Source organism: Streptomyces sp. MUSC 14, from assembly GCF_001866675.1.
Lineage (GTDB): Bacteria > Actinomycetota > Actinomycetes > Streptomycetales > Streptomycetaceae > Streptomyces.
On record NZ_MLYN01000021.1, the window covers coordinates 56,857 to 111,006 of the forward strand.

The 54,150-nt window shown below is 72.8% G+C and carries 51 protein-coding genes and 1 riboswitch (1 of these 52 only partly in view); of the genes, 30 read left to right on the forward strand and 21 right to left on the reverse strand.

The window, feature by feature from the left end; genetic code table 11:
• From BIV25_RS12820 to BIV25_RS12830, 3 genes are all read left to right on the forward strand, one after another.
• Positions 1–595, forward strand: the 3' portion of a protein-coding gene (locus BIV25_RS12820; protein ID WP_071372393.1) for a C40 family peptidase. It extends 440 nt beyond the left edge of the window; only the last 595 of its 1,035 coding nucleotides appear in the window; its start codon lies off the left edge, out of view; its stop codon occupies positions 593–595.
• 284 nt (positions 596–879) lie between these two features.
• Positions 880–1,890 (forward strand): NlpC/P60 family protein, encoded by a 1,011-nt coding sequence (locus BIV25_RS12825; RefSeq protein ID WP_071372394.1) that lies wholly within the window; start codon positions 880–882, stop codon positions 1,888–1,890.
• 28 nt (positions 1,891–1,918) lie between these two features.
• Complete coding sequence (locus BIV25_RS12830) at positions 1,919–3,109, forward strand: hypothetical protein (protein WP_071372395.1); 1,191 nt, start codon at positions 1,919–1,921, stop codon at positions 3,107–3,109.
• A gap of 10 nt (positions 3,110–3,119) precedes the next feature.
• On the opposite strand, the gene BIV25_RS12835 is transcribed toward BIV25_RS12830, so the two are convergent.
• Entirely contained in the window at positions 3,120–4,355 is a 1,236-nt protein-coding gene (locus tag BIV25_RS12835) for a glycosyltransferase 87 family protein (RefSeq protein ID WP_071372396.1), read from the reverse strand.
• Positions 4,356–4,513: 158 nt separating this feature from the next.
• Here BIV25_RS12835 and BIV25_RS12840 point away from each other — a divergent pair, with 158 nt between their 5' ends.
• Both BIV25_RS12840 and BIV25_RS12845 read left to right on the forward strand, forming a co-directional pair.
• Positions 4,514–5,656, forward strand: coding sequence for a glycosyltransferase family 4 protein (locus tag BIV25_RS12840; protein ID WP_071372397.1), 1,143 nt, complete (start codon positions 4,514–4,516; stop codon positions 5,654–5,656).
• A 102-nt stretch (positions 5,657–5,758) separates the two neighbouring features.
• Positions 5,759–7,345: a GMC oxidoreductase gene (locus BIV25_RS12845; RefSeq protein ID WP_071372438.1), complete on the forward strand. Its 1,587-nt coding sequence runs from the start codon at positions 5,759–5,761 to the stop codon at positions 7,343–7,345.
• 28 nt (positions 7,346–7,373) lie between these two features.
• On the opposite strand, the gene BIV25_RS12850 is transcribed toward BIV25_RS12845, so the two are convergent.
• Positions 7,374–9,209, reverse strand: coding sequence for a long-chain fatty acid--CoA ligase (locus BIV25_RS12850; protein ID WP_071372398.1), 1,836 nt, complete (start codon positions 9,207–9,209; stop codon positions 7,374–7,376).
• A 296-nt stretch (positions 9,210–9,505) separates the two neighbouring features.
• Here BIV25_RS12850 and BIV25_RS12855 point away from each other — a divergent pair, with 296 nt between their 5' ends.
• From BIV25_RS12855 to BIV25_RS12880, 6 genes are all read left to right on the forward strand, one after another.
• Positions 9,506–10,327, forward strand: a complete 822-nt coding sequence (locus BIV25_RS12855; RefSeq protein WP_256255780.1) for a metallophosphoesterase — start codon at positions 9,506–9,508, stop codon at positions 10,325–10,327.
• A gap of 134 nt (positions 10,328–10,461) precedes the next feature.
• A complete protein-coding gene (locus BIV25_RS12860; RefSeq protein ID WP_071372399.1) occupies positions 10,462–10,929 on the forward strand; it encodes an SRPBCC family protein in 468 nt (155 codons plus the stop codon).
• A 54-nt stretch (positions 10,930–10,983) separates the two neighbouring features.
• A complete protein-coding gene (locus BIV25_RS12865) occupies positions 10,984–12,159 on the forward strand; it encodes an ArsA family ATPase (RefSeq protein ID WP_071372400.1) in 1,176 nt (391 codons plus the stop codon).
• A 70-nt stretch (positions 12,160–12,229) separates the two neighbouring features.
• Positions 12,230–12,793, forward strand: coding sequence for a DUF5304 domain-containing protein (locus tag BIV25_RS12870; RefSeq protein WP_071372401.1), 564 nt, complete (start codon positions 12,230–12,232; stop codon positions 12,791–12,793).
• A 66-nt stretch (positions 12,794–12,859) separates the two neighbouring features.
• On the forward strand, positions 12,860–13,813 hold the full coding sequence (locus tag BIV25_RS12875) for an ROK family glucokinase (protein WP_071372402.1): 954 nt from the start codon (positions 12,860–12,862) through the stop codon (positions 13,811–13,813).
• A 71-nt stretch (positions 13,814–13,884) separates the two neighbouring features.
• Positions 13,885–14,640: an endonuclease/exonuclease/phosphatase family protein gene (locus BIV25_RS12880; protein WP_071372440.1), complete on the forward strand. Its 756-nt coding sequence runs from the start codon at positions 13,885–13,887 to the stop codon at positions 14,638–14,640.
• Between the two features lie 23 nt (positions 14,641–14,663).
• Here BIV25_RS12880 and BIV25_RS12885 read toward each other — a convergent pair whose 3' ends face one another.
• Both BIV25_RS12885 and BIV25_RS12890 read right to left on the reverse strand, forming a co-directional pair.
• Positions 14,664–15,284 (reverse strand): hypothetical protein, encoded by a 621-nt coding sequence (locus BIV25_RS12885; protein ID WP_071372403.1) that lies wholly within the window; start codon positions 15,282–15,284, stop codon positions 14,664–14,666.
• On the reverse strand, positions 15,277–16,095 hold the full coding sequence (locus BIV25_RS12890; protein WP_071372404.1) for a carboxylesterase: 819 nt from the start codon (positions 16,093–16,095) through the stop codon (positions 15,277–15,279). The genes BIV25_RS12885 and BIV25_RS12890 overlap by 8 nt, the downstream gene beginning before the upstream one ends.
• A 195-nt stretch (positions 16,096–16,290) precedes the next feature.
• On the opposite strand from BIV25_RS12890, the gene BIV25_RS12895 reads away from it, so the two are divergent.
• The 4 genes from BIV25_RS12895 to BIV25_RS12910 all read left to right on the forward strand — a co-directional run bounded on the left by BIV25_RS12895 (position 16,291) and on the right by BIV25_RS12910 (position 20,087).
• Entirely contained in the window at positions 16,291–17,028 is a 738-nt protein-coding gene (locus BIV25_RS12895; RefSeq protein WP_079173315.1) for a 1-acyl-sn-glycerol-3-phosphate acyltransferase, read from the forward strand.
• Between the two features lie 26 nt (positions 17,029–17,054).
• Positions 17,055–18,278, forward strand: coding sequence for a MacS family sensor histidine kinase (gene macS, locus BIV25_RS12900; RefSeq protein ID WP_071372405.1), 1,224 nt, complete (start codon positions 17,055–17,057; stop codon positions 18,276–18,278).
• The gene (locus tag BIV25_RS12905) at positions 18,275–18,952 is read left to right on the forward strand and encodes a response regulator transcription factor (RefSeq protein ID WP_071372406.1); all 678 of its coding nucleotides are present in this window, start codon (positions 18,275–18,277) and stop codon (positions 18,950–18,952) included. Before macS ends, BIV25_RS12905 begins: the two co-directional genes overlap by 4 nt.
• A gap of 106 nt (positions 18,953–19,058) precedes the next feature.
• The gene (locus BIV25_RS12910; protein ID WP_071372407.1) at positions 19,059–20,087 is read left to right on the forward strand and encodes a 6-phosphofructokinase; all 1,029 of its coding nucleotides are present in this window, start codon (positions 19,059–19,061) and stop codon (positions 20,085–20,087) included.
• A gap of 14 nt (positions 20,088–20,101) precedes the next feature.
• Here BIV25_RS12910 and BIV25_RS12915 read toward each other — a convergent pair whose 3' ends face one another.
• Entirely contained in the window at positions 20,102–21,985 is a 1,884-nt protein-coding gene (locus tag BIV25_RS12915; protein WP_071372408.1) for an anthranilate synthase family protein, read from the reverse strand.
• Positions 21,986–22,083: 98 nt separating this feature from the next.
• Positions 22,084–22,146: a trp operon leader peptide gene (locus tag BIV25_RS54335; protein WP_371273017.1), complete on the reverse strand. Its 63-nt coding sequence runs from the start codon at positions 22,144–22,146 to the stop codon at positions 22,084–22,086.
• Between the two features lie 402 nt (positions 22,147–22,548).
• On the opposite strand from BIV25_RS54335, the gene BIV25_RS52020 reads away from it, so the two are divergent.
• From BIV25_RS52020 to BIV25_RS12930, 3 genes are all read left to right on the forward strand, one after another.
• A complete protein-coding gene (locus BIV25_RS52020) occupies positions 22,549–24,513 on the forward strand; it encodes a choice-of-anchor P family protein (protein WP_071372409.1) in 1,965 nt (654 codons plus the stop codon).
• Between the two features lie 117 nt (positions 24,514–24,630).
• Positions 24,631–25,983, forward strand: a complete 1,353-nt coding sequence (locus BIV25_RS12925; RefSeq protein WP_071372410.1) for a class II 3-deoxy-7-phosphoheptulonate synthase — start codon at positions 24,631–24,633, stop codon at positions 25,981–25,983.
• Positions 25,984–26,143: 160 nt separating this feature from the next.
• On the forward strand, positions 26,144–26,386 hold the full coding sequence (locus BIV25_RS12930; RefSeq protein ID WP_071372411.1) for a bacterioferritin-associated ferredoxin: 243 nt from the start codon (positions 26,144–26,146) through the stop codon (positions 26,384–26,386).
• Here BIV25_RS12930 and bfr read toward each other — a convergent pair.
• Positions 26,383–26,862 (reverse strand): bacterioferritin, encoded by a 480-nt coding sequence (gene bfr, locus BIV25_RS12935; protein ID WP_071372412.1) that lies wholly within the window; start codon positions 26,860–26,862, stop codon positions 26,383–26,385. The two genes, BIV25_RS12930 and bfr, sit on opposite strands and share 4 nt — an antisense overlap.
• Before the next feature lie 182 nt (positions 26,863–27,044).
• Here bfr and BIV25_RS12940 point away from each other — a divergent pair, with 182 nt between their 5' ends.
• A complete protein-coding gene (locus BIV25_RS12940; protein WP_071372413.1) occupies positions 27,045–27,677 on the forward strand; it encodes a sulfite oxidase-like oxidoreductase in 633 nt (210 codons plus the stop codon).
• Between the two features lie 22 nt (positions 27,678–27,699).
• Here BIV25_RS12940 and BIV25_RS12945 read toward each other — a convergent pair whose 3' ends face one another.
• The 5 genes from BIV25_RS12945 to thiO all read right to left on the reverse strand — a co-directional run bounded on the left by BIV25_RS12945 (position 27,700) and on the right by thiO (position 32,905).
• On the reverse strand, positions 27,700–28,590 hold the full coding sequence (locus tag BIV25_RS12945) for a deoxyribonuclease IV (protein WP_071372414.1): 891 nt from the start codon (positions 28,588–28,590) through the stop codon (positions 27,700–27,702).
• Positions 28,591–28,660: 70 nt separating this feature from the next.
• Positions 28,661–30,577 carry a Stk1 family PASTA domain-containing Ser/Thr kinase gene (gene pknB / locus BIV25_RS12950; protein ID WP_071372415.1) on the reverse strand — a complete coding sequence of 639 codons (1,917 nt, stop codon included), beginning with the start codon at positions 30,575–30,577 and terminating at the stop codon, positions 28,661–28,663.
• 133 nt (positions 30,578–30,710) lie between these two features.
• Entirely contained in the window at positions 30,711–31,505 is a 795-nt protein-coding gene (locus BIV25_RS12955; protein WP_071372416.1) for a thiazole synthase, read from the reverse strand.
• Positions 31,506–31,508: 3 nt separating this feature from the next.
• Entirely contained in the window at positions 31,509–31,715 is a 207-nt protein-coding gene (gene thiS, locus BIV25_RS12960; RefSeq protein ID WP_079176600.1) for a sulfur carrier protein ThiS, read from the reverse strand.
• Positions 31,712–32,905 carry a glycine oxidase ThiO gene (thiO, locus tag BIV25_RS12965; RefSeq protein ID WP_071372443.1) on the reverse strand — a complete coding sequence of 398 codons (1,194 nt, stop codon included), beginning with the start codon at positions 32,903–32,905 and terminating at the stop codon, positions 31,712–31,714. Before thiO ends, thiS begins: the two co-directional genes overlap by 4 nt.
• Positions 32,903–33,014: riboswitch (TPP riboswitch) on the reverse strand. Its footprint overlaps the gene before it by 3 nt.
• A 53-nt stretch (positions 33,015–33,067) precedes the next feature.
• On the opposite strand from thiO, the gene BIV25_RS12970 reads away from it, so the two are divergent.
• From BIV25_RS12970 to BIV25_RS12995, 6 genes are all read left to right on the forward strand, one after another.
• On the forward strand, positions 33,068–33,418 hold the full coding sequence (locus tag BIV25_RS12970) for a hypothetical protein (RefSeq protein WP_071372417.1): 351 nt from the start codon (positions 33,068–33,070) through the stop codon (positions 33,416–33,418).
• A 32-nt stretch (positions 33,419–33,450) separates the two neighbouring features.
• On the forward strand, positions 33,451–34,683 hold the full coding sequence (locus BIV25_RS12975; protein ID WP_079176601.1) for an NAD(P)/FAD-dependent oxidoreductase: 1,233 nt from the start codon (positions 33,451–33,453) through the stop codon (positions 34,681–34,683).
• 74 nt (positions 34,684–34,757) lie between these two features.
• Complete coding sequence (locus BIV25_RS12980) at positions 34,758–35,123, forward strand: Rv2175c family DNA-binding protein (RefSeq protein ID WP_071372419.1); 366 nt, start codon at positions 34,758–34,760, stop codon at positions 35,121–35,123.
• Positions 35,124–35,225: 102 nt separating this feature from the next.
• The gene (thiE, locus tag BIV25_RS12985; protein ID WP_071372420.1) at positions 35,226–35,873 is read left to right on the forward strand and encodes a thiamine phosphate synthase; all 648 of its coding nucleotides are present in this window, start codon (positions 35,226–35,228) and stop codon (positions 35,871–35,873) included.
• Positions 35,874–35,992: 119 nt separating this feature from the next.
• Positions 35,993–36,916 (forward strand): methylenetetrahydrofolate reductase [NAD(P)H], encoded by a 924-nt coding sequence (metF, locus tag BIV25_RS12990; RefSeq protein WP_071372421.1) that lies wholly within the window; start codon positions 35,993–35,995, stop codon positions 36,914–36,916.
• 56 nt (positions 36,917–36,972) lie between these two features.
• Entirely contained in the window at positions 36,973–37,902 is a 930-nt protein-coding gene (locus tag BIV25_RS12995) for a hypothetical protein (protein ID WP_071372422.1), read from the forward strand.
• A gap of 10 nt (positions 37,903–37,912) precedes the next feature.
• On the opposite strand, the gene BIV25_RS13000 is transcribed toward BIV25_RS12995, so the two are convergent.
• From BIV25_RS13000 to BIV25_RS13020, 5 genes are all read right to left on the reverse strand, one after another.
• The gene (locus BIV25_RS13000) at positions 37,913–39,424 is read right to left on the reverse strand and encodes an NAD(P)/FAD-dependent oxidoreductase (protein ID WP_256255783.1); all 1,512 of its coding nucleotides are present in this window, start codon (positions 39,422–39,424) and stop codon (positions 37,913–37,915) included.
• Positions 39,425–39,482: 58 nt separating this feature from the next.
• Positions 39,483–40,085 carry a DUF4126 domain-containing protein gene (locus tag BIV25_RS13005; protein WP_071372423.1) on the reverse strand — a complete coding sequence of 201 codons (603 nt, stop codon included), beginning with the start codon at positions 40,083–40,085 and terminating at the stop codon, positions 39,483–39,485.
• Positions 40,086–40,473: 388 nt separating this feature from the next.
• Positions 40,474–41,103: a TetR/AcrR family transcriptional regulator gene (locus BIV25_RS13010; RefSeq protein ID WP_071372424.1), complete on the reverse strand. Its 630-nt coding sequence runs from the start codon at positions 41,101–41,103 to the stop codon at positions 40,474–40,476.
• Between the two features lie 47 nt (positions 41,104–41,150).
• Positions 41,151–43,235, reverse strand: a complete 2,085-nt coding sequence (locus tag BIV25_RS13015; RefSeq protein ID WP_071372425.1) for a YhgE/Pip family protein — start codon at positions 43,233–43,235, stop codon at positions 41,151–41,153.
• On the reverse strand, positions 43,222–43,998 hold the full coding sequence (locus BIV25_RS13020; RefSeq protein WP_071372426.1) for an ATP-binding cassette domain-containing protein: 777 nt from the start codon (positions 43,996–43,998) through the stop codon (positions 43,222–43,224). Before BIV25_RS13020 ends, BIV25_RS13015 begins: the two co-directional genes overlap by 14 nt.
• Before the next feature lie 179 nt (positions 43,999–44,177).
• Here BIV25_RS13020 and BIV25_RS13025 point away from each other — a divergent pair, with 179 nt between their 5' ends.
• The 3 genes from BIV25_RS13025 (at position 44,178) to BIV25_RS13035 (ending at position 46,303) form a co-directional block, all read left to right on the forward strand.
• Positions 44,178–44,747, forward strand: coding sequence for an SAV_6107 family HEPN domain-containing protein (locus BIV25_RS13025; RefSeq protein ID WP_071372427.1), 570 nt, complete (start codon positions 44,178–44,180; stop codon positions 44,745–44,747).
• Positions 44,748–44,871: 124 nt separating this feature from the next.
• The gene (locus BIV25_RS13030; protein ID WP_071372428.1) at positions 44,872–45,642 is read left to right on the forward strand and encodes a methyltransferase; all 771 of its coding nucleotides are present in this window, start codon (positions 44,872–44,874) and stop codon (positions 45,640–45,642) included.
• Between the two features lie 277 nt (positions 45,643–45,919).
• The gene (locus BIV25_RS13035; protein WP_071372429.1) at positions 45,920–46,303 is read left to right on the forward strand and encodes a DUF3040 domain-containing protein; all 384 of its coding nucleotides are present in this window, start codon (positions 45,920–45,922) and stop codon (positions 46,301–46,303) included.
• Positions 46,304–46,405: 102 nt separating this feature from the next.
• On the opposite strand, the gene BIV25_RS13040 is transcribed toward BIV25_RS13035, so the two are convergent.
• From BIV25_RS13040 to BIV25_RS13055, 4 genes are all read right to left on the reverse strand, one after another.
• Positions 46,406–48,790: a DUF3488 and transglutaminase-like domain-containing protein gene (locus BIV25_RS13040; protein ID WP_071372430.1), complete on the reverse strand. Its 2,385-nt coding sequence runs from the start codon at positions 48,788–48,790 to the stop codon at positions 46,406–46,408.
• Positions 48,791–48,926: 136 nt separating this feature from the next.
• Entirely contained in the window at positions 48,927–50,288 is a 1,362-nt protein-coding gene (locus tag BIV25_RS13045; protein ID WP_071372431.1) for a DUF58 domain-containing protein, read from the reverse strand.
• Positions 50,288–51,328: a MoxR family ATPase gene (locus tag BIV25_RS13050; RefSeq protein ID WP_071372432.1), complete on the reverse strand. Its 1,041-nt coding sequence runs from the start codon at positions 51,326–51,328 to the stop codon at positions 50,288–50,290. Before BIV25_RS13050 ends, BIV25_RS13045 begins: the two co-directional genes overlap by 1 nt.
• A 293-nt stretch (positions 51,329–51,621) precedes the next feature.
• Positions 51,622–52,170 (reverse strand): carbonic anhydrase, encoded by a 549-nt coding sequence (locus tag BIV25_RS13055; RefSeq protein WP_071372433.1) that lies wholly within the window; start codon positions 52,168–52,170, stop codon positions 51,622–51,624.
• Between the two features lie 416 nt (positions 52,171–52,586).
• On the opposite strand from BIV25_RS13055, the gene rsmH reads away from it, so the two are divergent.
• Together rsmH and BIV25_RS13065 are read left to right on the forward strand one after the other, a co-directional pair.
• Positions 52,587–53,543 (forward strand): 16S rRNA (cytosine(1402)-N(4))-methyltransferase RsmH, encoded by a 957-nt coding sequence (rsmH, locus tag BIV25_RS13060; RefSeq protein ID WP_079173304.1) that lies wholly within the window; start codon positions 52,587–52,589, stop codon positions 53,541–53,543.
• A 102-nt stretch (positions 53,544–53,645) separates the two neighbouring features.
• A partial coding sequence (locus BIV25_RS13065; protein WP_107486090.1) for a septum formation initiator family protein occupies positions 53,646–54,150 on the forward strand: 505 nt, incomplete at its 3' end.

Sequence of the window (54,150 nt, forward strand, 5' to 3'; positions counted from 1 at the left end):
GATCCAGGACAAACAGCGCGAACTGGCCCAGGAGCGGGCCGAGGCCAGCGAGAAGCTCAAGGACCTCTCCGCCACCCGCGCCCAGCTGGAGCAGAACAAGAACGACGTCCAGGCCAAGCTCGCCGACGCGCAGAAGCTGCTCAACACCCTGACGGCCAAGGAGAAGCAGCAGCTGGCCGATCAGCAGCAGCGCGCCGACCGCTCCGCCAGCTCCCGGATCGACCTCGGCAACAGCAAGCCCGCCTCCGGCTTGGCCGCGGCCGCCTTCGCCGCCGCTCAGACGCAGATCGGCAAGCCGTACGTCTACGGCGCCACCGGCACCGCCTCCTACGACTGCTCGGGCCTGACCTCCTGGGCCTACGCCCAGGCCGGCGTCTCCATCCCGCGCACCTCCCAGGAGCAGGCCACCATAGGCACCCGGATCAGCTCGGAGAGCGACCTGCAGGTCGGCGACCTGGTCTTCTTCTACGGCGACATCCACCACGTCGGCATCTACGCCGGAAACGGCACCGTGCTGCACGCCCCGCACACCGGTGCCGTGGTCCGCTACGAGGCCATGGCGGACATGCCGTTCCAGTTCGGCGTGCGGGTCTGATCATCCCTCCGGGTGACCGGGCCGGATAACCCGGCGCACCCCCGCGGACCCGCTGCGAAACGCGGACGCCGGGCGCCCGAACGGGCGAATCCCCGGGACCGGAACTGACTCCTCGCCCCGCCGGTGACCTGCGTCAGCGGCGGGGCGTCAGCGTATGTTGCCCTCCGGGGCTTTGGTCCGGCCCCTCGCGTACGGCTACTGTCTGGCGCGCTCCCCCGACGCCGGGGCCTCCCCGTCCCCAGGCGCCGGGGGAGCGGTATCTGTCCGCCTGCAGAAGGACCGCCGTGGGGTCTCACCGCCGCCTTGCCTCCTCCGGATTCCACCGGGGCGCCGCCGCCCTGTGTGTCCTGTCCGCCGCAGCCACCGGGCTCGGCGCCGTACCCGCGCACGCGGCACCGCACGCCGACACCCGTGCCGAGGTGGACCGCCTCTACCAGGAGGCCGAGCAGGCGACCCAGGCCTTCGACAAGGCCCAGGAGCAGACCGACGCGCTGCGCCGCGAGGTGCACGACGCCCAGGACCACATCGCCCGGGAGCAGGCGCGCATCAACTCCCTGCGCGAGCAGCTCGGTGCGCTGGCCGGGGCGCAGTACCGGTCCGGCGGCCTCGACCCGACCGTCGCGCTGCTCTTCTCCGACAACCCCGAGGACTACCTCGACAAGGCCACCACCCTCGACCGCATCGACGTCCAACAGGCGGGCCGACTGCGGGAGTTGAGCTCCGCGCTGCGGGACCTCGCACAGGAGCGCTCGGAGACGGCCGGCAAGCTCGCCGAGCTGGAGAAGAGCCGCAGGGCCGTCGTCGTGCACAAGCGGACCGTGGAGAAGAAGCTCGCCAGGGCCCGGCAGCTGCTCGACGCCCTGCCGAGCGAGGCCCGCGACGCCTACGGCCGCGCCTCCCGGGACAGCGGCATCGGCCTGCCCGACCTGACCGGCACCGTCGCCCCCGACGCCCGGGCCGCGGCGGCCGTCGCCGCCGCCCAGGCCGCCCTCGGCCACCCCTACGTCTGGGGCGCGAACGGTCCCTCCGGCTTCGACTGCTCGGGCCTGATGCAGTGGTCCTACGCACAGGCCGGGCTCCAGCTGCCGCGCACCTCGCAGGAGCAGCGCTTCGCCGGGCAGCAGATCCCGCTCTCCCAGGCCCGACCCGGCGACCTGGTGGTCTACCGCTCCGACGCCAGCCACGTGGGCATGTACGTCGGCGACGGCAAGGTCATCCACGCCCCCTACCCGGGCGCCGCGGTCCGCTACGACCCCGTCGGCATGATGCCGATCTCCTCGGTCACCCGGCCCTGAGCGGCCGGCGCCCCGTTACGATCGGGAAGTGACTGGTCGCAGAAGGGCGTGGCGGGCCGGGGCCGCGGGCCTCGCGCTGCTGCTGCCCCTGACCGGATGCACCGTCGGCGCCGCGACGACCGACTCCGCCCGCGCCGAGGTGCAGCAGCTGCTCGACCGGCGCTCGGCGGCCCTGCTGGGGCACGACGAGGGGGCGTACGCGGTCACGGGCGCCCGTGCCGAGTACGCCCGGCTGCGCGCCGTCCCGCTGGCGTCCTGGACCTACCGGGTCACCGACGTGCGCGAGAGCGGCTCCGGCGCCACCGCCGACGCCGAGCTGAGCTACCGCGTCGCCGGGTACGACACGGCCCCGCTCGACGCCGACCGCACCCTCCGCCTGGGCCGCACCGCCGACGGCGGGTGGTACGTCACCGCCGACGCGCCCGCCCGGCAGGCCGGGCAGCAGCTGTGGGACCAGGGCACGGTGACCGCCGTCCGGGGCGCGGACAGCCTGGTGCTGGGCATCGGCCGGACGGCCGCCGAGCTGCGCGCCTACGCCGGGCTCGCCGACCGTGCGGTCCCGGCCGTCTCCCGGGCGTGGGGCACGGACTGGAGCCGCCGGGTCGTCGTCCTCGTCCCGGGCTCCCTGGACGGCATGGCCGGCCTGCTCGGCTCGCCCGCCGCCGACTACCGGGGCATCGCCGCCGTCACCACCGGCGAGGCGGGGGGCTCCGCGCAGGCGCCCGCGGACCGGGTGGTGGTCAACCCGGACGCGTACGCCGTCCTCGGCGACCTCGGCAAGCAGGTCGTACTCACCCACGAGACCACCCATGTGGCCACCCGCGCCCACACCACCGCCGCGACCCCGCTGTGGCTCTCCGAGGGCTACGCGGACTGGATCGGCTACCTCGGCACCGGCCGCACCCCCACCGAGGTCGCGCCGGAACTGACCCGCGCCGTGCAGCACGGCAAGGTGCCCGCCGCCCTGCCCACCGACAAGGACTTCGGCTTCACCAGCGATCCGACCAAGCTGGCCCAGGCCTACGAGAGCGGCTGGCTGGCCTGCCGGATGATCGCCGCCCACTGGGACACGGCCCGGCTCGACGCCTTCTACCGCGCCGTCGGCGCCCACCCGCAGCGTGCGGGCGCGGTCGAGGACGCCCTGAAGAAGGTGCTCGGCACGACGCCGGAGGCGTTCACCGCGCAGTGGCGGGACTACGTCAGGTCTCAGCTCGGCTGAGCGGGCCCGGTCAGGGGGAGACCGGGGTCTGGTGGGGGCGGGCCGGTTCGGGCGGGAGGGGGGTGGCGGAGAGCGGGGTGACGGTCGCCCGCCACAGCCGGCGGCCCGCCGTGAGGGCGGCCAGGGCCAGCAGGCCGTTGCGGACCACCATCAGCAGCACCCCGTACCGGTCGCTCGCCACCACGTGTTCGAAGCCGAGCGGGAACTCCAGGACCGTCACGAAGGACGCGACCACCACCATCAGCGCGGGTGCCCCCATCCGGCTCGACCGGTACGTGAGACAGACCGCCGCCACGCCCACCAGCCACACCAGGTACTGCGGGCTGATCACGCGGCTGGTGACCGTGAAGAGCAGGACCGCCGTGAACGCCGCGTCCGCGAGGACGGTCGGCGTGCGGCGCGCCACCCGCAGCCGCCACAGCAGCAGCCAGCCGAACGCGGCCCCGGTCAGCGCCAGCGCCGCCGTGCTGACCTGGTCCACGTGCGGGCCGAGGAACTCGATCGAGCCGTAGTTCAGCAGCACCTGGCCGCTCCAGCCGAAGTGCCGGGCCACATGGAAGACCAGGGCGCCCAGCGACTCCACCTCGGTGCCCCGGTCCCGCTGGAAGGTCAGGAAGGCGAAGGCGCCCGGCATGGACACCGCGAACACGGCGGCGAGTCCGGCCCCCGTGACCGCCGCCGAGGCCCAGGCCCGGCGTCGGAAGCAGCCCACCAGCAGCAGCGCCGGCCACACCTTCAGCAGCGCCCCGAACGCGGTCAGCGCGCCCATCACCCGCGGACGCCGGACGCCCGCCAGCAGCGCCGCCACGGCCACCGCGGTCACCATCACGTCGTAGCGGGCGTACACGGTCGGGCCGAGCAGCGGCACGCCCGCCAGCCACACCCAGGCGCCGCGCAGCGACCGCCCGGAGCGCAGGCCCGGACGCACCAGCAGCCACAGCACGAGGGCGTCGGCGAGGAACGCGAGGATGAAGAAGGCGTGCTCGTACGAGAGGAAGGGCAGCGCGGCGGGGGCGAGCACCGGGAGGGCGGCGGCGGGCGGGTACTGCCAGGTCACGTCGTCCAGCGGAAACGTGCCCTGGCGCAGGACCTCGTACCAGCCGCGGTAGATCACCGACACGTCGGAGGTGACGTCCGGGCCGGGGAAGACCCACACCTTGAAGACGAACAGCAGCAGCACCAGACGGGTGACGCCCCAGGTCGCGAGCAGCCATGCCAGGGACCGCCCGGCGCCCTTGGTCTCCACGTGTTCCCCTTGCCGTTCGATTCCCGGTTCGCTGTCGGCCTCGCGTGCCCCATGATGTCGTGCCCGGCTGTGTACCTGCCACAGACCCCGCCGCACCGGGCCGCGCACAGCCCGTTCGGGCCCGGCCTGCCACGGCTCGTTCGGTAAGGTCGGCCACGATGCACAAGACGCTGATCGTCACCAACGACTTCCCGCCCCGCCCGGGCGGCATCCAGGCCTTCCTGCACAACATGGCCCTGCGCCTGGACCCCGGTCGGCTGGTCGTCTACGCCTCCACCTGGAAGCGCGGCCGCGAGGGCGCCGAGGCCACCGCCGCCTTCGACGCGGAGCAGCCCTTCACCGTCGTACGCGACCGTACGACGGTGCTGCTGCCGACCCCGCGGGCGACCCGGCGCGCGACCGGGCTGCTGCGCGAGCACGGCTGCACCTCGGTGTGGTTCGGCGCGGCGGCCCCGCTCGGCCTGATGGCCCCGGCGCTGCGCGCGGCCGGCGCCGAGCGGCTGGTGGCCACGACGCACGGGCACGAGGCCGGCTGGGCCCAGCTGCCCGCCGCCCGGCAGCTGCTGCGCCGGATCGGCGAGTCGACGGACACGGTCACCTATCTCGGCGAGTACACGCGCTCGCGCATCGCCACGGCCCTCACCCCGGCGGCGGCCGGGCGCATGGTCCAACTGCCGCCCGGGGTCGACGAGAAGACCTTCCACCCCGGCTCCGGCGGCGACGAGGTCCGCGCCCGCCTCGGGCTCGCCGACCGCCCGGTCGTGGTCTGTGTCTCGCGCCTGGTCCCGCGCAAGGGCCAGGACACCCTCATCCGGGCCCTGCCCCGTGTCCTCGCGGCCGAGCCCGACACCGTGCTGCTGATCGTCGGCGGCGGCCCCTACGAGCGGGACCTGCGCCGCCTCGCCGACGAGACCGGCGTCGCGGCCTCGGTCCGCTTCACCGGCGCGGTCCCCTGGTCCGAGCTGCCCGCCCACTACGGCGCCGGCGACGTCTTCGCCATGCCCTGCCGGACCCGCCGCGGCGGCCTGGACGTCGAGGGCCTCGGCATCGTCTACCTGGAGGCCTCCGCGACGGGCCTGCCGGTGGTCGCGGGCGACTCCGGCGGCGCACCGGACGCCGTCCTGGACGGCGAGACGGGGTGGGTGGTGCGGGGCGGCTCCCCCGAGGAGGCGGCCGACCGCATCGTCCCGCTGCTCCAGGACCCCGGCCTGCGCCGCAGGATGGGGGAGCGGGGCCGCCAGTGGGTGGAGGAACGCTGGCGCTGGGACCTGCTGGCGGAGAAGCTCAAAGCTCTTCTCTAAAACGTTCCGGAGGGTCTAGGCGGAACCGGAAGATCCGCACATGCTGCGCACATGACAGCAAAACTGATGCAGCGTCAGCTGAGCAGACGTCACATCCTGGGCATGATCGCCCTCCAGACCGCCGCCACGGCCGGTCTCACCCGCATCGGTCTCCAGTCCGCGCAGGCCGCCGAACCGGCCGCCGTCGACAACGCGCCCGCCATCGTGGTCGGTTCGGGCTACGGCGGTGCCGTCGCCGCGCTCCGGCTCGGCCAGGCCGGGATCAGGACCCTCGTCCTGGAGATGGGGCAGCTGTGGAACACCGCCGGCGGCGACGGCAGGGTGTTCTGCTCCACCCTCGCCCCCGACCAGCGCTCCATGTGGTTCCGCACCCGCACCGAGGCCCCGCTCGCCACCTTCCTCTGGCTGGACGTGGTCAACAAGGACATCAGCCCGTACCCCGGCGTCCTGGACCGCGTGCACTACGACAACATGTCCGTCTACGTCGGCCGGGGCGTCGGCGGCGGCTCGCTCGTCAACGGCGGCATGGCGGTCACGCCCGTGAAGTCCTACTTCGCCGAGCAGTTCCCGACCGTCGACGCCGACGAGATGTACGGCACCTACTACCCGCGCGCCCGCGCCGTGCTCGGCGTCAACACCGTCGACCCGGCCTGGTTCGAGTCCACCGAGTGGTACCGGTTCGCCCGCACCTCCCGCAAGGCCGCCGGCAACGCGGGCCTGAAGACCACCTTCGTGCCGAACGTCTACGACTTCGGCTACATGCAGCAGGAGGCCGCCGGCACGGCCGTGAGGTCGGCGCTCGCCGGGGAGGTCATCTACGGCAACAACCACGGCAAGCGCAGCCTCGACAAGACCTACCTGGCCGCCGCCCTCGGCACCGGGAACGTCACGATCCACACCCTGGAGAAGGTGCGGTCCGTCAGCCGGGCCGGCGACGGGTCGTACGTCCTGACCGCCGACCGGATCGACGCCACCGGCACCGTCGTGGAGACCAGGCAGTACAGCTGCACGTACCTCTTCCTCGGCGGCGGCAGCCTCGGCACCACCGAACTCCTCGTCCGCGCCCGGGACACCGGCACCCTGCCCGCCCTGACCGCCGACGTCGGCGCCGGCTGGGGCACCAACGGCAACACCATGCTCGGCCGCGCCAACCACGTCTGGGACACCGTCGGCGCGAACCAGGCCACCATGCCGGTGCTGGGCATCGACGACTGGGCCAACACCGCCAACCCCGTCTTCGCCGAGATCGCCCCGCTGCCCATGGGGTTCGAACACTGGGTGAGCCTCTATCTGGCGATCACCAAGAACCCCGAACGGGCCTCGTTCACCTACGACTCCGCCTCCGGCACGGTGAAGCTCGGCTGGACCCCCGCCCAGAGCGCGGTCTCGGTGAACATGGCCAGGAACCTGTTCGACCGGATCAACCTGGCCAACGCCACCATCTACCGCTACGACCTGTTCGGCTCCGCGAGCAAGGTCTTCGCCGACGACTTCTGCTACCACCCGCTCGGCGGCTGCGTCCTCGGAAAGGCGACCGACGACTACGGCCGGGTGAAGGGGTACGACCACCTCTACGTCACCGACGGCTCACTCGTGCCCGGCAACATCGGCGTGAACCCGTTCGTCACCATCACCGCGCTCGCCGAACGCACGATGGCGCGGGTCCTCGCCGAGGACACCGCGCCATGATGCTCCGTCAGGAGACGTGCTACTCCCGCTACTTCGCGTAGATCGCCTCGATCTCGTTCGCGTAGTCCTTCGCCACCACGTTCCGCTTGAGCTTCAGCGACGGGGTGAGGTGGCCCGACTCCTCCGTGAACTGGGAGGACAGAATGCGGAACTTCCGCACCGATTCCGCCTTCGACACCGCGGCGTTGCCGTCGTCGACGGCCGCCTGGATCGCCGCGTTCAGGTCCGGGTCGTCCTTCAGCGACGCCGCGGTGGAGCCCGCCGGCTTGCCGTGCTCCTCGGCCCAGCGGCCCAGGAACTCCTCGTCGACGGTGACCAGCGCGCCCACGAACGGCCGCCCGTCGCCCACCACCATGCACTCCGCGACCAGCGCGTGCGCCCGGATGCGGTCCTCGATCACGGCCGGGGCGACGTTCTTGCCGCCGGCGGTGACGATGATCTCCTTCTTGCGGCCCGTGATCCTGAGGTAGCCGTCCTCGTCCAGGGTGCCGATGTCACCGGTGTGGAACCAGCCGTCGGCCAGCGCCTCGGCCGTCGCGCCCGGGTTGTTCCAGTACTCCTTGAACAGGTGCTCGCCGTGCAGCAGCACCTCGCCGTCGTCCGCTATGCGCACCACCGAGCCGGGCAGCGGCTGGCCGACCGTGCCGATCTTCTGCCGGTCCCAGGGGTTGAACGCGGTCGCCGCGCAGGACTCGGTCAGGCCGTAGCCCTCCAGCACCGTGAAGCCGATGCCGCGGAAGAAGTGGCCGAGCCGCTCGCCGAGGGGGGCGCCGCCGGAGATGGCGTACTCGCCCCGGCCGCCGAGGACCGCGCGCAGCTTGCTGTAGACCAGCTTGTCGAAGGTCTTGTGCTTGATCTTCAGGCCGAGCGACGGGCCCGACGGGGTGTCCAGCGCCTTGCTGTAGGCGATCGCGGTGTCGGCCGCCTTGTCGAAGATCCTGCCCTTGCCGTCCGCCTGCGCCTTGGCGCGCGCGGAGTTGTAGACCTTCTCGAAGACGCGCGGCACACCGAGGATCAACGTCGGCCGGAACGCGGCCAGTTCGTCGGTGAGGTTCTTGATGTCCGGGACGCAGCCCAGCTTGATCGGCGCCATCATCGGGGCGATCTGCACGAGCCGTCCGAAGACGTGCGCGAGGGGCAGGAAGAGCAGCACCGAGCACTCGCCGGTGCGGAACAGCGGCCGCAGCCGCTCGACGACGTTGCCGCACTCGGCGAAGAAGCTGCGGTGGGTGAGCACACAGCCCTTGGGGCGGCCGGTCGTCCCGCTGGTGTAGACGATGGTGGCCGGGTCGTCGGCGCAGGCGAGCGAGCTGCGCTCCTCGACCGTCTGGTCCGAGACGTCCTGGCCGAGCCGGCCCAGCTCCTCCACGCCCCCGGCGTCGATCTGCCAGACGTGCTTGAGGGCGGGCAGCGACTCGCGCACCGACTCCACGGCGGCGGCGTGGCCCGCCTGCTCCACGACGCACGCGGTCGCGCCCGAGTCGGACAGGATCCACTGCACCTGCTCCGGCGAGCTGGTCTCGTACACCGGCACGGTGACCGCGCCCGCGCTCCAGATCGCGAAGTCCAGCAGTGTCCACTCGTAGCGGGTGCGGGACATCAGGCCCACCCGGTCGCCCGGCTGCACCCCGGCGGCGATGAGGCCCTTGGCGGCGGTGTGCACCTCGGCCAGGAACTGCCGGGCCGTCACGTCCTGCCAGGTGCCTCCCCCGGACTCCGTCCGGGGGGACCCCCACCTCGCTTCGCTCGCCTTGCGGGCGATGACGGCGACGTCGGGATGCTGCGCGGCGTTTCTGCGGACGATGTCGGTCAGATTGCCGTCCGCAGGGACCTCGTACAAAGCCGGAAGGCTGAACTCGCGCAAGACTGCTGCTCCTCATAGGGCGCCGACGCCACGACACTGTGTGATGCGACGGAGTGGTCCAAGGCTCGGGCTGGTGCTCGGGGCTTCGGTGGCTGAAATCCGGAGCACGACTGGACTGCCCGGACGTTACCCGCCGGTATGCCGTTCCCGACAGGGGGTCCCGGCGAGATGTTCGCTGCGTCACACAGGCTGACGTTCCTTCGCGCACAGTAGTCCACGGCTGAACCGACCGGCCAGTAACCGCAGGCCCGACCGCCACTGTTCACGCACATCGCACAGGCCTACGCTTGATCGCCATGGCATCCACACCGTCCGGAAACCGACCCGCGAGCCCGCGTGGGGCGCGCGGCACGCGCATACACGTCATCAGCGACGTGCACGGCAACGCCGAGGCCCTGGCGCGGGCGGGCGAGGGTGCCGATGCCCTGATCTGCCTCGGCGACCTCGTCCTCTTCCTTGACTACGCCGACCACTCGCGCGGGATCTTCCCCGACCTGTTCGGCGAGGAGAACGCGGACCGGATCGTCGAGCTGCGCACCGCCCGCCGCTTCGAGGAGGCCCGTGAGTTGGGCGCGCGGCTGTGGGCCGGCATCGGCGCCGACCGGGCCGGCGCCATCGAGAAGGCCGTGCGCAAGCAGTACGCCGAGATGTTCGCCGCGTTCCCCACCCCGACGTACGCCACCTACGGCAATGTCGACATGCCGCCTTTGTGGCGCGAGTACGCCCGCCCGGGCACCACGGTCCTCGACGGCGAGCGGGTGGAGATCGGCGGCCGCGTCTTCGGCTTCGTGGGCGGCGGCCTGAAGACGCCCATGCGGACGCCGTACGAGATCGACGACGAGGAGTACGCGGCGAAGATCGAGGCGGTCGGCGAGGTCGACGTGCTGTGCACGCACATCCCGCCGGAGGTCCCCGAGCTGGTCTACGACACCGTCGCCCGCCGCTTCGAACGCGGCAGCCGCGCCCTGCTGGCCGCCATCCACCGCACCAGGCCCCGCTATTCGCTCTTCGGGCACGTCCATCAGCCGCTCGTGCGCCGGATGCGGATCGGCGCGACGGAATGCGTGAACGTGGGGCACTTCGCGGGGTCGGGCACGCCGTGGGCGCTCGAATGGTGAGCGGCCCGTGGCCGGTCGGCCGGGGGTGCGGGAGACGGGGTGAAGGCGGCAGGCCGGTGGCGCGGTAGCCTTCACGCTGCACACACGTGCGCACGACGATCTCAGTACGGCCCGCATCTGGAGGAGCCACGGCGATGGCGGAACACACCAGCTCGAGCATCACGATCGAGGCGGCACCGGCCGACGTCATGGCGGTGATCGCCGACTTCGCGCGCTACCCGGACTGGACCGGCGAGGTGAAGCTGGCCGAGGTCCTGGAGACCGACGCGCGGGGCCGCGCCGAGCAGGTCCGCCTCGTCATGGACGCCGGCGCCATCAAGGACGACCAGATCCTCGGCTACACCTGGACCGGCGACAACGAGGTCTCCTGGAGCCTGGTGAAGTCCCAGATGCTCCGCTCCCTGGACGGCTCCTACCTCCTGAAGCCGGCCGGCCAGGGCGCCACCGAGGTCACCTACCGCCTCACCGTCGACGTCAAGATCCCCATGCTCGGCATGATCAAGCGCAAGGCCGAGAAGGTCATCATCGACCGGGCGCTGGCCGGTCTGAAGAAGCGGGTGGAGTCGGGAGAGGCGCCAGGAGAGGCGCCGGGGGAGAAGTAGCCCCCCGACCGCACACGCGGAGCCGCCCGCCGGGCACCGGTAGCGTTCACCCCTATGCGCACCATCCTGATCACGGGCCCCGGCGGCAGCGGTCGTACCACGATCGCCGCCGCGACCGCGCTCACCGCCGCCCGCGCGGGCACCCGGACCCTCCTGCTGAGCGCCGACCGCACCGACACCCCCGGCGCGACCCTGGGCTCCCCGACAGGACCGGCACCGCGGGAGGCCGCGCCGCACCTCACCACCTGGCGCCCCGACGCCACCGGCCGCTTCCGTGCGGACCTCACCGCCTTCCAGTCCCGCGCCGCGAACGTCCTCGACCTGCTCGGCGCCGCCCGCCTGGACGCCGAGGAGGTCACCCCGCTGCCCGGCGCCGAGGAGCTGTCCTTCCTGCGCGCCCTGCGGGACGCCGCCCTCAGCGAGCGCTACGACCTCCTCGTCGTCGACCTCCCGCCTCTCCCGCAGGCCCTCGCCCTGCTCGGTCTGCCCGAGGAACTGCGCCGCTATCTGCGCCGGCTGCTGCCGCCCGAGCGGCAGGCCGCCCGTGCCCTGCGCCCCGTCCTCGGCCGGCTGGCCGGCGTACCCATGCCCGCCGACTGGCTGTACGAGACGGCGGCCCGCTGGGACGTCGAACTGGCCGCCGTCGAGGCCGTCCTCACCGACCGCGCGACCGCCGTACGCCTGGTCGCCGAGCCCGGTCCGGCCGGTGCCGACGCCCTGCGCACCGCCGGCCTCGGCCTCGCCCTGCGCGGCCTGCCCGTCGAGGCCCTGCTCGCCAACCGCGCCCTGCCCGAGACCGCGCCGGAGAGCTGGCCGGCCGGGCTCCTCGCCCAGCAGCGCAAGGCCCTCGACGACTGGCGGGAGCTGCCGTACGACGTCCAGGCCGTCCCCCACCTGGGCCGCGACCCGCGCGGCGGCGACGACCTCGGCGCCCTCGCCGTACCCCCCGTCAACCCGTCGTCCGCCCCGGTCGGGTGGCCCGTCACCGACCGGATCGCCGAGGACGGCGTGCTCGTCTGGCACCTCCCGCTGCCCGGCGCGATACGGGAGGAACTGGACCTGATCCGGCGCGGTGACGAACTCGTGATCAGCGCGGGCCCGTTCCGCCGGATCGTCCCGCTGCCCTCCGCCCTGCGCCGCTGCACCGTCGCCGGGGCCGCGCTGCGCGAGGGCGAGCTGCGCATCCGCTTCGCCCCGGACCCCGACCTGTGGCCCGCCGCGAGCCGCTGAACGGGGGCGATGAACCGGGTACGCCCGTTCGGGTAACGTCGTAGAGGCGAACCGTAGTCAGGAGTCCGCCATGAGCGAAGAGCGCCCCGCAGCCGACTCGTACGACGCGCACGATGCGCATGACGCGCACGCCGCGTACGGGAAAGAGGAGCACGGGAGGGAAGGCCGGGCGACCGACGCCGACGCCTGGGCCACGGCCTGTGCCGAGGACCTCGCCGCCGAGAAGGCCCGCCGCCGCGCCGAGCACGGCCCGCAGCCGGGTTCGGCCGCCGAGGAGCTGAAGAAGTTCGTGGACACGGTGGCCGACAAGCTGTCCGGCCTCCAGTCCCCCCTGCTCGGCGGCCTCGCCGGACCCGCCGCCCAGCAGGTGGTACGGCAGGTCGTCCAGCAGGCCAAGGCCGCCGTCGAGCCGGTCATGGAGCGCAACCCGGACGTCTTCGACCACCTGGCCGCGGCCGGCGGCGAGCTGCTGGCCGCCTACCGCTCCGCCGTCCAGGGCCAGGAGCAGCGCTGGACCGCGCGCACCGCCGACGACCTGACCGGCGAGGGACGGGCCGACGGACGGGCCGACCGGGGGGAGCGGCGGGACCCGGGCGAGGGCACCGGTCCGGGGGAGCGGATCGACCTGGACTGAAGCGCTTTCCCGGCAGGGCCTCGGGTACGGTTGGCCGTAGCGGGGCTCGACCGAACTGAGGGATTCATGGGACTCACCATCGGCGTCGACATCGGCGGTACCAAGATCGCGGCCGGTGTGGTCGACGAGGAAGGCAACATCCTCTCGACCCACCAGGTGCCGACCCCGGGCACGCCCGAGGGCATCGTGGACGCCATCGCCGCTGCCGTCGAGGGCGCACGGGCCGGGCACGAGATCGTCGGCGTGGGCATCGGCGCCGCCGGTTACGTGAACCGGCAGCGCTCCACGGTCTACTTCGCGCCGAACATCGACTGGCGCCAGGAGCCGCTGAAGGAGAAGGTCGAGGCCCGCGTGGGCCTCCCGGTCGTGGTCGAGAACGACGCCAACGCTGCGGCGTGGGGCGAGTACAGGTTCGGCGCGGGCAAGGGCCACCGCAACGTCATCTGCATCACGCTGGGCACCGGCCTCGGCGGCGGCATCATCATCGGCAACAAGCTGCGCCGCGGACACTTCGGCGTGGCCGCCGAGTTCGGCCACATCCGGATGGTCCCGGACGGCCTGCTGTGCGGCTGCGGTTCGCAGGGCTGCTGGGAGCAGTACGCCTCCGGCCGCGCCCTGGTCCGCTACGCCAAGCAGCGCGCCAACGCCACCCCCGAGAACGCCGAGCTGCTGCTGTCGCTGGGCGACGGTACCCCCGACGGCATCGAGGGCAAGCACATCTCCATGGCCGCCCGCCAGGGCGACCCGGTGGCCGTCGACTCCTACCGCGAGCTGGCCCGCTGGGCCGGTGCGGGCCTCGCCGACCTGGCCTCCCTCTTCGACCCATCGGCGTTCATCGTCGGCGGCGGCCTCTCCGACGAGGGCGAACTGGTCCTCGACCCGATCCGCAAGTCCTACAAGCGCTGGCTGGTCGGCGGCAACTGGCGCCCGGTGGCCGACGTCATCGCGGCCCAGCTCGGCAACAAGGCGGGTCTGGTGGGCGCGGCGGACCTGGCCCGGGAGCCGGACCCGATCATGTAGCGAAGCCGTCCTGCGACAGTGCCCGCCGCGTCCGCTCCCGGGACGGCGGGCATCGTCGTATGTTGATCGGCATGGCGACCAGCACGCTCCTTCCCAACTCCCGTACGGAACCCGACGGTTCGGCGGTCATCCGCGTCCTGAGCTACAACATCCGCTCGATGCGGGACGACACGGACGCGTTGGCCGGAGTCATCTCCGCCTGTGCGCCCGACCTGGTCCTCGTCCAGGAGGCCCCCCGCTTCTTCCGCTGGCGCAAGAAGCTCGCCCGGCTCGCGGCGGCCAGCGGCCAGGTGATCCTCACCGGCGGCGCCACGGCGGCGGGCCCGGCGATCCTCTGCTCGCTGCGGGCCACCGTCGAGCGCACGCAGGACGTCCTGCTGCCCCTCACCCCCGGCCGCCACCGGCGCGGCCTCGCCACCGCGGTGGTCCGGTTCGGCGGCGCCCGGCTGGGAGTGATCAGCGGCCATCTGAGCCTGGACAGGGAAGAGCGGTACGCGCAGGCCGGCCTGCTCCTCGACCGCCTCGCCGGTCTGGGCGTGGCGCACGCCGTCGCGGGCGGCGACCTCAACGAGGGCCCCGACGGCCCCGCCTTCCGGCTGCTCTCCGGCACCCTCCAGGACTGCCGGGCCGTCGCCCCCTGGGGCGGCGAGGAGACCTGGCGGCACAGCGAGCCGCACCGCCGTATCGACGCGATCTTCGCCACGAAGGGCATCGACGTGCTCGGCTGCGGGGTGCCGCTTCACCAGCCGGGCGTCACCCGCTCCGGCCTGATCGCGGCCACGGACCACCTTCCGGTCCTGGCCGCCCTCAGGGTCCCGGCCGGCTGAGCCGCCCGGCGCCTGTGCAGCGCTCAGACGACCGCGCCCCGCCCCGGGTCGTCGTCCTCGTCGTCGTCCGTGCGCATCCGCATCACCAGCGTGGCGAAGCCGCCGAGGAAGCCGCCGATGCCCAGCGTGGTCAGCCACCACGTCATGTCCCAGCCCAGCAGTACCGCCAGCAGGAGCAGCACCGGGCCGCCGACGACACCGAGCCAGCCGAACTTCGCGGTGGTGTCGGCGGCCGGCAGCGGGGGCGGCTCCGGCGGGACGAAGTGGCCCTCGTCGTCCTCGTCGAAGTCGTTGTCGGAGGGCCGCGTGGTCGTGTAGTCGCGCGGGCCGCCGCCGACACCGGGGGCGAAGGTGATCGAGCTGCCGAGCGGCCGTACCGGCGGTGCACCGGCGGGGCCGTCCCCCTCGCCCTTGCCGTCCGCCGGCGTGTCCTTCGCCGGGCCCTGCGCCGTGTCGTCGGGGTCCTCGGCGGCCGTCTCCGGCAGCGCGAGGTCCTCCACCGACCTGAAGGGCCTTGCGCCCGGCGGGTCCGGTGGCTCCTCGCCGTACCCGGCGACGATGGCCTGCCAGGCGGCGTCCTCGTCGAAGGGCACGCCCTGCTCGTCCGGCTCGCGACCCTCACGGTCCGAGTCGTGCTCAGCCAACTGCGGCCGTCCCTTCCTTGCCGTCCTTGCCGACACCGTCCTTACCGATGCCGTCCTTGCCGGCACCGGGCGCGAGCCGTTCGATGAACGCGAGGCTCTCCTCGAAGATCCGGTCCGCGTCCTTGTCCAACGTCGCCACGTGGTAGCTCTGTTCCAGCACGATCTCGGTGACGTCCGTGGACGACACCCGGCTCAGCACCCGGGCCGAGTCGGCGGGCGGGACGACATGGTCCTGTGCGCTGTGCAGCAGCAGCAGCGGCTGGGTGACCTGGGGCAGCTCGCCGTCCACCCGGCGCAGGAACTGCCGCAGCGAGTGCGCGGAGTGCAGCGGCACCCGGTCGTAGCCCACCTCGGCCGCGCCCTCCTGGGCGATGTCGCTGGCGATGCCCTTCGTCGTGCGCACGAGATGCCGGGCCACCGGAAGGGCGTACGCCGACAGGCCGTGCACCTTGTTCGCCGGGTTGACGACCACGGCGCCCGTGACCCGCACGCCGTGCAGCGCGGCGAGCCGCAGGGCCAGCGCGCCGCCCATCGACAGGCCGAGGACGAACACCCGGGAGCAGCGCTCGGAGAGGGCGCGCAGCTCGCGGTCCACCTCCGCGTACCAGTCCTGCCACGTCGTGACCTGCATGTCCTCCCAGCGGGTGCCGTGGCCGGGCAGCAGCGGCAGGGACACGGTCAGGCCGTGGGCCGCGTGGTGCTCCGCCCAGGGGCGCAGCGACTGGGGCGAGCCGGTGAAGCCGTGGCAGAGGAGGACGCCCACCTCCCCGCCCTCGTGGCGGTACGGCTCAGCTCCGGGGAGAACCGGCACCTTCGACTCTCCTGTCCTTGGGACGGTGCTCCGGCGGCCCGACGGCCGGCTGGGGCAAGAAGGAAGAAATACGTGGATGTGCTTCACCGTACGCGACCGCACTGACACCGACCAGGGTCGTCGGGCCCATTGACGGTCCTCCGGGTTAAGGTCTGTTCGACGGAAACGGGAGGCACACGGGTGTTGTACGGCACGATGAAGGTCGCCATCGGCGGGCCGCTGAAGGTCGCCTTCAGGCCCTGGGTGGAGGGACTGGAGAACATCCCGGCCGAGGGCCCGGCGATTCTGGCGAGCAATCACCTGTCCTTCTCGGACTCGTTCTTCCTGCCCGCGGTGCTGGACCGCAAGGTCACCTTCATCGCCAAGGCCGAGTACTTCACCACCCCGGGCGTCAAGGGCCGGCTGACCGCGGCCTTCTTCAAGGGCGTCGGACAGCTTCCGGTGGACCGCTCCGGGGCGCGCGGCGCCGGCGAGGCCGCGATCAAGAGCGGCATCGAGGTGCTGGAGCGCGGCGAGCTGTTCGGCATCTACCCCGAGGGCACCCGCTCGCCCGACGGCCGGCTCTACCGGGGCAAGCCCGGCGGCCTCGCGCGCGTGGCGCTCGCCACCGGCGCGCCGGTGATCCCCGTGGCGATGATCGACACGGAGAAGATCCAGCCGCCCGGCAAGGTGATGCCGAAGCTCATGCGCCCCGGCATCCGGATCGGCAAGCCGCTGGACTTCGGCCGCTACGCCGGCATGGAGCACGACCGCTTCGTCCTGCGCGCCCTGACCGACGAGGTCATGTACGAGATCATGAAGCTCTCCGGCCAGGAGTACGTCGACATGTACGCGACCGCGGCCAAGCGGCAGATCGCGGACGCGGCGAAGTCGGCCAAGGAGGCGGAGAAGGCCATGGAGGCCGGGAAGAAGGAAGAGGCCCAGGAGGCCTGACCGAGGGGCCGGGGGGAGCCGGGGAGATGCCGAAGCGCGAGCGCGTCCTGCGGATGTCGGTCGAGCTGCCGCTGTGGCGTGCGCTCGCCGGCTACCGCGTCCTGACCATGCTCTACGCCATCGGCCTGTGCGTCACCAGGTACGACCTCTACGTGCGCCCCTGGGTCGCCGTCGGCTACCTGGCGGTCCTGTTCGTCTGGACGCTCGCCACCTTGCCGCGCGTGCGCAACGCGGCGAGCTGCACCAAGCCCTTCCTCGCCGCCGACCTGGTCATCGCCCTCACCGGCGTCCTGCTCACCTCGCTCGCCGACAGCCACCAGCGGATCGCGGGCGGCCCCACACTGCCGTCGATATGGACCGGCGGTGCGGTGCTGGCCTTCGCGATCAAGGGCGGCTGGCGCTGGGCCGCGGTCGCCGCCACACCGGTCGCGCTGGCCAACCTGGTCGAACGCGGGCATCCCGCCCGGGACACCGTGCACAGCCTGATCCTCCTCTGGGTCGCCTCCCTCGGCATCGGCTACGTCGTCGAGGTCGCCCGCGCCTCCGAGCGCACCCTCGCGCGGGCCCTGGAGATCGAGGCCGCGACCCGCGAGCGGGAGCGGCTGGCCCGGGACATCCACGACGGCGTGCTCCAGGTGCTGGCGATGGTCAAGCGCCGCGGTACGGCCCTCGGCGGCGAGGCGGCCGAGCTGGGCCGGCTGGCCGGGGAGCAGGAGGTGGCGCTGCGCACGCTGGTCTCGGGCGGGCTGGTGCCGGTGTCCCGGGTGTCGGAGGACGCGGCCGAAGGGGCCGTCGTGCGGATGGTGGAGGTACCCGACGAGGAAGGCGAGGAAGGTGCCGGCGGCGGCGTCGATCTGCGCGCCCTGCTCGCCCCCTACGCGTGCGGCCGGGTCAGCCTCGCCGAGCCCGGCGCCCCGGTGCCACTGCCACCCCCGGCGGCCCGGGAGCTGGCCGCGGCGGTCGGCGCCGCCCTGGACAACGTGCGCCGGCACGTGGGCGAGGACGCCCGGGCCTGGATCCTGGTCGAGGACGAGCCGGACGAGATCGTCGTGACCGTCCGGGACGACGGCCCCGGCATCCCGGAGGGCCGGCTCGCGCAGGCCGAGAGCGAGGGGCGGCTCGGGGTCGCCCAGTCGATCCGCGGCCGGCTGCGCGACCTCGGCGGCAGCGCCGAACTCCTCTCCGTCCCCGGGCAGGGCACGGAGGTCGAACTGAAAGTACCGAAGAACGCGAAGGCAGGGCGTCGATGAGCGAGCAGCAGGACCCGATCAAGGTCATGGTGGTGGACGACCACCCCATGTGGCGCGACGCGGTCGCCCGTGACCTGGCCGAGTCCGGCTTCGAGGTCGTGGCCACCGCCGGCGACGGCGAGCAGGCGGTCCGCCGCGCCAGGGCCGCCACGCCCGACGTCCTCGTCCTGGACCTCAACCTGCCGGCCAAGCCCGGCGTCCAGGTGTGCAAGGAACTGGTCGGCCACAACCCGGCGTTGCGCGTCCTCGTGCTGTCCGCGAGCGGTGAGCACGCCGACGTCCTGGAGGCCGTGAAGTCCGGGGCCACCGGCTATCTGCTGAAGTCGGCCTCCACCGAGGAACTGCTCGACGCCGTGCGCCGTACCGCCGTCGGCGACCCGGTGTTCACGCCGGGCCTCGCCGGACTGGTCCTCGGCGAGTACCGCCGCCTCGCCTCCGAACCGGCCCCCGCCCAGGGCGCCGACGAGCCCGGCGCGCCCCGGCTGACGGACCGGGAGACCGAGGTGCTGCGTCTGGTCGCCAAGGGCCTGAGCTACAAGCAGATCGCCGAACGCCTCGTCATCTCCCACCGCACGGTGCAGAACCACGTCCAGAACACCCTCGGCAAGCTTCAGCTGCACAACCGGGTCGAGTTGGTGCGCTACGCCATCGAGCGCGGCCTCGACGACGAGTAAGCCCCCTTTTCGCGCCCCGGAATCACCCGTCCCGCCCCTCCCGGTGTGACCTGAGTCACCGTTAGCGTGACCAAATGTCAGGAAACCGTGGCGAAGGGACTGTTCCATGCGGGTCGGAGTACTGACCGGAGGCGGTGACTGCCCCGGGCTCAACGCGGTCATCCGGGGCATCGTCCGCAAGGGCGTGCAGGAGTACGGCTATGACTTCACCGGCTTCCGGGACGGCTGGCGCGGCCCCCTCGAAGGCCGCGCCGTCCGCCTCGACATCCCCACGGTGCGCGGCATCCTGCCCCGTGGCGGCACCATCCTCGGCTCCTCGCGCACCAATCCCCTGAAGGAGGAGAACGGGATCCGCCGGATCAAGGACAACATGGCCAAACTGGACGTCCAGGCCCTCATCGCGATCGGCGGCGAGGACACCCTGGGCGTCGCGGCCCGGCTGTCCGGCGAGTACGGGGTGCCCTGCGTCGGGGTGCCCAAGACGATCGACAACGACCTGTCGGCCACCGACTACACCTTCGGCTTCGACACCGCCGTCAACATCGCCACCGAGGCCATCGACCGGCTGCACACCACCGCCGAGTCCCATATGCGGGTGCTGGTGGTGGAGGTGATGGGCCGGCACGCCGGCTGGATCGCCCTGCACTCGGGCCTGGCCGGCGGTGCCAACGTCATCCTCATCCCCGAGCAGCGCTTCGACGTCGAGCAGGTCTGCGCCTGGGTGACCTCCCGCTTCCGGGCGTCGTACGCGCCGATCGTGGTCGTCGCCGAGGGCGCCATGCCCAGGGACGGCGACATGGTGCTGAAGGACGGCTCGCTCGACTCCTTCGGACACGTGCGGCTCTCCGGGGTCGGCGAGTGGCTGGCCAAGGAGATCGAGCGGCGCACCGGGAAGGAAGCCCGCACCACCGTCCTCGGCCATGTCCAGCGCGGCGGTACCCCCAGCGCCTTCGACCGCTGGCTCGCCACCCGCTTCGGCCTGCACGCCGTCGACTGCGTCCACGACGGCGACTACGGCACGATGGTCGCCCTGCGCGGCACCGACATCGTCCGCGTCCCGCTGGCCGAGGCCACCGCGCGGCTGAAGACGGTGAACCCGGAGCTGTACACGGAGGTCGGGGTCTTCTTCGGCTGAGCGAGGGCGCGTCCTCAGCGCCGGTCGGCACAGGGCAGGCCGTCCGGCGTCCGAGGACGGGGCCCGCCGATCAACTCCCGCACGATCGCCACCCCGTTCAGGCTGAGCACCGACTCCGGGTGGAACTGCACGCCCGCGAAGCCCGGGCCCCGCACGGCATGGACCTCGCCGTTCCCGGCCCGGCTCACCTCGACGCCGTGCGCGGCCAGCTCCCGGGCCGCCTCGTCGTCGCAGCGGGCGACGAAGCTGTTGTAGAAGCCGACCGTCTCCTCGCGCCCGAACAGGTCCACGGCCGTCTGCGCCCCCTGGTACGGCACCTCCTTCCGCACGATGTCCAGGCCCAGTTCGGCCGCGATCAGCTCGTGCCCGAGGCAGACGCCGAGCACCCCGTGCCGGTGCTCCCGCAGCACGGTCGCCGTCAGCTCCCGCAGGAACCGCATCTTCGGGTCGGCCGGGTCGGCCGGATCGCCGGGGCCGGGGCCCAGCACGACGGGACCCTCGTGCGCGAGCACCGCCGCCCGCAGCCCCGGCTCGTCGTAGCGCCGGACGCTCACCTCCAGGCCGCCCGAGCGCAGCACGTGCGCCAGCATCGCCGTGAAGGTGTCCTCGGCGTCCACGACCAGGGCGTGCCGGTCGAGCGAGGGCAGCCGCTCCTGCATCCGCAGCCAGAACGGGGCCAGCGAGGACCGCCGCCCGTCCAGCGCGGCCCGCACCCGCGGATCGTCGGCCAGCCGGGGCGCCTCCCGCTCCGCGCGCGGCCGGGCCGCACGCACCCCGAGCGCCGCCAGCACGCCCGCCGCCTTCGCGTGGGTCTCCGCGACCTCGCTCGCCGGATCCGAACCGCGCACCAGCGTCGCGCCGACCCCGACCCGCAGCCGGCCGGCCGCGCCGATGTCGGCCGTGCGGATCAGGATGGGCGAGTCCAGGGTCTGCGCGCCCCCGGAATCCCGGCCGAGCAGCGCCAGCGCACCGGCGTAGTAGCCCCGGCCGCCGGGCTCGTACCGCTCGATGACCCGGCAGGCGTTCTGCACCGGCGAGCCGGTCACGGTCGCCGCGAACATCGTCTCCTTCAGCACCTCCCGCGCGTCCAGCGACGACTTCCCGCGCAACTCGTACTCGGTGTGCGCGAGATGGGCCATCTCCTTCAGCCGCGGTCCGACGACGACCCCGCCCATGTCGCCGACCGTGCACATCATCTTCAGTTCCTCGTCGACGACCATCGACAGTTCCTCGATCTCCTTGCCGTCGGCGAGGAAGGAGAGGAGGTGCTCCGGGGTCGGGCCCTCGGCGGGATAGCGGTACGTCCCGCTGATCGGGTTCATCACGACCGTCCCGCCCGACATCCGCACATGCACCTCGGGGCTGGCCCCGACCAGCGTGCGGTCCCCGGTGTGCACCACGAACGTCCAGTACGCGCCCCGCTCGCCCGCGAGCAGCCGGCGGAACAGCGCCAGCGCGTCCGCGCGCCCGAAACCCGGGACCTGGCCCTCGTACGTCCGCCGGATCACGAAGTTGGCGCCCTCGCCCCGGCCGATCTCCTCGGCCAGCACCCGCCCGACGATCCCGGCGTACTCCTCGTCCTCGATGTCGAACCCGCCGTCCTCGACCCGGACTTCGTGCCCGGGCAGCTGCTCCAGGGCCTGCTCCAGCGGGATCTCGTACGACTCCTCGGGGGCCAGCACCAGCAGCGGGGTGGCGTCGTCGCGGACGTCGAAGCCGCGCTCGCGGATCTGCCGGAACGGGACCAGCGCCAGGCCCTCGTCGGGCAGGTCGGCCAGCCGGTCGCGGGCCGTGACGGGGCCGCGCAGCAGCTCGACCATGTCGTGGTCGCGGCCCGGTGCGCGGCGGCGCAGAAGGGCGAACGGGCGGTCGTCGTCCAGCAGTCGGGTCAGGTCCATGGCTCCTCGGTTCCTCGTGCGGTGGGAGGAGCGGCCCGGCCCTGGAAACGCCGAAGGCCGCCCCTCGGGCGGCCTTCGCGAAGTGTGGGTACGCGCAGTCAGTGGGCCGCCGGATGAGCGGTCCACCACCAGTCCTGGTTCATGGTCGAGTGCGCGAACATGTCCGGCACCCTACCCGATCCGGCCAAGCCTTGGCGGGTTCATCCGCCCGACACCCGCGTCCCGGAGGCTGGATCCAGCCCTGCCCGCGCCCGGCGACCGGCTGCTTCACGCCGTCCCCACAGCGCCCCCACGCCCGGCGCGCCGACGCTCCGCAAGTGGAAGTAGGCCGAAAAAACCGGCAATTGAGCGTCATTTATTGACGCGTACACGATCTGGCTCCCAGTCTTCCCCCGGACCGCTTTCGTCCCACGGGGGAGGAGAAAGTCATTTCCACATCACTGTCCTCAGGGCCGCGTCCGCGGACGAGACGGCGCGCCGTCCGGGCGCTGACCGTCCTCGCCGCCGCGGCAGCTCTCGGCGCCGCACCGCTCGCGACCGCACAGGCCGCCACCGCACCGGACGTGACCGGCGGCGGCACCACCGCGATCCACTACCGGGGGCACACGTTCACCGTGCCCGCCGACTGGAAAGTCGTCGACCTCGACAAGAATCCGGCCACCTGCGTCCGCTTCGACCGGCACGCGGTGTACCTCGGCACACCGGGCGCCCGGCAGGACTGCCCCGCCGACGTGACCGGCCGCACCGAGGCGCTGCTCGTCCGGCCCTCGAACGCCACCAAGGCCGCCGTCACCGAGAACCCCACCTCCCGGACGTACAGCGCGACCGCCGCCGGCATCACCGTCACGGCCGGCTACGGCACCGACCCTGCCGGGATCCGGCGGGTGCTCGCCGGTGCCGGGCTGCCGGTGGCCTCGGCGCGGACCGCGGCGCCGCCCGCCGCGCCGGCCGCGCTCGCCGTACCGGCCGACGCGACCTCGTACCAGGGCAACGGCTTCGACGCCTGTGCCGCCCCGAGCCAGGCGGCGATGAACGCCTGGAAGGGCTCCTCCGGCTACGGCGCCGTCGGCGTCTACATCGGGGGCGAGAACCGCGGCTGCTCCCAGGCGAACCTCGACGCCCAGTGGGTGCAGACCCAGTACACGAACGGGTGGCGCTTCCTCCCGATCTACGTCGGCAAGCAGGCCACCGCCGACGCGGGCAGCTGCGGCGGCCACTGCTCGGTCATCACCGACCCGGCCCCGCAGGGCAGCGCGGCCGCCGACGACGCGGTCGCGCAGGCGAAGGCGCTGGGGCTCGGCGCGGGCTCGGTGATCTACGAGAACATGGAGAACTACCCGCCCGGCGGCGACAACACCTCCCGGGTGCTCGCCTACCTCGACGCCTGGACCAAGCGGCTGCACGACCTGGGCTACCGCTCCGGCGCGTACGGCGGCGGGGCGTCCCTGACCCCCGACCTCGTCGCGGCGGCAGGCAGGATCACCCTGCCCGACGTGATCGACACGGCCCGCTGGAACGACCGGGCGACGACCGACGACCCGGCGATCCCGGCGAACCTCTGGGCCGACCACCAGCGCGTCCACCAGTACGCGGGTGATCTGACCGAGAGCCACGGCGGCGTCTCGATCGGCATCGACCGCGACTTCATCGACGTGGGAACGGGCAGCACGCCTCCGCCGCCCCCGCAGAAGAAGACGACGAAGCTCGCCTACACCGGCCCGAAGACCGTCTCCGACGGCTCCCCGGCCACCCTGTCCGCGACCCTCACCACCGACGCCGGCGCACCCGTCGCCGGCAGGAAGGTGAGCTTCGCGCTCGGCACCCAGACCTGCGACGGCACGACGGACGCCCAGGGTGCGGCGACGTGCACCATCGCCTCGGTCGACGCCCCGCTGACCGCCGACGCGACCGTCCCGGTCAAGGCGTCCTTCGCCGGCGACGACGGCTACCTGCCCGCCGAGGTCACCGGCACCGCGCGGCTCCAGTACGTCACCGGGCGGGCCTACGGCCTGTCGGCCGACGTCTCGCTGCTCGGCCTGCCGGTGGTGTCCGTCCCGCCGACGCCCGACACGGGCACCGTGCGCACCGCGGGCGCGAGCAGCACGGCCCCGCCCTGCACGGCCGACATCAACGCGCTCGTGCTCTCCTCGAAGACGCTGTGCGCCCGGGTCGACACCAAGACCGGACCCGGCGGCGCCACCTCCACGGCGTCCCTGGAGGAGGCCACGGTCGGCCTGCCGGGTCTGCCCGTCCTCAAGGTGTCCGGGATCAAGGCGGTCTCGACCAGCACCTGCAGCGCGGTGTCCGGCAGCACGGACCTCACGCTCACCGTGGCCGGTGTCCCGGTCACGATCGACGGCAGCGTGAACGAGTCCGTCGACCTCGGTGTCGTGGGCGCCAGGCTCGTGGTCAACGAGCAGGTCAGGACGGCGGACGGCGGCCTCACCGTCAACGCCGTGCACCTGACCGCCCCGGGGGTGGACGTGGTCGTCGCGTCCAGCACCTCGGCGGCGCACAACTGCGGCTGACCGCCGCCGGGAACGGGCCCCTGTGCGCGGGGGCCCGTTTCCCACATCCGGGCGGGATGCGTCTCACTTGATGAGCGAATGAGGGGGTCCGTGACCGCACCCCGTAAGGTGTAGAGAGTGACCGTGAACGCTAAGACCAGCGCGAGCGCTGGCAACACCTGGCGAGACCTGCCCGCGGCGCAGCAGCCCGAGTACCCCGACCTTGAGGCTCTGCGCGCAGTGATCGCGGACCTCGAGTCGTATCCGCCGCTCGTCTTCGCGGGCGAGTGCGACCAGCTGCGCGCCCGGATGGCGGCCGTCGCCAAGGGAGAGGCGTTCCTCCTCCAGGGCGGCGACTGTGCCGAGGCCTTCGACGCGGTGTCCGCGGACCACATCCGCAACAAGCTGAAGACGCTGCTCCAGATGGGTGCCGTCCTCACCTACGCGGCCGCCGTGCCCGTGGTGAAGGTCGGCCGGATCGCGGGGCAGTACTCCAAGCCGCGCTCCAAGCCGATGGAGACCCGCGACGGCGTGACCCTCCCGGTGTACCGGGGCGACTCCGTCAACGGCTTCGATTTCACGCCGGAGTCCCGGATCCCGGACCCCGAGCGCCTGAAGCGCATGTACAACGCCTCGGCGTCCACGCTGAACCTGGTGCGTGCCTTCACCACCGGCGGTTACGCGGACCTGCGCCAGGTGCACGCCTGGAACCAGGACTTCGTGCGGACCTCGCCGTCGGGCCAGCGCTACGAGCAGCTCGCGCGGGAGATCGACAGCGCGCTGAACTTCATGCGGGCCTGCGGCACGGACCCGGAGGAGTTCAAGACCGTCGAGCTGTTCTCCTCGCACGAGGCGCTGCTGCTGGACTACGAGTCCGCCCTCACCCGGGTCGACTCCCGCACCGGCAAGCTGTACGACGTCTCGGGCCACATGGTCTGGATCGGCGAGCGCACCCGCCAGCTGGACGGGGCGCACATCGAGTTCGCCTCGCGGATCAGCAACCCGATCGGCATCAAGCTCGGCCCGACGACGACGGCCGAGGACGCGCTGAAGTACATCGACCGCCTCGACCCCGAGCGGGAGCCGGGCCGGCTGACCTTCATCGTCCGGATGGGCGCCGACAAGATCCGCGACAAGCTCCCCGAGCTGGTCGAGAAGGTCACGGCGTCCGGTGCGACGGTGGCCTGGGTGACCGACCCGATGCACGGCAACACCTTCGAGGCGGCCTCCGGGCACAAGACCCGCCGCTTCGACGACGTGCTCGACGAGGTCAAGGGCTTCTTCGAGGTCCACAAGGGCCTCGGCACCCACCCGGGTGGCATCCACGTGGAGCTGACCGGCGACGACGTCACCGAGTGCGTGGGCGGCGGCGACGAGATCTTCGTCGACGACCTGCACCAGCGCTACGAGACGGCCTGTGACCCGCGGCTGAACCGCAGTCAGTCGCTCGACCTGGCCTTCCTGGTCGCGGAGATGTACCGGGACCAGTGACCGGCCTGCTGACAGGCCCGGGGCGATCTGGGGCGCGGATCACATGCGATCCGCGCCCCTCCCCACTTTTGCGGGCCCTGCCCGACGGGTAAGGTTAGGTTTGCCTCACCGATCACGGGGATGGCGCCTATACGGAAATCCCGTCGGGAGGTGAATCCGCGTGTACGTGTGCAGCTGCTTCGGTATCACCGAGGACCAGGTCAAGCAGCACGCGGAGGGCGGTGCCTGCACCCCCCGCCAGATAGCCTCCGCCTGCAAGGCGGGCACGGACTGCGGCTCCTGCGTCCGCCGCATCCAGGCCCTCCTCGGCCGCGGCGCCTGCCCCCGCCGCGAGCTGGCCGACCAGGGCAGGCCGGTCCTGGCCGAACTGCCGACGACACCGGGGATCGCGGAAGCGGCCTAGCTCTCCGGCTGCTCGATGAGCTGCGCGATGTAGAGCGCCTCGCCGAGCTTCTCGACCAGTTCCAGCTGGGTGTCGAGATAGTCGATGTGGTTCTCCTCGTCGGCGAGGATGTCCTCGAAGATGTTCGCGGACGTGATGTCGCCCTTCTCGCGCATGACCTTGATGCCGCGCTTGAGCCGGTCGATCGCCTCCACCTCGATCTGCCGGTCCGCCTCGAACATCTCTTTCACGCTCTGGCCGACGCGGACGTGGAACAGCCGCTGGTAGTTCGGCAGCCCCTCCAGGAACAGGATCCGGTCGGTCAGCACCTCCGCGTGCTTCATCTCGTCGAACGACTCGTGCCGGGTGTACTTGGCGAGCTTGTACCAGCCGAAGTTCTCCTGCATCTTCGCGTGCAGGAAGTACTGGTTGATCGCGGTCAGCTCGCCGGTGAGCTGCTCGTTGAGGAACTCGATGACCTCGGGGTCGCCCTGCATCGCAGCGGCTCCTTCCACGGGGGACGGGGGAGGTGTGCGGCCGCATGATTGCATCGGCAACGAAGATCGTCCAGTAAGTGGATACTTAGTAAGTTCGCCCTGACTTGATGCCTCGTGTCCGGTTCGCGGAGGTGCTGGAGGGATGGTCAAGGGCACTGCCCGAGGTCTGTCAGGATGGTTACATGGGTCATCCGGTGGAGCGAGAGTCTGGAGCGGCGGCAGGGTCCGAGCTCCCGCCGGGTCAGCGGCTCCAGCGTGGCTGGCCGGTCACCCACTACGGACCCGTCCCGAAGTTCCGCCCCGAGCGCTGGGAGTTCCGGGTCTTCGGCGCCACCGCGGACGGCGACAAGCACACCTGGGGCCACGAGGAGTTCACGGCCCTGCCATACACCACCGTGGTGGCCGATCTGCACTGCGTGACGAAGTTCAGCATGACCGGCGCCGAGTGGGGCGGCGTCCCGGCCGCCGCGATCCTGGACCTGGCCCCGCCGGCGCCGGACGTCACCCATGTGATGGTCTGGGCGGAGTACGGCTTCAGCTCCAACCTGCGTCTGTCGGACTTCGCCTCCGACCGCACGATCTTCGCCACCCACAAGGACGGCGAGCTGCTCACCGCCGAGCACGGCTTCCCGGTCCGCCTGATCGTCCCCCACCTGTACGCCTGGAAGGGCCCGAAGTGGGTCCGGGGCGTGGAGTACATGACCGCCGACCGCCGCGGCTTCTGGGAGGAGCGCGGCTACCACAACATCGGCGACCCCTGGAAGGAACAGCGCTACTCCTACCAGGAGGAACCGGGAGAGGGCCCGGAACTGTAGCCCTCGGCGGCCGATGCGGAGGCTACGCGTCCCGCAGCTTCTTCAGCCGCTCCACGTCCGCCGCGTGCCCCTCCGGGCCGCCGGGCGTCTCGATGACCAGGGGCACGCCCTCGGTCGCCGGATGGGTCATGAGCGCCCGGAACGGATCCTCGCCGATGTGTCCGGCGCCGATGTTCGCGTGCCGGTCCTTGTGCGCGCCCACCACGTCCTGGGAGTCGTTGGCGTGGACCAGCTTCAGCCGCCCCTCGCCGACCGTGTCCACCAGCAGGTCCAGGGTCTGGTGCATGCCGTTCGGGCCGGTCACGTCGTGGCCGGCGGCGAACACGTGGCAGGTGTCCAGGCACACGCCCAGCTTCGGATGGGCGTCCAGCGCCTCGAAGTACGGCCCGAAGTCCCAGGTCCGCGAGCACAGCGAGGCGCCCTGCCCGGCCGTGGACTCCAGCAGCAGGAACGGGTCGTCGTCGTGGGTCAGCTCGTCCAGCAGCGGCAGCATGCGCTCGCGCACCTGCCGCAGCGCCACCGACCGCTCGCGCCCGCCGGTCGCGCTTCCGGTGTGCACGACCACGCCCAGCGCGCCGATCTCCCGTCCGCGCCGCAGCGAGTGCCGCAGCGACTGAACCGACCGCTCCACGGTCGCCTCGGTGTGGGAGCCGAAGTTGATCAGGTAGGGGGCGTGGACGTACGCCGGGATCGACTCCTCGGCACAGGCCGCGCGGAACGCCTCGTCCTGCTTCGGGTTGCCGGCGGGCGTGGCCCAGCCGCGCGGGTTGGCCACGAAGACCTGCACGGTCTCCGCCTTCAGCCTGCGGGCGTACGACAGCCCGACCGTGTGCAGACCGCCGGCCACGGGCACGTGCCCGCCGACGGGGTTGCGGGGCAGGGGGACACGGGGAGGCGACTGCTGGGGACTCACCCGTTCAGGGTGTCATGCCCGCCCCGGCCGCCGGACCACGGTCCCCGTCAGACCCCCGCACAGATCACGGTCACCGGATGGTGATCGTGATCGTCGAGCCCTTGGGCGCCATGCCGCCGCCCTTCACCGACTGCTTCTGCACGGTGTCCCCGAACAGCCCGAGCAGACCGCGGTCCTCGCTCACCTTGAAGCCCGCGCCCTCCAGCGCCTTGTGCGCGTCGTCCACGCTGTCCCCGGTCACATCCGGCACCTGGACCATCTGCGGGCCCTTGGACAGCGTCAGCGTCACCGTGTCGCCCGCCGCGGCCTGGCTGCCGTCGCTGGGGCTCTGCCGGGCCACCTTGCCCTTGTCGTGCTCGGAGTTGATCCGGTCGGGCGCGATCACGACCTTCAGCCCGGCGCCGGTCAGCGTCTGCCGGGCGTCTGCCGGGTCGTCGCCGGTGACGTCCGGGACGTCGATCGGGCTGCCCTTGCTGACCACCAGCGCGATCGCGGAACCCGCGTGCCGTTTGGTGCCCGCCTGCGGGGTCGTGCCGATCACGGAGCCCTCGGTGACGCTGTCGTTGAACTCCCGGGTGACCATGCCCGGCTCCAGCCCGTCCGCCTTCAGCAGTCTGCGTGCCTCGGCCAGCGGCCGGCCCGTCACGTCCGGCACGTTCACCGTCTCCGGGCCCAGCGAGACGGTCAGGGCCACCGCGTCGTGGTCGCGGATGCGGGCGCCGGGCGCCGGGTCCGTGCCGATGACGGTGCCGCGCTGGACGGCGTCGTTGTACTGGCGCTTGATCGGCCCGACGTCGAGCCCGGCCGCCTGCAGCCGCTCGCGCGCCTGCGCCTCGGTCTTCGACAGCAGCGGCGGGACGTTCGTGAACTGGCCGGAGTTGATGTACCAGACGCCCGTGCCCACGCCGAACACCACCAGGACGGCGGCGACGACGGTCAGCAGCAGGTGCTTGGGGCGTCTGCGGTGCGGCACGGGCGGGGCCTGGAGCCGGCTGGTGTGCTGGACGCCGTCGAGGGACTCGTGCTCGCCCACGGGCAGTGGGCGGGGCACCGTCAGCGAGCGTGGGATCACGCTCGTCCGGTCCCCGGCGTTGTCGTGCTCCGCGGACAGCGCCTGGGGCGGCACCGCGTCCAGCTGCTCGGCGCTCAGCCCCTGGCGTGCCTCGCGCACCCGGGCGAGCAGCGCCACGGCGTCCTGCGGGCGGACCTCAGGGGTGCGCGCGGTAGCCGCCGCGACCAGCTGGTCCAGCTCCGGCGCCAGCCCCGGCACCAGCGCCGAGGGCGGTGGCACGTCCTCGTGTATGTGCTTGTAGAGCACCAGCGCGGGGGAGTCCCCGGAGTGCGGCTTGTCCCCCGTCAGCATTTCGTAGAACACGACGCCGCACGCGTACACGTCGACGCGCGGGTCCGCGGTGCCCTGCTCGATCTGCTCGGGCGCGAGATACGACACGGTCCCGAGCACGGCGCCCGTGGTGCTGGTCACGGTGTCCACGGACCGCACGAGCCCGAAGTCGGCGACCTTGACCCGCCCGTCGTCGCCTATCAGCACGTTCTCGGGCTTCATGTCCCGGTGCACGAACCCGGCCCGGTGCGCGGCACCGAGCGCGGCGAGGACGGGCTCCAGGATGTCGAGGGCCGCGCGGGGCTGCAGCGCCCCCCGCTCGCGCAGCACGTCGCGCAGGGTGCAGCCGGCGACGTACTCCATCGCCAGGTACACGTACGACCCGTCGGTGCCCTGGTCGAAGACCTGGACGACGTTGGGGTGGGCGAGCCGGGCGACCGACTTCGCCTCCCGGATGAACCGCTCGACGAAGGTGCCGTCGGCCGCGAGCGTCGGGTGCATCACCTTCAGCGCGAGAACGCGGTCCAGCCGGGTGTCCAGGGCCCGGTAGACCGTGGCCATCCCGCCGACGGCGATCCGCGCGTCGACGCGATAACGGCCGTCGAGCACCTGCCCGACGAGGGGGTCCTGAAGGGTCGTATCCACGAAAGGGGAGTCTACGAGGACCGACCGACAAACCCCGCTCCGAGCCCGCTTCCCGCCGGCTACTGAAGCCGACCTGTGACGCTTCCCGCACGCCCGACCAGGCGGGCGGGCGGGCGGGAAGACGCGCAGATCCCTAGAACGCGGGCCGCTCGGGGTCCAGCCGGGCCATCCCCTCCGTGGGCGACGACGCCTCGGCGAAGTGCCTGCGGGGGATCCGCCCGGCCAGCCGGGCCAGCCGGCCGCCCTCCACCGCGTGCCTCATCGCGGCGGCCATCAGCTCCGGCTCCTGCGCCCGGGTCACCGCCGAGGCGAGCATCACCCCGGCACACCCCAGCTCCATGGCCAGCGCCACGTCGGACGCCGTACCGGCCCCCGCGTCCAGAATCACCGGTACGCGCGCGTGCTCCACGATCAGCTGGAAGTTGTGGGGGTTGCGGATGCCGAGCCCCGACCCGATCGGCGAGCCCAGCGGCATCACCGCCGCGCACCCGACGTCCTCCAGCTTCCGCGCGAGCACCGGATCGTCGTTGGTGTACGGCAGCACCGTGAACCCCTCGTCCACCAGGGTCTCCGCCGCCTCCAGCGTCTCCACCGGATCCGGCAGCAGCGTGCGCTCGTCGGCGATGACCTCCACCTTGATCAGGTCCGTGCCCAGCGCCTCCCGGGCCAGCCGCGCGGTCAGCACCGCCTCCCCGGCGGTGAAACAGCCCGCCGTGTTCGGCAGCACCCGGATGCCCAGCTTCTCCAGCACCGACAGCACCGAGCCGTGCACGGAGGGGTCCACCCGCCGCATCGCGACCGTCGTCAGCTCCGTGCCGGAGGCGATCAGCGCCCGCTCCAGCACCTCCAGGCTGGGCGCCCCGCCCGTACCCATGACCAGCCGCGACGAGAACGTCGTACCCCCGAGGACCAGCGAATCGTCGGCCATGCTTCAGCCCCCCTGGACGGCGGTGAGGACTTCCACGCGATCGCCCTCGCCCAGCGGTGTGCTCGCCCACTGCGCGCGCGGGACGACGGTTTCGTTGACGGCCGCGGCCACCCCGGAGGGCGCGGCGGCCAGGGAGCGGACGACGGAGTCGAGCGCGGTGCCCGCGACGATCTCCCGGCGCTCTCCGTTGACAGAGATCGAGATGTTCATGCGGGCTGCTCCTGAAGGACGGCGGACGGGGCGGTGACGCCGAAGCGCCGCGGTGTGAACGGGCGGGCTTCTTCCGGCAGTTCGCCGTCGGCCAGCAGCCCGGCCATGACATCGCCGGTGACCGGCGTGAGCAGCACCCCGTTGCGGTAGTGACCGGTGGCCAGCAGCAGCCCGTCGAGCCCGGACGGGCCGAGCAGCGGCGCGTTGTCCGGCGAGCCGGGGCGCACCCCCGCGCGGGTCTCGGTGAGCGGCAGCTCGGTGATGCCCGGCACCAGCTCATGGGCGTCGCGCAGCAGCTCGTACACGCCGCCCGCGGTGACCGTCGTGTCCCAGCCCAGCTCCTCGCTGGTAGCGCCGACGACCAGCTCGCCGTTCTCCCGGGGCACCAGGTAGACGTGGCCGCCACGGACGACGGCCCGCACGGTACGGCTCAGAAACGGCGCGTACGCGCGCGGTACGGCCAGCCGCAGCACCTGCCCCTTGACCGGCCGCACCGGCGGCAGCAGCGCCTCGGGCACGCCCGCGAGCCGCCCGCTCAGGCTGCCGGCCGCGAGCACCACCTGCCCGGCGCGCGGCGCGGTGCCGTCGGCGAGGGTGACCCCGGTGGCGCGGCCGCGCGCGACGTCCAGCCGCTCGGCCCACGCGCGGTGGAGCACCACGCCGGAGCGCTCGCACGCGACGACGAGGGCCGCCGCGAGCCGCCGCGGGTCGATCTGGTGGTCGCCGTCGACCCGCAGTCCGCCGCGTACCCCGGGCGCCAGCATCGGCTCCAGGCGTCGGCACTCCCGCCCGGACAGCCACTGCGACTCCAGGCCGCAGCGCTCCTGCAGGACGTGCAGTTCCCGCAGATGGGCACGGTCGTCGGCGTCGAGCGCGACCTGGAGGGTGCCGCAGCGGCGGTAACCGAGGTCGTGACCGGTCAGCTCGGTCAGCTCGGCCGCGAAGTCCGGGTAACGGCGCGCCGATTCGAGGTTGAGGGCGAGCAGGGTCTCCTCGCCGTAGTGCAGTTCGGTGACCGCGGCCAGCATCCCGGCCGCGACCCGCGCGGCCCCGCCGCCGGGCTCGGGGTCCACCACGGCCGTGGCGAGCCCGCGCTGCGCCGCGCGCCAGGCCGTGACCAGGCCGATGATTCCGCCCCCGATGACGAGGACGTCGGACGTGTCGGATGTGTCGGACGTACGTGACGGCATGGGCGTCCAGCCCCTCCCTTCGCCGGCATGACCCGGATCAGGTTCGTACGGTCGGAGGCCGCCAGCCTCCCTCTCAGCCCGGTGCGTCCGGGCTCCCGCGAGTGCTTGTACGGTGGCCACCCTAGCCCGCGGCCCGCCTCACCCGTAAGGGAGCCCCCGTCCATGGCACGCTCGCTCGACGGACTGATCCTCGCCCCCGTCGCGGACCAAGCCCCAGGTCAGGTGGGTACGCGCACCCGGTTCCTGTACCACGAGAAGGACGGCGAGATCTGGGCCGAGTACGCGGGCGGCGACGTGGTCCGCGGCCATCTGGTCGGCACCCGGGAGGGGGACCGGCTCGACTTCCGCTACGTCCAGCTGAAGACCGACGGCACGACCTCCTGCGGCCACTGCGTGTCCACCGTCGCGGAACTGCCGGACGGGCGGGTGCGGCTGGCGGAGACCTGGGAGTGGGAGTCGCAGGCGGGGAGCGGGACGAGTGTTGTGGAACAGGTCACCGAGCACGCCCCATGACTGACGGAATGTCACGTGTCTATGGTGATCGGGTGAGCGAGCAGACAGCGGAAGAGCGCACGTCACCGGGGCGGCGCATGGTCGTCGTCGGCGCGGGCATGGCCGGGGTGCAGACCGCGGTCGCCCTGCGCGAACAGGGTTTCAAGGGCACCGTCACCCTGATCGGCGCCGAACCGCACCAGCCCTACGACCGGCCGCCGCTGTCCAAGGCCGTCCTGCTCGGCAAGGCCGAGGACTCCGCCTTCGAGGTGGACTTCGAGTCCCTCGGCGTCGAGCTGCGGCTCGGCTGCGAGGCGCTGGGCCTGCGCCCGGCCGCGCACGAGCTGGACACCGAGTCCGGCCCGGTCCCGTACGACGTGCTGGTCCTCGCCACCGGCGCCGAGCCGATCACGCTGCCGGGCACCGCGGGCGTGCCGGGCGTGCATCTGCTGCGCACCCTGGACGACGCCGAGCGGCTGCGGCCGGTCCTGGCCGAGCAGCACGAGATCGTGGTCGTCGGCGCCGGCTGGATCGGCGCCGAGTTCGCCACCGCCGCGCGCGCGGCGGGCTGCGCGGTCACCGTCGTCGAGGCCGCCGACCGGCCGCTCGCGGGCGCCCTGCCCGCCGAGGTCGCGGCGCCCATGACCGCCTGGTACGCCGACAGCGGGGCCACCCTGCGCACCCACGCGCGCGTGGAGCGCGTCGAGCCGGGCGCCGTCGTGCTCGCCGACGGCACGCGGCTGCCCGCGGGCGCCGTCGTCGTCGGCATCGGCGCCCGCCCGGCCACCGGCTGGCTGGCCGGCTCCGGCATCGAGCTGGGCGTACACGGCGAGGTCGTCGCCGACGCCCGCCTGCTGACCAGCGTCGAGGACGTCTACGCCGTCGGCGACTGCGCCTCCTTCCCCTCGGCCCGCTACGGCGAGCGGCTGCTCGTCCACCACTGGGACAACGCCCTCCAGGGGCCGCGCACGGTCGCCGCGAACATCATGGGCGAGACCCCGACGGAGTACGACCCGGTGCCGTACTTCTGGTCCGAGCAGTTCGGCCGGTTCGTGCAGTACGCCGGGCACCACGCGGCGGCCGACCGCCTGGTGTGGCGCGGCGACCCGGCGGGCCCGGCCTGGACGGTGTGCTGGCTGCGTGCGGACCGCCTGGTGTCCCTGCTGGCCGTGGGCCGCCCGCGCGACCTGGCCCAGGGACGCAGGCTGATCGAGGCCGGGCGCAGGATGGACGCGCGGGCGCTGGCGGATCCGGGCAGGCCCCTGAAGGACGCCGTCGCCGAATAGCACACCCTCCCACACCCTCTCGCCTGGACCTGTCTGACTTCCGACTGTCAGTGGGGGATGGCAGGCTTGTTCACGTGACCGAGATTGACGCAAAGATCGATGCTCTCGTCCCCGCCTGGCTCACCCTCCCCGACATCGCCGAGATGCTCGGCGTCGAGGTGACGCGCGTGCGGCAGCTGGTCAAGGAGGGCCAGCTCATCGCCGTACGCCGAGGGGAGAACCGGGCGCTGCACGTCCCCGCCGCCTTCATCGACGGGGACAAGGTCGTCAAGGGCCTGTCCGGGACCTTGACGCTGCTGCGGGACGACGGCTTCACGGACGAAGAGATGATCGAGTGGCTCTTCACCCCCGACCCGACCCTGCCCGGCACCCCCGCGCAGGCCCTGAGTGAGAATCGCGGCACGGAGGTGAAGCGCCGCGCCCAGGCGCTCGCCGTCTGAGCCGAGCCCTACCACGAGGGGGGTGTGCGGGCCGCTGCCGTGAGCGGCGGCCCGCACACCCCCGACACCCGTCAGCGCCACCGATCCCGGGGGGACCCACGCATGTCCGACACCGCACGCACCGCGCTCGCCGGCGCCCGCCTGTACCTGTGCACGGACGCGCGCAGGCGCCAGGGCGACCTGCCCGAGTTCCTGGACGCGGTCCTGGCCGGCGGTGTCGACATCGTGCAGCTGCGCGACAAGGGCATGGAGGCCGCCGAGGAGCTGGCGCACCTGGAGGTCTTCGCCGACGCCTGCGCCCGGCACGGCAAGCTCCTCGCGGTCAACGACCGCGCGGACGTCGCCCACGCCGCCCGCGCCGACGTGCTCCACCTCGGCCAGGGCGACCTGCCGGTTCCCGCGGCCCGCGCCATAGTCGGCGACGAGGTGCTGATCGGCCGCTCCACGCACGCCGGGTCCGAGGCCACCGCGGCCGCCGCGCAGGACGGCGTGGACTACTTCTGCACGGGTCCCTGCTGGCCCACCCCCACCAAGCCCGGCCGCCACGCCCCCGGCCTCGACCTGGTGCGCCACACGGCCGCCCTCGGCACCGAGCGCCCCTGGTTCGCCATCGGCGGCATCGGCCTCGGCAATCTCGACGAGGTGCTGGAGGCCGGCGCCCGCCGGGTGGTCGTCGTCCGCGCGATCACGGAGGCGGACGACCCGGGTGCCGCCGCGGCGGAGTTCGCCGAGCGGCTGCGGCAGGTCTGAGGCCCCGTGCGGCCGGTCCTGTCCACGAGTTTGTCCAAGGGCTGGACAGGAGGGCGACAATTCGGGCAAATTTCCGGCGTCCGGTTGGGGGACCGCCGCCCCCTGGCTAACCTGCCCGTATGGCCCTAGGAACCGCATCCACCAGGACTGATCGCGCACGCACCGTGCGTGACATGCTCGCCACCGGCAAGACGACGTACTCGTTCGAGTTCTCCGCGCCGAAGACCCCCAAGGGCGAGCGGAACCTGTGGAGCGCACTCCGCCGGGTCGAGGCGGTCGCGCCCGACTTCGTCTCCGTGACCTACGGAGCCGGCGGCTCCACCCGCGCGGGCACGGTCAAGGAGACCCAGCAGATCGTCGCCGACACCACGCTCACCCCGGTCGCCCACCTCACCGCGGTCGACCACTCCGTCGCCGAACTGCGCAACATCATCGGCCAGTACGCGGACGCCGGTATCCGCAACATGCTCGCCGTGCGCGGCGACCCGCCGGGCGACCCCATGGCCCAGTGGGTCCCGCACCCCAAGGGCCTGACCTACGCGGCCGATCTCGTCCGGCTGATCAAGGAGTCGGGCGACTTCTGCGTCGGCGTCGCCGCGTTCCCGGAGATGCACCCGCGCTCCGCGGACTGGGACACCGACGTCGCCCACTTCGTGGACAAGTGCCGGGCCGGTGCCGACTACGCCATCACACAGATGTTCTTCCAGCCGGAGTCGTATCTCCGGCTGCGCGACCGGGTGGCGGCGGCGACCTGTGACACCCCGGTGATCCCGGAGGTCCTCCCTGTCACCAGCGTGAAGATGCTGGAACGGTTGCCCAAACTCAGCAATGCGGTCTTCCCGGACGCCCTGAAAGAGCGGATCCTCACAGCGAAGGACGATCCGGCGGCGGTACGCTCCATCGGTATCGAGTTCGCCACGGAGTTCTGCGCTCGGCTGCTCGCCGAGGGAGTGCCCGGACTGCACTTCATCACGCTCAACAACTCCACGGCGACCCTGGAAATCTACGAGAACCTGGGCCTGCACCACCCCCCGCAGGCCTAGACCGGCCGCATCGCCATGGGACACACTGCGTAGCGGTCACTGGGAGAGGGGCGTACATGGGCTGGACGGTCCTCTATATCGCGTTCGGTGTCGTCGCGCTGTGGTTGCTGGGCGAAGTGCTGCTCCAGTACAAGGCGCGGCTGCGCTGGCGGCTGCTCGCCTTCGCCGGCTTCCTCGGTGTCGTGGTCGGTGTGCTGTTGCCGTCCGTGATCGTGATCGGCGTGGGCGCCATCGCCTTCGCCGTCGGCCAGACCTACGTCACGCTGTCGTTCCGCCGCGGCTTCGCCGCCGGCTGGGCGGTCAAGCGGCCCGACGCCGAGAGCGGCGCCGGCAGCAAGCGCCGCCGTGGCAGGGCGGACCGGCAGGACCCGACGCTGGAGGTCTCCGACCTGGAGCCCGCCGCCCCCGAGGACGAGCACGAGCCCGAGCAGCCCGGCTACGCGCAGGGCCACGAGGGCTACGACTACGACCGCGACGACGTCTTCACCCCGGCCCGGCCCGCCGACCCCACGGCCGCCGAGTCCACCGCCGTCTACGAGCCCCAGCCCATGCCCGAGGACACCGGCTCCTACGGCGTCTACGGCGAAACCGCCACCCACGCGGCCCAGCCCCAGGGCACCGGCCAGCAGGCCTACGCCTACGACTACTCCGGCTACGGCCAGCAGGGCTACGGCTACGCCGCCGGTGACCAGCAGGCCTACGCCAACTACTCCGACCCGTACATCGGCAGCCAGCCCTACGGCGGCGGGTACGACGCCGGCTACGCCGGGCAGTACGGCCAGCAGGGCTACGCCCAGGACCCGTACGCCGGCGGCGGTTACGGCGAGACCCCGCCCGGCGGGGTGTGGGTCCCGCAGCAGCGCACCGACGAGGCCTACGGCGGTGAACTCCCGCAGGAGCAGCCGTACCCGTACCAGGGCCAGGGGCACGGCCACGCGCAGCAGCCGCAGCCCGGCGCCGGGTACGACGAGCAGTACCGCTTCTGACGGGGTCCCCTCACTGGGAGCCGCGGAACTCCGGGCCCTCCACGATCAGCCCCGCCACCAGCGCACCCGACATGCCCGCGTGCGCAAGGCCGCCGCCCGGGTGGGACCAGCCGCCGACCCGGTACAGGCCGGGCAGCCGCGTGGTGTTCGCCGGGTGCAGATAGCGGCCCCGGCCGGCGGCCAGCGCGGGGGCCGGCACCGCGCCGAGGAAGGCACTCGTCTCGTCGTCGGAGTCGTCCGGCGTGCGCACCTCCTGCCACAGGACACGGTCCCGCAGGCCCGGTACCGCGGCCCCGGCAGAGTCGAGGAGATGCTCCGTGTACCGGCGGACCACGGCCTTGTCGTCCCAGTCGACGGCGGTCGGCACCACCGCGGACAGCACCATGGACTCGTGCCCGTCGTCCGGGCTGAGCGCGGGATCGTCGGGGCGCAGCACGGTCACCGTGGGCCGGGGCGGCTGGTCCCCCTCCGCCGAGGCCAGGAAGTCCAGCTCGGACACGGGGTCCGGCGCGTGGACGACCGTACGGTGCGCGGCACCGGCCTCGCGCCCGCCGCGCAGGGCCAGCAGCACGGCGAACCGCCCCGGACGGGTCATGAACGGGTCGGCCCGGACATCCCCGTCCCGGTCGAGCGGACGGTCCGTCATCACCTTCAGCCGCGCCGGGTCCACGTCCGCCACGACATGGTCGGCCTCGGCCACCGTGCCGTCCCGCAGTTCCACGCCCGTGGCCCGCCCGTCCTGGTCCAGGACGCGCATGACCTCCGCGTCGAAGACGAACTCGACCCGCCGCTTCAGGCACCGCTCGTACACCGCCCGCGCCAACTCCCGGATGCCGCCCCGCACATACCAGGTGCCGAAGGCGTGCTCCATGTAGGGCAGCACGGCGGCGCTCGCCGGGGCGGTCCGCGGATCCAGGCCGTGGGCGAGCGCACTGCTCTCCAGCAGGGCCGCCAGCCGCTCGTCGCGCAGCTCCCAGGCGCCGATCTCGGCCGGCGTGCTCGCACGCCGCGTGCGCAGCAGCCGCTTGTGCGGGACACCCGGGTAGGGCTCCTTGTCGGCCAGCACCCGCCAGTTGGGCCACAGCGGCTCCTCCAGCAGCGGCCTGCGTGTGCGGTCCCAGGCCTCCCGGGCCCGTACCAGGAAGTCGCCCCAGCGCTCGCCCGCGCCCGCGCCCAGCGCCTCGTCCAGCGCCGCGACCACGCCCGCGCGCGAGGCGTTCGGCACCGACACCTCCGTGCCGTCCGCGAAGACGTGCCGCGCGGAGGGGTCGACCTGGACCAGCTCGACGCAGTCCTCCAGCGGCTCCTTGCCGGTCTTGACGAACAGATCGCGGTACACCGCGGGCAGCGTCAGCAGGCCTGGGCCGGTGTCGAAGGCGAACCCGTCCCGCTCCAGACGGCGCACCGCACCGCCGTACGTGTCCGTCCGCTCGTACACCGTCACCCGGTGGCCCGCGACGGCCAGCCGGGCGGCGGCCGCCATCGCGCCCATCCCGGCGCCGATCACCACAATCCGTGCCATGCCTGCGACTTTATCGACCGCCACCGACAATCCCGCCCGCGGGCGGCCTCGGTACAGGTCAGGGCGCCCGTGAGGCGAGCCGGCGCTCCTCCCGGCGCTGGGCGCGGCGGCGCAGGAAGCGCCGGATGCGGGTGACCAGGAGGACCAGCACGACCAGCCCGCCGGCCAGCAGGACGGCCGCGACGACCGCCGCCGCCTCCGGGTGGAACATCGCGAGCGACACGACGCCGCCCACGCCGAGATCCTCGCTGAGGCTGAGCACGAGGTTGCTGAACGGCTCCGGTGAGGCGTTGACCGCCATCCGTGTCCCGGCCTTCACCGTGTGGCTGGCCAGCGCCGTCGAGCCGCCGATCAGACCGGCCGCCACGTCCGACACCGAGCCGCTGTGCCCGGCGAGCAGCGTGCCCACCCAGGCGCCCGCGAGCGGCCGGACCACCGTGTGCACCGAGTCCCACACCGAGTCGATGTACGGGATCTTGTCGGCGACCGCCTCGCACAGGAACAGCACACCGGCGGCGATCAGCACCTCGGGGCGCTGCAATGTCTGCGGGACGTCGTCGCTCACCCCCGTCAGGCCGAACAGGCCGAGGAGCAGCACCACCGCGTAGGCGTTGATGCCGCTGGCCCAGCCACTGGTGAAGACCAGGGGGAGTACGGACACGGACGCGATCGTAGCCAGGCGCGGGCGGGCAGGCGTGGGCACGCGCGCGTACGGCTGAGTATCCGTACTCAGGTGGCGAGATGAGTACCCGCGCGGATGGGCCGCGGCCCGCGCGGACGGGAGAGTGGAGGCACGGCAAGGGGGCGTGGCCCGGCACCGCCGGCACGGGGCGGCGGAACGGCGCCCGCCACCTGGCCGCTCCTTCCGCCGATCCGTCGGCGGAAGCGAGACGGGGGACCCGGGGGAACGACCGCCCACGGGGGACCGACGGGGGAGAACCGTACGGGGGAGTACGGGGGAACAAGGGGAAACGGGGGAACAAGGGGAACGGGAAGGCGCCGGTCCGGCGAGGGACCGGCGCCTTCCCCCTCTTCTTCGGCGGCGGCGCTCAGCCCCTGCCGCTCACGCGCCCCTGGAGCAGCCGGGACAGCGCCGCGTGGACGTCGTCCAGGGAGCGCTCCGGCTGGAACGACTTCCAGTCCAGCGCGGCCACCAGGACCATGCCGACCAGCGCGGCCGCCGTCAGCGGGACGTCGATCTCGTCACTGAACTCCCCGCCCGCCACGCCTTCGCGCAGCACCTCCTCGACCACCGCGACGGCCTGCTGACGGACCACCATCAGCGTGGACTGCCAGGCCCGGTTGGTGCGCCAGAGCTCGGCCACGTACAGCTGGGTGAAGGCCGGGTAGCGGTCGATGAAGACCAGGCCCGCGCGGATCATCGCGTCCAGCGCGTCGACCTTGCTGCCGCCCACGCGCGCGGTGTGCTCCGCGGCCTCCTTCAGGGAGGCGGTGAGCAGACCCACACCGTGCCGCAGCAGCTCCTCGAAGAGGACCGACTTGCTCGCGAAGTTGTAGTAGACCGTGCCTTTCGCGACCCCGGCCCGCTCGGCGATCTCGTCCACGGTGGTGGCGGAGAAGCCCTGCTCGGCGATGAGCGTGACGGCTGCCTCGTAGAGCTTCTGCCGGGTGGCCTCGCGGCGCGTGCTGCCGCCGGACCTGGCGCTGCTGCTTTCCATGGCCCCGATTCTCACAGGTACGCGTGCGTGCCGAGACTCCTTGGGGATCACAGGGTCAGCTCCGGGTGCAGCCGGTCGAGCGTCCACACCTGGCGGCGCCGGGCCGCGACGGCGGTCAGCGCGAGCGCGCCCGCGGTGAACGCGGCCAGCACGGCGCACGCCTGCCAGACCGGGCCGAGCCCGCCGCCCGTGATCAGCCGGCGCAGCGCCTCCACTATGTAGCTCATCGGCAGGAACGGGTGGATCGCGTTGAAGAAGCCCGGACTGGTCTGCACGGGGTACGTGCCGCCCGCCGAGGTCAGCTGGAGCATCAGCAGGGCCAGCACCAGGATCCGGCCCGCCGCTCCGAAGCGGGCGTTCAGCCACTGGACGATCGCTCCGAAGCACGCGGTGACCAGGAACAGGAAGCCGACCGTGCCCGCCGCGTGCAGCATCTGGAGGCCGATCGCCCAGTGCAGCACGGCCATCAGCGCCGCCACCTGGAGCACGCCCACGGCGACCACCGGCAGCCAGCCGGCGAGCGCGATCCGCCAGGCCGGCGAACCGGCCGACAGGGCGCGCCGGTTGAGCGGCTGGATCAGCATGTAGGCCACCATCGCGCCCACCCAGAGGGACAACGGGATGAAGTACGGGGCGAACCCGGTGCCGTAGTTCGGTGCCTTGTGCAGGTCCTGGGAGGCCAGCCGGACCGGGTCGGCCATCACGCCGGTGCGCGCGTCGCGTTGGCGCTTGTCGTAGTCCGGGATCTTCTTCGCGCCGTCGTGCAGCCCGCCGGCGAGCCGGTCGGAGCCGTCGGACAGCTTGTACATGCCGCCGTTCAGGGTCCGGGCGCCGGTGGCCGCCGTGCCGATGCCCTCGTCGAGTGTGTCCGCGCCGGTCTGCGCGGTGCCGAGGCCCGTGTGCAGCTTCTTGGCGCCCGCGGCGACCTTCTGGGCGCCGTCGTTCAGCTCGTCGATCTTCTTGACGGCGTCGTCCAGGTCCTCGGACAGACGCGGTGCGCGCGCTGCGAGGGCGTCGGCCTGCTTCTGGAGCGTGCCGAGGTTGGCCCGCATCGTCTTCAGGTCGCCGTCCTGGTCGGCGACCAGCGTGTCGAGGTCGTCGGCGACCCCGGCGACCTCGTCGGCGGCCGTCCTGGCCCGCTTGAGGTCGGGACAGACGGGGTCCGGGAGGACGCCGGTCTCGCAGCGCGTCCGGTAGACCTCGTCGAGGACGGCGGAGGAGCCGTGCGCGGTCTTGTCGGCGACGGGCGCGAGCTTCATCAGGACGTCGAGGTTGTCCTTGACGGTCTTCGCCGAGTCGGAGACCAGCCGGGCGGTGTCCCCGATGGTCTTCTCGTTGTCCTTCAGGAAGGGTCCGGCCTTGTCGTGGACCCCGTTGACCTTGTCGGCGAGTTCCTTGGTGCCGTCGGCGACCTGCCGGGAGCCGTTCTGGAGGTCACCGGCGCCGGTGTCCAGCTTCTTCAGGCCCTCGGCCAGGCTGCCGCTGCCGTTCTTGGCGTCCCTCAGCCCGTCGGCGAGGTCCTTGGAGCCCTTCTCCGCCTTGCCGATGCCCGTGTTCAGCCTGTCGGCGCCCTCGGCGGCCGTGACGGTCCTGCCGTGGATGTCGGAGAACGAGACGAAGATCTTGTCGAGGAAGGTACGGGAGGCCTTGGCGGAGGCGGCCGAGCGCACCTCGTTGAAGACGGTCCGGGAGATCTGGCCGACGATGTAGTTGTTCGCGTCGTTGGTACGCACGCGAAGGGCGCCGGTCTCGGGGGTGTCTCCCGAACTGGAGGCGATCCGGCGGCTGAAGTCGGCGGGCATCGTCAGCGACAGGTAGTACGTGCCGTTCTCGACGCCCGCGCGGGCCTCGTCGTCGCTCACCTCGTGCCAGTCGAAGGTCCGGCTGTCGTGCAGCCCGGCGACGATGTCGTCCCCGGCGGTGATCTCCTTCCCGCCCGCCGTGGCGCCCTTGTCGTCGTTCACCAGGGCGACCGGGATGCGGTCCAGGCGGCCGTACGGGTCCCAGAAGGACCACAGGTACAGGGCGCCGTAGAGCAGGGGCAGTACGAGCAGCGCGACCAGGGCGGCGCGCGGCAGCTTTCCGCGCCCGAAGCGCCTGAGTTCGAGCGCGGCCAGCCTAGGCGAGCGCATCGGCGTCCTCCTCGGTGTCGCTGTTCGCGGAGCTCTCGGCATCCGCGGCTTCCTCACCGGCCGGGGCCCCGGCGTCCTTTGCCCCGGTCCGTACGGCCACGCAGTCCGCGGGCGCGGTGCGGCAGACGGCCGCGACCGTCGTCCCCGCGCGCGTGACGGACCGCAGCAGGTCCCAGGCCTCGTCGCGCTCGGTGTCCGAGAGCTTCAGGTCGACGTCGTCGACGCCGAGCAGCCCGGGCCGGCCGAGGAGGGCCAAGGCGATGGACAGACGCAGCTCCTGGAGCCGCTCCAGGTCGCGTACGGCCGTCCGCGAGCCCTTGGGCAGCGTTTCGAGGTCGAGCCCGGCGGCGGCCAGCGCCGCGTCGACGCGCAGCCGTGCCTCGTGCGTGCGCTGCGGGCGGGGGCGCAGCAGCTCGCGCAGGGAGTCGCCGAACCGGCTCTGCAGCAGCGCCCGTTCGCGCAGGTGCTCGCCGACGGTCAGGGCCGGCTCCAGGTCGGTCACCCCGGCCACGTTGGCCACCGCGCTGATCCTGCGCAGCGCGGCCATGCGCCGCGGGAGGGCGAGCCCGCCGACGGCGGCCGTGCCCTCGGTGGTCTTCATCCGTCCGGTGAGCGCGAGCAGCAGGCTCGTGCGGCCGGAGCCGGACGGTCCCTCGATCGCGATGAGCGCGCCGGGTTCCGCGTCGAGGGTGACGCCGCGGAAGGCCCACCCCCGCGGTCCCTTGAGTCCGAGGCCCTCGGCCGTGACGTCCACGCCGTCCACAAGCCCCCCTGCCTGATCGCCGTATTTTGAACTGACTGGTCAGTGCAAAAATACGCCCGAACCTTCGATCGAGGCAAAACCCCAGGTCAGATCGGATTGTCAGTGGCATACCTCACGATGGGCACATACGGCACACCCGTGCGAGGGCGTGCCGTCACCCAGACGACAGGAGGTTCGTCATGGCCAACCCGTCCGCCGCCGCCCGCCGGCGCCGCGCCGCCGGCCCTGCCCCCTCACCGACCGGCCCGGCGAGCGACGTGCACCCCGTGCTCCGCCGGACCACGGCCCCACCCGCCGCCCTCGACCTGCTCGCCCAGGCCCGCGCCGGACTGGAGGAGACCGCCGTCCTGGAAACTCCGAACGAGCGCTATGCGACGGCCCACCTCGCCGCCCTGCGCACCGCCGCCGCCGTGCTCGCCGCCCGGGGCCGGCCCGAGGCCAACCCGCGCCGCCGCGCGCGGATCCGCAGCGCCTGGGAGGTGCTGCCCGAGATCGCCCCCGAACTGACCGAGTGGAGCGCGCTGTTCGCCTCCGGTGCCGCCCGCCGCGCCCGCGCCGAGGCCGGCATCCAGGGCGCGGCCGGACAGCGCGACGCCGACGACCTGATACGCGACGTCGCGATGTTCCTGCGCATCGTGGAGCGGATGCTGGTCCTCCAGCCGGTCCTGCCGCAGCCCCGCGGGGACACGCGGGACACCGGGGAGCCGGCCGGACCGGGAGTGCGCGGTGACCTTCCGGACGCGGGCTGACCACGCGGAAGTCCGCGGTGCGAGACGCACCGGGAGCCGCCCGGCGTCGGTGACCGGGTACGGCGCCGGAGGCAATAGGGTGGAGGTCGCCTGAAGCGTTCCCCCTGCCGAGGAGTCAACTGCCGTGTCGGACCCGACGCGCCCCCGCGCCTCCCTCCGTACCGCCGTGGTCTGGGAGGTCCTCCAGGACGCCCTCGACCGCCGGGTCAAGGCCACGGGACGGGACTGCCTGGACGTCCTCGACACCGGAGGCGGCAGCGGCAACTTCGCCGTGCCGCTCGCCCGGCTCGGCCACCGCGTGACCGTCGTCGACCCCAGCCCGAACGCGCTGTTCGCGCTGGAGCGGCGGGCCGCCGAGGCCGGCGTCGCCGAGCGGGTCCGGGGCGTCCAGGGCGATGCACACGGCCTGTTCGACGTGGTCGAGCGCGGCGGCTACGACGCCGTGCTGTGCCACGGAGTCCTGGAGTACGTCGACGACCCGGCCGAGGGCGTGCGCAACGCCGTGGCCGCCCTGCGTACGGAGGGCGTCCTCAGCCTGCTCGCCGCCGGCCTCGGCGGCGCCGTGCTCGCCCGCGCCCTCGCCGGCCACTTCACGGAGGCCCGGCAGGCGCTCCAGGACCCCGACGGCCGCTGGGGCACCGGCGATCCGATGCCGCGCCGGTTCACCGCCGAGCAGCTCACCGCGCTCGTCGAGGGCGCGGGCCTGACCGTCGGCGCCGTGCACGGTGTGCGGGTCTTCGCCGACCTCGTCCCCGGCGTCCTGGTGGACACCGAACCCGGCGCCCTCGACGCCCTCCTCACGCTGGAGGCCGCCGCGGCCGAGTTGCCCGCGTTCCACTCCGTGGCCACCCAGCTGCACGTGCTCGGTGAGACACCGGGTGCCGCCGGGGTCTGAGCACACCGCCGGGACCCGCCGCTGATCAGGGCATCGGCGGCGGATGGAGTACGACACAAGACCCCCGATCGTGGGGTTTGCGCCGTATGATCGAGGTGCATCACCCGGCATGACGGGCCGGTCGCAGGGGAATGGAAGCCTCAGCGAACCGGGACGGCCATGGCGGAATCCGGTTGGCCAATTGGCGTAGAGGGGCGGGTTTCACGGGGGCGATTCCCTGCCTATCCTGAAGGGACCCCCCGGGTCGCCCCGGCGACTGCACGATGAGGAGGACTCCGTGCCGCTCTCGGAGCACGAGCAGCGCATGCTCGAGCAGATGGAGCGAGCGCTGTACGCCGAAGATCCCAAGTTCGCGTCGGCGCTTGAGGGAAGCGGTCTGCGTACGTACACCCGGCGTCGGGTCTACCAGGCGGTCGCAGGCTTTCTCGTGGGTATCGCGCTCCTCATGGCCGGAATGGTCGCGCAGCTGATCTGGGTCAGCGTGGTGGGTTTCCTCGTCATGCTGGGCTGCGCCGTACTCGCCGTCACCGGCTGGCGCAAGGCGCCGAAACCGGGCGAGCAGCCCGCGGGCGCCGCCCGCCGGCAGCCGCGTCCCAAGCGCTCCATGATGGACCGGATCGAAGAGCGCTGGCAGCGCCGCCGGGACGAACAGGGCCGCTAGCGCCGTGCGTCGGATTCCGCCGACGCCGACAGACAACGTGTGAGGGGCGACCACCCGAGGTGGTCGCCCCTCACACGTTGCGCCTTCCACGCCTGCGGCGTCTCAGCTCTGCTGCTCCGACGGCCGGCGCAGGCTCGGCCGGGCCGCCGTCACCCGGGTCCGGAGCGCCGACCAGCGGGCCGAGAGCGCCCACAGCACCCGCACCGACGAACGGGGCAGGAACAGCGCCCGCAGCCGTGCGCCCGTACCGACCGCGCCGCGCAGCCCCTCGATCACCCGGCGCACGTCCTCCGCGGCTCCTGCCGCCGGCCGCGGCCGCGGCGCGTACAGCACCTGCTCCACGGCGTCCGCGACCCGGTGCACCGCCGCACCGGCCGCCGGGTCCAGCTCGCCGAGCCGGACGATCCGGTCGGCGGCCCTGCGCGCGGTCAGCGACTCGTCCGGCGTGACGCCGTAGTCCCAGGCGCTGTCCGTCAGCTCCTGCCAGGCCGCCAGGGTGTGCCGCGCCGCGCCCTCCTCGGTCCGGGCATGCGCCCCGAGCCGTACCGAGCGCACCCGCGCCCGCCACAGCAGCGGCGACAGCGGAACGGCCAGTACCACGAGCGCGGCCAGCCCGATCAGCACGGCCCACCACGGGCCCGCACCGCCGCCACCGCTCACCGGCACCGCCGCGGCCGACGCGGTGTCACAGCCCTGGACCTTCACCAGCGCCGCCGAGCAGCTCTCGCTCGGCGAGGCCGCCGTCGACGGCGCCGCGGACGACCGCCCCGAGGGCAGGTCCTGGTCCGGGAGCGAGGTGCCGGGGGTGTCCGGCACCGTGTACGACGGCGTGGTGCCCCGGGTCGGGGTCGGCTCGAAGCGGGTCCAGCCGACGCCCTCGAAGTACAACTCCGGCCAGGCGTGCGCGTCCTTCGGGCTCACCCTGACCGTGCCGTCGACCTGCGGGGTGCCCGGGGCGAAGCCCACCGCGACCCGGGCCGGGATGCCGAGCGTACGAGCCATCGCCGCCATGGCGAAGGAGAAGTGGACGCAGAATCCCTGCTTCTTCTTCAGGAAGTTCGCGATGGCGTCCGGCCCGCGGCCGACCTCCACCTGGATGTCGTACTGGAAGCCGCCCGTGAGCGCGAAGTAGTCCTGGAGCTTGACCGCTTCCTCGTAGTGGTTGCGGGCGCCCGCGGTGATCTGCTTCGCCGTCTGCGCCACCACCTTCGGCAGCGCGGACGGCACCTGGGTGTACGCGCGCTTCAGGGCCGCCGGCGGCTCCGGCGCGGCGGCCAGCTGCTCGGCCGTCGGCTGCACGTCCAGACTGGTCACCTGGTAGGTCTCACCGCGGGTGTTCTGTCCGTGGTCACCGACGAGGGTCATGCCGACCGGCTCGTAGCGCCAGCGGCCGGCGATCTTCACCCCGCTCGGCGGGTACGGCATCGGCAGCCAGTTCTGGGCGTACCAGTCCGCCGCCGAGATCGTCGTCGTCACCGTGCCCCGCTTGACGTCCGGGCTCAGGCCGGTCGGCGTGGGGAAGGCGTCCGGCACGCCGACGATGCGCCGCTGGGCCGGCTTCCAGGTGGTGCCGTCGAAGTCGTCCAGGGAGACGATCCGCAGGTACAGGTCCGAGACGTCGTTCGTGCTGGTCCGCACGGACAGCACCTGGCGGTCGTCGTTCGTGTTCAGACTGTCGCGCAGCGACACCAGCGGGTTGACCGCCGAGACGGTGCCCCCGTCGCCGTTGCCCGCGCCCATCCCGGTGCCGGCGGCGCCCAGCAGGCCGCCGCTCATCGCGGGCAGGGCGAGCGGCACCAGCAGGGCGACGCCGAGCGCGACCGCGCCGATCCGGCGTCCGCTGCGCACCGGCGCCACCGCGCCGCCGTCCGGGGCGCCGGGCGAGCGGGGCCCGCCGCCGAAGACCCGGCCCCACTGCGCCAGCCGGTCGCGGCCCTCGGCGAGCAGCAGCATCAGATAGCCGGCCGCGGCCACCAGGAACCACAGCCAGTCGGCGCCGCCGTGGGACAGCCCGGCGGCCACCGAGTACAGCGCGAGCAGCGGCAGCCCGGCCGGGGCCGCGCTGCGGAAGGTCACCGCGAGGGTGTCCACCAGCAGGCCGACGATCAGGACGCCACCGATCAGCATCAGCTTGATGCCGTCGGTGAGCGGCGCCGGTATCGCGTACTCGCTGACGTCGGTGGAGCCCTGCTGAAGCAGGTCGGCCAGATACCGGAAGGTGCCCGGGCCGGGGATCAGCCCGATGAGAGCGTGTCCGCGCGCGAAGACCAGGGTCAGCATGAGCAGGGTGACCAGCGCCTGCGCGGCCACGGTCAGCGGCCGGCCGAGCGGCACCCGGCGGGCCGCCGCGCCGACTCCGGTCTGTACGGCCACCAGCGGGATCAGCTGGAGCAGCCAGGTCGGCGCGGCCACCAGCGGCAGCAGCGCGCACGAGGCCATCAGCGTGGCCGCGGCGGCGCACAGCGCCAGTCGTGCCCGCCCGCTCATCGCGACGCCTCCTCGCGCACCGGGGCCGGCCCGGAACACTCCTTCACGCCTCCGCCTGCCCGCGCACCGACGCCCGACCGGAACCTTCGCTCATGCCTCCGCCCTCGCCTCACCGCGGCCGCACCGTGCCGTCCGCTCATGCCCCGGTCTCCCCGCTCACGGCGGCCAGCCCGGACCGCACCCGGTCCGCCTGTTGCCACAGTGCGTTCAGCGGGGCGCCGCGCGGCACGCTCAGCGCCGTCCAGCCCGCCTCGCGCAGTACGCGCAGCCGCTCCTCGTGCCGGTCGCCCGGCCGGGGCACGTCGGTCGCCTCACGCACCCAGGTGTCCGGGTCGAGCACGAAGGCGACGGCGCCGCCGGTACGCCGGCTCATCTTGGCGACCGTCGCGGCCTGTTCCTCGTCCAGGTCGCCCAGGAAGGCCACCAGCAGACCCTCGTTGCCGCCGCGCAGCACGTCGTACGACCGGGACAGGCCCGTGCCGTCGGAGTGGTCGATGACTGCCAGGGTGTCCATCATCAGCCCGGCCGCGTCCGCGGTCTCCGGGCCGCTGCCCGAGAATCCGTCGCCGCCCTCGCCGGGCACCGCGCTGCCGGTGTCGGTCAGCAGCCGTACCGAGAAGCCCCGTTCGAGCATGTGCACCAGCACCGAGGCGGCGCCGGAGACGGCCCACTCGAAGGCCGAGTCGGGGCCCGCGCCCTCGTAGGCACCGCCCCGGGTGTCCAGCAGGACGGTGCAGCGGGAGCGCCGGGGCTGTTCCTCGCGGCGGACCATCAGCTCGCCGTAGCGCGCGGTGGAGCGCCAGTGCACCCGGCGCAGGTCGTCGCCGTAGCGGTAGCCGCGCGGGATCACGTCGTCCTCGCCCGCGAGGGCCAGTGAGCGCTGCCGTCCGTCGCCGTAACCCTTGGCCTCGCCGCTGAAGCGGACCGGGGGGAGCGGCTCCACGCGTGGGATGACCGTGAGCGTGTCGAACGCCGAGAAGGAGCGGGTCAGTTCGCACATCCCGAAGGGGTCGGTGAGCCGCAGCTGGAGCGGGCCCAGCGGGTAGCGGCCGCGCAGGTCGGAGCGGACCCGGTAGGAGACCTCGCGGCGGCCGCCCGGCTCCACGCGGTCCAGCACGAACCGGGGGCGCGGCCCGAGGACGTAGGGCACCCGGTCCTGGAGCATCAGCAGACCGGTGGGCAGCCGGGAGACGTTGTCCATCCGCAGGTGCACCCGGGCCTCGCTGCCGGCCGGCACGCGCGCGGGGGCGAGCCGGCGGGTGGCGGCGACCCGGTAGCGCGTGTGGTAGAGCACGGTCGCGCAGAGCAGGGGCAGCACGGCCAGCAGCAGGCCGACCCGCAGTAGGTCGCTCTGGCCGAGCACGTACGCGCAGATCGCGGCGGCGATCCCGGCGGCCAGGAAGGAGCGGCCGCGGGTCGTCAGCCCGGAAAGGGCCGTACGGACGCCGCCCGCCTCCCCCCGGTCGGGCTCCGCCTGCCCGGTCCCCCCGGCGCTCATCACAGGCTCCGCGGGGGGTGCTGGGGGTACGCCGGGACGGCGCGGCCGAGGCCGCCGAAGCTGTTCTGCCCGCCCTGCGCCGCGGGCACCGGGGTGTGCTGGAGGATCTCCTGCACGACCTGCTCGGCCGTACGGCGGTTGAGCTGGGCCTGGGCGGTGGGCAGCAGACGGTGGGCGAGGACGGCGACGGCGAGCGCCTGGACGTCGTCCGGCAGCGCGAACTCCCGCCCGGCCAGGGCAGCGGTCGCCTTCGCCGCACGCAGCAGATGCAGCGTCGCGCGCGGGGAGGCACCGAGTCTGAGGTCGGGGTGTGTGCGCGTGGCGGCGACCAGTTCCACCGCGTAGCGGCGGACCGGCTCGGAGACGTGGACCCCGCGCACCGCCTCGACCAGCTTCACGATCTCGTGCGCGTGCGCCACCGGCTGGAGGTCCTCCAGGGGACTCACGCCGCCGTGGACGTCGAGCATCTGCAACTCGGCCTCCACGCTCGGGTAGCCGACGGAGACGCGGGCCATGAAGCGGTCGCGCTGAGCCTCGGGCAGCGGATAGGTGCCCTCCATCTCGACCGGGTTCTGCGTGGCCACCACCATGAAGGGGCTGGGCAGTTCGTAGGTCTGCCCGTCGATGGTGACCTGGCGCTCCTCCATGGACTCCAGCAGCGCGGACTGGGTCTTGGGCGAGGCGCGGTTGATCTCGTCGCCGATCACGATCTGCGCGAAGATGGCGCCCGGCTTGAACTCGAAGTCCCGGCGCTGCTGGTCCCAGATGGAGACACCCGTGATGTCCGAGGGCAGCAGGTCGGGCGTGAACTGGATGCGCCGCACCGAGCAGTCGATCGACCGCGCGAGCGCCTTGGCGAGCATCGTCTTGCCCACTCCGGGGACGTCCTCGATCAACAGATGGCCCTCGGCGAGCAGCACGGTCAGCGCGAGCTGTACGACCTCGGGCTTGCCCTCGATCACGCCCTCCACCGAATCCCGCACCCGCTCCACCGTGGCGGTCAGATCAGTGAGGCTCGCTCGATCGTCATAGGTCGTCACCCGGCCCTCCTCGGCCCGTCTATCCGGGCCGACGCTCTGTGACGCGTAACCGGCCCACCCCGAAACACGGACACCACGCGGAAACAGTTCCGCGTGACGTCACCCCCCGCATTCTTGCTGCCGTTACCGATTCGTGTCACTCGCCTGTGGACAACTGCCCGCACGATGTCGGTCTTACGGCTTTTTCGACCCTGTCTTCGAGGGTTTCGACGACCTCGATGATCTCGATGTTCTCGCTACAGGGCCGGCGTGGAAGGCGCCGGGTCTCCGGGGCGGTCGGCCGGTCGGTGCGGTCAGGCCGGGTCGACCTCGCGCAGCAGGCCCGTGCGCACGTCGAACACGAAGCCGCGCACGTTGTCGGTGTGCACCAGGAACGGCGAGGTGCGCACGCGCTGCATGGACTGGCGTACGTCCTGGTCGACGTCGCGGAAGGCCTCCACCGCCCAGGCGGGGCGCTGGCCGACCTCCATCTCCAGGTCGTGCCGGAAGTCCTCGGTGAGGGACTCCATGCCGCAGCCCGTGTGGTGGATCAGCACGATGCTGCGGGTGCCGAGCGCGCGCTGGCTGATGGTCAGGGAGCGGATCACGTCGTCGGTGACGACGCCGCCGGCGTTGCGGATCGTATGGCAGTCGCCGAGCTCCAGGCCGAGCGCGGCGTGCAGGTCGAGCCGGGCGTCCATGCAGGCCACGACCGCGACCTGGAGCACGGGACGCGCGTCCATGCCGGGGTCGGTGAACTCGGCGGCGTACCCCTGGTTGGCCTCGACCAGGCGGTCCGTCACGGTGCCGTCGCTGGTTATGGCGCCTTCGGGTCCACTGGGAACTGCTGCGGAAGTCGTCATACCGATGACGCTACTGGTCACACTCGGTCCCGTCCTCCTGTGAGAGCGGACAAAGAACGCCATGGTGGCTTGTTGTGAGCTAACCCACACGGACGGCAAAACCTCGCCGAACGGGTGAATCATTTCGTATTGCGGCTTCCACCGCGATGCGATACGCGACGCGCAGGCCGGTTGATTGACCGGGAGACAGGGTGGACTAAAGTGACGCGAAGCGGGAGACGTGGCTCTCCCTGCTGGTGAAACCCCTGGAGACCCCGGCGAACACCCGGACCGTCTCCTCACGTGCGCGGCGCGTACGTACGGCTCGGCCTCCTCCCGCTCCCGGCCGGCCGACGCTTCCGGCGCCGGCAGGCCTCCCCTTCACGAGCAGGCGGGGTCCGGCGGTGCGGCACGGCCGGCGGATCTGAGAGGCCCCTTTGAGCCAGAGTCGACACGTCCCGGTGATGCTCCAGCGGTGCCTGGATCTGCTGGCCCCCGCCCTGGAGCGGCCGGGAGCGGTGGTCGTCGACTGCACCCTCGGCCTCGGCGGGCACAGCGAGGCGCTGCTGGCCCGGTTCCCCGAGGCCCGGCTGATCGGCCTCGACCGGGACAAGGAGGCGCTGCGGCTGTCCGGTGAGCGCCTCGCGCCCTTCGGCGAGCGCGCCACCCTGGTGCACGCCGTCTACGACGAACTGCCCGACGTGCTGCGCCGGCTCGGCATCGCGCGCGTGCAGGGCATCCTGTTCGACCTCGGCGTCTCCTCGATGCAACTGGACGAGGCCGACCGCGGCTTCGCCTACGCCCAGGACGCACCCCTGGACATGCGGATGGACCAGACGACCGGCGTCAGTGCCGCCGAGGTCCTCAACACCTATCCGGCGGGCGAACTCGTGCGCATCCTGCGCGCGTACGGCGAGGAGAAGCAGGCCAAGCGGATCGTGTCCGCGATCGTGCGCGAGCGCGAGAAGGAGCCGTTCAGCAACAGCGCCCGGCTCGTGGAGCTGATCCGGGACGCCCTGCCGCAGGCGGCCAAGCGCACCGGCGGCAACCCGGCCAAGCGCACCTTCCAGGCGCTGCGCATCGAGGTCAACGGCGAACTGTCCGTCCTGGAGCGGGCGATCCCGGCCGCGGTGAAGGCCCTCGACGTCGGCGGACGCGTCGCCGTGCTCTCGTACCAGTCGCTGGAGGACCGGCTGGTGAAGCAGGTGTTCGCGGCCGGCGCCGCGTCCACCGCGCCGCCCGGACTGCCGGTCGTGCCCGAGAGGTACCAGCCGCGGCTCAAGCTGCTCACCCGCGGTGCCGAACTTCCCACCGAGGAAGAGGTCGCCGAGAACCGCCGGGCCGCCCCGGCCAGGCTGCGCGGCGCCGAGCGCATCAGGGAGGACGCCGAGTGAGCGAGACGGGTCGGTCGGACTTCCGGACTCACCAGGGGAGTCGGTTGGAATCCCGTACCCACCAGGGAAGCCGGTCGGATTCCCGCACCCACCGGGGGAGCAGTGAGTAGGAAACCCGCACTGAGGGGGCGGGCCGCGCGGCTCGCCCGGCTCATCCCGGCCGGCCGCGCCCGCGCGGCCCGCACCCCGTTCGTCCTCCTCGTCGTCCTGCTCCTCGGCGGCGGCCTCATCGGGCTGCTGGTGCTGAACTCCGCTCTGAGCGAAGGCTCGTTCAAACTCGCCGACCTCCAGAAGCGGACGAAGAGCCTCACCGACGAGGAGCAGGCCCTCCAGCGGGACATCGACGACTACTCCTCGCCCGACGCCCTCCAGCGCCGCGCCCACGAGCTCGGCATGGTTCCCGGCGGCGACCCGGCCTTCCTCGGCCCCGACGGCAGGGTCAGGGGCGTGCCCAGTGCCGCCCCCGAGTCCGCCGCCCTCACCGGCCGGGTGGCCCCCGAGGCCATGACCCCGGCCGCCGTCCGCTCGCCGTCCCCCTCCGCGTCGCTCCCCGCTCCGGCCCCCTCCGCCGCGACCCCGCAGACAGGCCCCCGGGGCGCCCCCGCGC

Bases quoted from the DNA above. Each gene is read 5' to 3' on its own strand.
- BIV25_RS13045 (WP_071372431.1), bottom strand. From the start codon at position 50,288: ATGAGCGCCGGGGGGACCGGGCAGGCGGAGCCCGACCGGGGGGAGGCG.
- BIV25_RS13015 (WP_071372425.1), bottom strand. From the start codon at position 43,235: ATGCGCTCGCCTAGGCTGGCCGCGCTCGAACTCAGGCGCTTCGGGCGC.
- BIV25_RS12840 (WP_071372397.1), top strand. From the start codon at position 4,514: ATGCACAAGACGCTGATCGTCACCAACGACTTCCCGCCCCGCCCGGGC.
- metF (WP_071372421.1), top strand. From the start codon at position 35,993: ATGGCCCTAGGAACCGCATCCACCAGGACTGATCGCGCACGCACCGTG.
- bfr (WP_071372412.1), bottom strand. From the start codon at position 26,862: ATGCAGGGCGACCCCGAGGTCATCGAGTTCCTCAACGAGCAGCTCACC.
- BIV25_RS12865 (WP_071372400.1), top strand. From the start codon at position 10,984: ATGCGCACCATCCTGATCACGGGCCCCGGCGGCAGCGGTCGTACCACG.
- BIV25_RS13010 (WP_071372424.1), bottom strand. From the start codon at position 41,103: ATGGAAAGCAGCAGCGCCAGGTCCGGCGGCAGCACGCGCCGCGAGGCC.
- thiE (WP_071372420.1), top strand. From the start codon at position 35,226: ATGTCCGACACCGCACGCACCGCGCTCGCCGGCGCCCGCCTGTACCTG.
- BIV25_RS12995 (WP_071372422.1), top strand. From the start codon at position 36,973: ATGGGCTGGACGGTCCTCTATATCGCGTTCGGTGTCGTCGCGCTGTGG.
- BIV25_RS12845 (WP_071372438.1), top strand. From the start codon at position 5,759: ATGATCGCCCTCCAGACCGCCGCCACGGCCGGTCTCACCCGCATCGGT.
- BIV25_RS12880 (WP_071372440.1), top strand. From the start codon at position 13,885: ATGGCGACCAGCACGCTCCTTCCCAACTCCCGTACGGAACCCGACGGT.
- BIV25_RS12970 (WP_071372417.1), top strand. From the start codon at position 33,068: ATGGCACGCTCGCTCGACGGACTGATCCTCGCCCCCGTCGCGGACCAA.
- BIV25_RS12955 (WP_071372416.1), bottom strand. From the start codon at position 31,505: ATGGCCGACGATTCGCTGGTCCTCGGGGGTACGACGTTCTCGTCGCGG.
- BIV25_RS12915 (WP_071372408.1), bottom strand. From the start codon at position 21,985: ATGGACCTGACCCGACTGCTGGACGACGACCGCCCGTTCGCCCTTCTG.
- BIV25_RS12905 (WP_071372406.1), top strand. From the start codon at position 18,275: ATGAGCGAGCAGCAGGACCCGATCAAGGTCATGGTGGTGGACGACCAC.
- BIV25_RS12910 (WP_071372407.1), top strand. From the start codon at position 19,059: ATGCGGGTCGGAGTACTGACCGGAGGCGGTGACTGCCCCGGGCTCAAC.
- BIV25_RS13055 (WP_071372433.1), bottom strand. From the start codon at position 52,170: ATGACGACTTCCGCAGCAGTTCCCAGTGGACCCGAAGGCGCCATAACC.
- BIV25_RS12940 (WP_071372413.1), top strand. From the start codon at position 27,045: ATGGGTCATCCGGTGGAGCGAGAGTCTGGAGCGGCGGCAGGGTCCGAG.
- BIV25_RS12870 (WP_071372401.1), top strand. From the start codon at position 12,230: ATGAGCGAAGAGCGCCCCGCAGCCGACTCGTACGACGCGCACGATGCG.
- BIV25_RS12855 (WP_256255780.1), top strand. From the start codon at position 9,506: ATGGCATCCACACCGTCCGGAAACCGACCCGCGAGCCCGCGTGGGGCG.
- BIV25_RS13025 (WP_071372427.1), top strand. From the start codon at position 44,178: ATGGCCAACCCGTCCGCCGCCGCCCGCCGGCGCCGCGCCGCCGGCCCT.
- BIV25_RS12860 (WP_071372399.1), top strand. From the start codon at position 10,462: ATGGCGGAACACACCAGCTCGAGCATCACGATCGAGGCGGCACCGGCC.
- BIV25_RS12875 (WP_071372402.1), top strand. From the start codon at position 12,860: ATGGGACTCACCATCGGCGTCGACATCGGCGGTACCAAGATCGCGGCC.
- BIV25_RS13000 (WP_256255783.1), bottom strand. From the start codon at position 39,424: ATGGCACGGATTGTGGTGATCGGCGCCGGGATGGGCGCGATGGCGGCC.
- BIV25_RS12895 (WP_079173315.1), top strand. From the start codon at position 16,291: ATGAAGGTCGCCATCGGCGGGCCGCTGAAGGTCGCCTTCAGGCCCTGG.
- BIV25_RS13040 (WP_071372430.1), bottom strand. From the start codon at position 48,790: ATGAGCGGGCGGGCACGACTGGCGCTGTGCGCCGCCGCGGCCACGCTG.
- macS (WP_071372405.1), top strand. From the start codon at position 17,055: ATGCCGAAGCGCGAGCGCGTCCTGCGGATGTCGGTCGAGCTGCCGCTG.
- thiO (WP_071372443.1), bottom strand. From the start codon at position 32,905: ATGCCGTCACGTACGTCCGACACATCCGACACGTCCGACGTCCTCGTC.
- thiS (WP_079176600.1), bottom strand. From the start codon at position 31,715: ATGAACATCTCGATCTCTGTCAACGGAGAGCGCCGGGAGATCGTCGCG.